The organism is Segatella hominis (genome assembly GCF_004535825.1).
GTDB classification, from domain to species: domain Bacteria; phylum Bacteroidota; class Bacteroidia; order Bacteroidales; family Bacteroidaceae; genus Prevotella; species Prevotella hominis.
On record NZ_SGVY01000005.1, the window covers coordinates 57,672 to 115,342 of the forward strand.

Annotated in this window: 49 protein-coding genes, 3 tRNA genes and 1 other RNA gene (2 of these 53 cut by a window edge); 40 read left to right on the forward strand and 13 right to left on the reverse strand. The window is 42.7% G+C overall.

The genetic code is table 11. The features are described from left to right. On the forward strand, positions 1–114 hold the 3' portion of the coding sequence (locus tag EXN75_RS02930) for a phage holin family protein (RefSeq protein WP_134842761.1). 237 nt of this gene lie to the left of the window's left edge; the window shows 114 of its 351 coding nt (coding positions 238–351); the start codon falls outside the window, past its left edge; it ends in the stop codon at positions 112–114. 7 nt (positions 115–121) lie between these two features. Then, positions 122–385 carry a hypothetical protein gene (locus EXN75_RS02935; protein WP_246031273.1) on the forward strand — a complete coding sequence of 88 codons (264 nt, stop codon included), beginning with the start codon at positions 122–124 and terminating at the stop codon, positions 383–385. Positions 386–655: 270 nt separating this feature from the next. On the opposite strand, the gene EXN75_RS02940 is transcribed toward EXN75_RS02935, so the two are convergent. Beyond that, a complete protein-coding gene (locus EXN75_RS02940) occupies positions 656–2,872 on the reverse strand; it encodes a RelA/SpoT family protein (RefSeq protein WP_134842716.1) in 2,217 nt (738 codons plus the stop codon). A 123-nt stretch (positions 2,873–2,995) separates the two neighbouring features. Between EXN75_RS02940 and EXN75_RS02945 the strand changes: the two genes are divergently transcribed. From EXN75_RS02945 to EXN75_RS02955, 3 genes are all read left to right on the forward strand, one after another. Further along, positions 2,996–4,561 carry a DUF4301 family protein gene (locus EXN75_RS02945; protein ID WP_134842717.1) on the forward strand — a complete coding sequence of 522 codons (1,566 nt, stop codon included), beginning with the start codon at positions 2,996–2,998 and terminating at the stop codon, positions 4,559–4,561. A 168-nt stretch (positions 4,562–4,729) separates the two neighbouring features. Next, an RNA gene (gene rnpB, locus EXN75_RS02950) (RNase P RNA component class A) lies at positions 4,730–5,137 on the forward strand. A 120-nt stretch (positions 5,138–5,257) separates the two neighbouring features. Next, positions 5,258–5,689: a hypothetical protein gene (locus EXN75_RS02955; protein WP_134842718.1), complete on the forward strand. Its 432-nt coding sequence runs from the start codon at positions 5,258–5,260 to the stop codon at positions 5,687–5,689. A gap of 296 nt (positions 5,690–5,985) precedes the next feature. On the opposite strand, the gene EXN75_RS02960 is transcribed toward EXN75_RS02955, so the two are convergent. The 5 genes from EXN75_RS02960 to rpsA all read right to left on the reverse strand — a co-directional run bounded on the left by EXN75_RS02960 (position 5,986) and on the right by rpsA (position 13,496). After that, positions 5,986–7,320 carry an NADP-specific glutamate dehydrogenase gene (locus EXN75_RS02960; RefSeq protein WP_134842719.1) on the reverse strand — a complete coding sequence of 445 codons (1,335 nt, stop codon included), beginning with the start codon at positions 7,318–7,320 and terminating at the stop codon, positions 5,986–5,988. A gap of 392 nt (positions 7,321–7,712) precedes the next feature. Continuing rightward, positions 7,713–9,302 carry a calycin-like domain-containing protein gene (locus EXN75_RS02965; protein ID WP_134842720.1) on the reverse strand — a complete coding sequence of 530 codons (1,590 nt, stop codon included), beginning with the start codon at positions 9,300–9,302 and terminating at the stop codon, positions 7,713–7,715. Between the two features lie 41 nt (positions 9,303–9,343). Beyond that, positions 9,344–10,102 (reverse strand): porin family protein, encoded by a 759-nt coding sequence (locus EXN75_RS02970; protein WP_134842721.1) that lies wholly within the window; start codon positions 10,100–10,102, stop codon positions 9,344–9,346. Positions 10,103–10,127: 25 nt separating this feature from the next. Further along, positions 10,128–11,297, reverse strand: coding sequence for a PCMD domain-containing protein (locus tag EXN75_RS02975; protein ID WP_246031274.1), 1,170 nt, complete (start codon positions 11,295–11,297; stop codon positions 10,128–10,130). 417 nt (positions 11,298–11,714) lie between these two features. Next, entirely contained in the window at positions 11,715–13,496 is a 1,782-nt protein-coding gene (rpsA, locus tag EXN75_RS02980) for a 30S ribosomal protein S1 (protein WP_134842722.1), read from the reverse strand. A gap of 316 nt (positions 13,497–13,812) precedes the next feature. Here rpsA and EXN75_RS02985 point away from each other — a divergent pair, with 316 nt between their 5' ends. The 12 genes from EXN75_RS02985 (at position 13,813) to EXN75_RS03040 (ending at position 25,908) form a co-directional block, all read left to right on the forward strand. Further along, positions 13,813–15,294, forward strand: a complete 1,482-nt coding sequence (locus tag EXN75_RS02985) for an oligosaccharide flippase family protein (RefSeq protein WP_134842723.1) — start codon at positions 13,813–13,815, stop codon at positions 15,292–15,294. A gap of 153 nt (positions 15,295–15,447) precedes the next feature. Further along, positions 15,448–16,884, forward strand: a complete 1,437-nt coding sequence (locus EXN75_RS02990; RefSeq protein ID WP_118115313.1) for an SLC13 family permease — start codon at positions 15,448–15,450, stop codon at positions 16,882–16,884. A 181-nt stretch (positions 16,885–17,065) separates the two neighbouring features. Next, on the forward strand, positions 17,066–18,043 hold the full coding sequence (pfkA, locus tag EXN75_RS02995) for a 6-phosphofructokinase (RefSeq protein WP_134842724.1): 978 nt from the start codon (positions 17,066–17,068) through the stop codon (positions 18,041–18,043). Positions 18,044–18,286: 243 nt separating this feature from the next. Beyond that, a complete protein-coding gene (gene atpD / locus EXN75_RS03000; protein WP_134842725.1) occupies positions 18,287–19,813 on the forward strand; it encodes a F0F1 ATP synthase subunit beta in 1,527 nt (508 codons plus the stop codon). A 101-nt stretch (positions 19,814–19,914) separates the two neighbouring features. Beyond that, positions 19,915–20,154: an ATP synthase F1 subunit epsilon gene (gene atpC, locus EXN75_RS03005; RefSeq protein ID WP_022111534.1), complete on the forward strand. Its 240-nt coding sequence runs from the start codon at positions 19,915–19,917 to the stop codon at positions 20,152–20,154. Positions 20,155–20,156: 2 nt separating this feature from the next. Next, positions 20,157–20,600, forward strand: coding sequence for a hypothetical protein (locus EXN75_RS03010; protein WP_118115319.1), 444 nt, complete (start codon positions 20,157–20,159; stop codon positions 20,598–20,600). Positions 20,601–20,650: 50 nt separating this feature from the next. After that, positions 20,651–21,760 (forward strand): F0F1 ATP synthase subunit A, encoded by a 1,110-nt coding sequence (locus EXN75_RS03015; RefSeq protein WP_134842726.1) that lies wholly within the window; start codon positions 20,651–20,653, stop codon positions 21,758–21,760. An 80-nt stretch (positions 21,761–21,840) separates the two neighbouring features. Then, entirely contained in the window at positions 21,841–22,080 is a 240-nt protein-coding gene (gene atpE, locus EXN75_RS03020; protein WP_006846851.1) for an ATP synthase F0 subunit C, read from the forward strand. 124 nt (positions 22,081–22,204) lie between these two features. Further along, positions 22,205–22,705 carry a F0F1 ATP synthase subunit B gene (gene atpF, locus EXN75_RS03025; RefSeq protein WP_022111531.1) on the forward strand — a complete coding sequence of 167 codons (501 nt, stop codon included), beginning with the start codon at positions 22,205–22,207 and terminating at the stop codon, positions 22,703–22,705. Positions 22,706–22,713: 8 nt separating this feature from the next. Continuing rightward, a complete protein-coding gene (locus tag EXN75_RS03030) occupies positions 22,714–23,250 on the forward strand; it encodes a F0F1 ATP synthase subunit delta (RefSeq protein ID WP_118115321.1) in 537 nt (178 codons plus the stop codon). A gap of 93 nt (positions 23,251–23,343) precedes the next feature. Next, the gene (gene atpA, locus EXN75_RS03035; protein ID WP_022111529.1) at positions 23,344–24,930 is read left to right on the forward strand and encodes a F0F1 ATP synthase subunit alpha; all 1,587 of its coding nucleotides are present in this window, start codon (positions 23,344–23,346) and stop codon (positions 24,928–24,930) included. A 6-nt stretch (positions 24,931–24,936) separates the two neighbouring features. Further along, positions 24,937–25,908 carry a F0F1 ATP synthase subunit gamma gene (locus EXN75_RS03040; RefSeq protein ID WP_134842727.1) on the forward strand — a complete coding sequence of 324 codons (972 nt, stop codon included), beginning with the start codon at positions 24,937–24,939 and terminating at the stop codon, positions 25,906–25,908. A gap of 223 nt (positions 25,909–26,131) precedes the next feature. Here the strand turns inward: EXN75_RS03040 and EXN75_RS03045 are convergent, their stop codons facing one another. After that, positions 26,132–28,576: a DUF3943 domain-containing protein gene (locus tag EXN75_RS03045; RefSeq protein WP_134842728.1), complete on the reverse strand. Its 2,445-nt coding sequence runs from the start codon at positions 28,574–28,576 to the stop codon at positions 26,132–26,134. A gap of 360 nt (positions 28,577–28,936) precedes the next feature. Here EXN75_RS03045 and EXN75_RS03050 point away from each other — a divergent pair, with 360 nt between their 5' ends. The 8 genes from EXN75_RS03050 to EXN75_RS03085 all read left to right on the forward strand — a co-directional run bounded on the left by EXN75_RS03050 (position 28,937) and on the right by EXN75_RS03085 (position 36,227). Beyond that, a complete protein-coding gene (locus EXN75_RS03050) occupies positions 28,937–29,350 on the forward strand; it encodes a SoxR reducing system RseC family protein (protein WP_022111526.1) in 414 nt (137 codons plus the stop codon). Positions 29,351–29,433: 83 nt separating this feature from the next. Then, positions 29,434–30,381, forward strand: coding sequence for a Fe-S cluster domain-containing protein (locus tag EXN75_RS03055; RefSeq protein ID WP_134842729.1), 948 nt, complete (start codon positions 29,434–29,436; stop codon positions 30,379–30,381). 3 nt (positions 30,382–30,384) lie between these two features. After that, positions 30,385–31,737: an electron transport complex subunit RsxC gene (gene rsxC / locus EXN75_RS03060; RefSeq protein WP_134842730.1), complete on the forward strand. Its 1,353-nt coding sequence runs from the start codon at positions 30,385–30,387 to the stop codon at positions 31,735–31,737. Positions 31,738–31,836: 99 nt separating this feature from the next. Next, positions 31,837–32,838: an RnfABCDGE type electron transport complex subunit D gene (locus EXN75_RS03065; RefSeq protein WP_134842731.1), complete on the forward strand. Its 1,002-nt coding sequence runs from the start codon at positions 31,837–31,839 to the stop codon at positions 32,836–32,838. Positions 32,839–32,851: 13 nt separating this feature from the next. Next, positions 32,852–33,526, forward strand: coding sequence for an RnfABCDGE type electron transport complex subunit G (locus EXN75_RS03070; RefSeq protein ID WP_134842732.1), 675 nt, complete (start codon positions 32,852–32,854; stop codon positions 33,524–33,526). 6 nt (positions 33,527–33,532) lie between these two features. Next, positions 33,533–34,117, forward strand: a complete 585-nt coding sequence (gene rsxE, locus EXN75_RS03075) for an electron transport complex subunit RsxE (RefSeq protein WP_022111521.1) — start codon at positions 33,533–33,535, stop codon at positions 34,115–34,117. A gap of 5 nt (positions 34,118–34,122) precedes the next feature. Continuing rightward, positions 34,123–34,725, forward strand: a complete 603-nt coding sequence (rsxA, locus tag EXN75_RS03080) for an electron transport complex subunit RsxA (RefSeq protein ID WP_022111520.1) — start codon at positions 34,123–34,125, stop codon at positions 34,723–34,725. A gap of 545 nt (positions 34,726–35,270) precedes the next feature. Then, positions 35,271–36,227 (forward strand): D-2-hydroxyacid dehydrogenase, encoded by a 957-nt coding sequence (locus EXN75_RS03085; protein ID WP_134842764.1) that lies wholly within the window; start codon positions 35,271–35,273, stop codon positions 36,225–36,227. 292 nt (positions 36,228–36,519) lie between these two features. Here the strand turns inward: EXN75_RS03085 and EXN75_RS03090 are convergent, their stop codons facing one another. After that, positions 36,520–37,725 carry a hypothetical protein gene (locus EXN75_RS03090; protein ID WP_134842733.1) on the reverse strand — a complete coding sequence of 402 codons (1,206 nt, stop codon included), beginning with the start codon at positions 37,723–37,725 and terminating at the stop codon, positions 36,520–36,522. Between the two features lie 54 nt (positions 37,726–37,779). Next, positions 37,780–40,419, reverse strand: a complete 2,640-nt coding sequence (gene gyrA, locus EXN75_RS03095) for a DNA gyrase subunit A (protein ID WP_134842734.1) — start codon at positions 40,417–40,419, stop codon at positions 37,780–37,782. A 486-nt stretch (positions 40,420–40,905) separates the two neighbouring features. Here gyrA and EXN75_RS03100 point away from each other — a divergent pair, with 486 nt between their 5' ends. The 4 genes from EXN75_RS03100 (at position 40,906) to EXN75_RS03115 (ending at position 45,123) form a co-directional block, all read left to right on the forward strand. Then, positions 40,906–43,053 (forward strand): ATP-dependent Clp protease ATP-binding subunit, encoded by a 2,148-nt coding sequence (locus EXN75_RS03100; RefSeq protein ID WP_134842735.1) that lies wholly within the window; start codon positions 40,906–40,908, stop codon positions 43,051–43,053. Positions 43,054–43,199: 146 nt separating this feature from the next. After that, positions 43,200–43,272: transfer RNA gene (locus EXN75_RS03105), tRNA-Thr, on the forward strand. An 18-nt stretch (positions 43,273–43,290) separates the two neighbouring features. Continuing rightward, positions 43,291–43,361, forward strand: a tRNA-Gly gene (locus EXN75_RS03110). Between the two features lie 280 nt (positions 43,362–43,641). Then, positions 43,642–45,123, forward strand: a complete 1,482-nt coding sequence (locus EXN75_RS03115) for a tagaturonate reductase (protein ID WP_022111514.1) — start codon at positions 43,642–43,644, stop codon at positions 45,121–45,123. Positions 45,124–45,209: 86 nt separating this feature from the next. Here the strand turns inward: EXN75_RS03115 and EXN75_RS03120 are convergent, their stop codons facing one another. Genes EXN75_RS03120 through EXN75_RS03130 form a run of 3 tightly spaced genes read right to left on the reverse strand, consistent with a single transcriptional unit; the run spans position 45,210 to position 48,006 of the window. Next, positions 45,210–46,430 carry an MFS transporter gene (locus EXN75_RS03120; protein WP_134842736.1) on the reverse strand — a complete coding sequence of 407 codons (1,221 nt, stop codon included), beginning with the start codon at positions 46,428–46,430 and terminating at the stop codon, positions 45,210–45,212. A 30-nt stretch (positions 46,431–46,460) separates the two neighbouring features. Beyond that, positions 46,461–47,279 (reverse strand): 3-methyl-2-oxobutanoate hydroxymethyltransferase, encoded by an 819-nt coding sequence (panB, locus tag EXN75_RS03125; RefSeq protein WP_118115344.1) that lies wholly within the window; start codon positions 47,277–47,279, stop codon positions 46,461–46,463. Positions 47,280–47,319: 40 nt separating this feature from the next. After that, positions 47,320–48,006, reverse strand: coding sequence for an HAD family hydrolase (locus EXN75_RS03130; RefSeq protein ID WP_134842737.1), 687 nt, complete (start codon positions 48,004–48,006; stop codon positions 47,320–47,322). A gap of 169 nt (positions 48,007–48,175) precedes the next feature. On the opposite strand from EXN75_RS03130, the gene rsmG reads away from it, so the two are divergent. The 8 genes from rsmG to EXN75_RS03175 all read left to right on the forward strand — a co-directional run bounded on the left by rsmG (position 48,176) and on the right by EXN75_RS03175 (position 53,806). After that, positions 48,176–48,799, forward strand: a complete 624-nt coding sequence (gene rsmG, locus EXN75_RS03135; RefSeq protein WP_118115348.1) for a 16S rRNA (guanine(527)-N(7))-methyltransferase RsmG — start codon at positions 48,176–48,178, stop codon at positions 48,797–48,799. Between the two features lie 105 nt (positions 48,800–48,904). Then, positions 48,905–49,549, forward strand: a complete 645-nt coding sequence (locus EXN75_RS03140) for an MBL fold metallo-hydrolase (protein WP_134842738.1) — start codon at positions 48,905–48,907, stop codon at positions 49,547–49,549. Next, positions 49,546–50,175, forward strand: coding sequence for a crossover junction endodeoxyribonuclease RuvC (ruvC, locus tag EXN75_RS03145; RefSeq protein WP_134842739.1), 630 nt, complete (start codon positions 49,546–49,548; stop codon positions 50,173–50,175). Before EXN75_RS03140 ends, ruvC begins: the two co-directional genes overlap by 4 nt. Before the next feature lie 24 nt (positions 50,176–50,199). Then, the gene (locus EXN75_RS03150; RefSeq protein ID WP_134842740.1) at positions 50,200–51,684 is read left to right on the forward strand and encodes an ATP-binding cassette domain-containing protein; all 1,485 of its coding nucleotides are present in this window, start codon (positions 50,200–50,202) and stop codon (positions 51,682–51,684) included. Between the two features lie 88 nt (positions 51,685–51,772). After that, a complete protein-coding gene (locus EXN75_RS03155) occupies positions 51,773–52,285 on the forward strand; it encodes a hypothetical protein (protein WP_118115356.1) in 513 nt (170 codons plus the stop codon). A gap of 148 nt (positions 52,286–52,433) precedes the next feature. Then, complete coding sequence (locus tag EXN75_RS03160) at positions 52,434–53,255, forward strand: hypothetical protein (protein ID WP_134842765.1); 822 nt, start codon at positions 52,434–52,436, stop codon at positions 53,253–53,255. Between the two features lie 13 nt (positions 53,256–53,268). Further along, positions 53,269–53,490 (forward strand): hypothetical protein, encoded by a 222-nt coding sequence (locus EXN75_RS03165; protein WP_118115358.1) that lies wholly within the window; start codon positions 53,269–53,271, stop codon positions 53,488–53,490. Between the two features lie 245 nt (positions 53,491–53,735). Further along, positions 53,736–53,806: transfer RNA gene (locus EXN75_RS03175), tRNA-Cys, on the forward strand. 174 nt (positions 53,807–53,980) lie between these two features. Here EXN75_RS03175 and EXN75_RS03180 read toward each other — a convergent pair. Continuing rightward, on the reverse strand, positions 53,981–55,081 hold the full coding sequence (locus tag EXN75_RS03180) for an AAA family ATPase (protein ID WP_134842741.1): 1,101 nt from the start codon (positions 55,079–55,081) through the stop codon (positions 53,981–53,983). A gap of 160 nt (positions 55,082–55,241) precedes the next feature. Between EXN75_RS03180 and trxB the strand changes: the two genes are divergently transcribed. From trxB to EXN75_RS03195, 3 genes are all read left to right on the forward strand, one after another. After that, the gene (gene trxB / locus EXN75_RS03185) at positions 55,242–56,174 is read left to right on the forward strand and encodes a thioredoxin-disulfide reductase (RefSeq protein ID WP_134842742.1); all 933 of its coding nucleotides are present in this window, start codon (positions 55,242–55,244) and stop codon (positions 56,172–56,174) included. Between the two features lie 13 nt (positions 56,175–56,187). Further along, positions 56,188–56,733, forward strand: coding sequence for a hypothetical protein (locus tag EXN75_RS03190; protein WP_118115366.1), 546 nt, complete (start codon positions 56,188–56,190; stop codon positions 56,731–56,733). Between the two features lie 75 nt (positions 56,734–56,808). Then, on the forward strand, positions 56,809–57,671 hold the 5' portion of the coding sequence (locus EXN75_RS03195; protein WP_134842743.1) for a PD-(D/E)XK nuclease family transposase. Its footprint extends 88 nt past the window's final position; the window shows 863 of its 951 coding nt (coding positions 1–863); its start codon is at positions 56,809–56,811; the stop codon falls past the right edge of the window.

Here is a 57,671-nt window from a genome sequence, read left to right on the forward strand (position 1 = left end):
TGCATCGTTGCGGCAATATACCTATTTATATTAGTGGTATTCATTATATTCCGCCATCAATGGATAGAACGTCCTTTGGTGAAATTCCTTGCAGGTATTCTTATGCAAAAATAATGATAAGATGATGAATCAAGATAATTCTAATCCGACGCAATATAGTTCATTGACAGAAATCCGTTTGCGAAAAGAATTGTTGCAAAAGGATATCGAGGCTGATGATGCAAGAATCAAGGCTTTGTGGAAATCATTATTTTCAAAGCCTGATGCTTTATCCAAGAACGCAAGCCCAGGCAAAAGGATGCAGAGTCTGTTTTCCATCGGTGTTAGTGCATTCGATGGGGCTTTGTTGGCTTGGAAACTCTATAGAAAATTCAAGAAAACATAAAAAAAGGGTCACCGCTGTGACCCATTCCTTGTTAACCTTAAATCTAATACTATGAAAAACACACATACAAAAATAGTTATTATATCCGAAATAGCAATGGATTTTTATGAAAATCCGTTTATTTATAACCTACTTTAACATTTGTGCGCTTGTACTTAAATAAAATTAAGGCTAAATACCGATACTATAAGCATCAAGCATTTAGCCTTTATCTTGTTGGATTTATGCCGAAAAATTATATGATAACTTCAGCTAATCTTTGTCTTACGTTTAGATTCTTATTACCTGTTTTACTCCCTTTACTGCACTCAGTTTCTTGATGAGTGTTTCGGTCTTTGTAGCATCATCTATCATGACGGTTACATTACCAGAGAAGAGTCCATCCTTGGATGAGATGTTGATTCCACGCATCACGAGTTTATCTTCTTTAGAAATGATATTGGTAATGTTGCTGACAATACCTATGTCATCATTTCCGATAATTCGCAGAGTAATGGCATATTTGGAAGTACCTTTTCCGCTCCAGCGGGCTCTTACGATGCGGTAACCGAAACGTCTGCGCAATTCGCGGGCATTTGGACAGTCGGTACGGTGAATCTTGATACCTTTGTTGATGGTTACGAAACCAAAAATCGGATCACCATAGATAGGGTGACAACAATGAGCAAGTTCGAAATCTATACCTTTGAGATTTTCGTCTATAGTAAGCACGTCGTCGCTTTGTTTCACCAGTTCCTCTGTTGGATTTTCGTATTCGAAGTTGGCTGCGCTTTCAGCAGGTCTGGTAGCGTTGGACAAGTTGAGCTCGTGGTCACGTTCTGCCACGTATCTGTCGATAACACTATTGACATCCAGTTTTTCTTCTGCTATATCTTTATAGAAATCCGAGTTCTCTTTGTAGCCCATCTTCTTGATGATACGCGCCATCGTGCTCTCATCAATATCGATTTTGCGGTTTTTAAATCGTCGCTCGATAAGTTCTTTGGCAAGGAGACCATCCTTCTTCTGGGTTTCCTTGAGGGCGAGTCTGATTTTTGCTTTTGCCTTCGAGGTCTGTACGATATTCAACCATTCTTGTCTTGGCTTTTGATTGCTCTGGGTGAGAATCTCAATCTGGTCGCCGGAATGGAGCTCTTGTCTGAAGCTTACGGCCCTTCCGTTGATTTTACCTCCCACGCAGTTGTTGCCAATACGCGAGTGGATATAGTAGGCGAAATCAAGCACAGTGGCACCTTTCGGGAAGTTGAGCAGATCACCCTTCGGGGTAAATACATACACCTCATCTTCCTTCAGATCTGTGGTGAACTGGTCCATCAATTGCAGATCGTCATTGTTCTCCAGCGCACTTCGGATATTGGCAAGCCATTCGTCAATGCCGCCTTCTCCCTGTCTGATACCTTTATAGCGCCAGTGGGCAGCCAGGCCATGCTCGGCGATATCGTCCATGCGTTCTGTTCTGATTTGTACTTCCACCCATTTCTTTTCCGGACCCAGTACGGTGGTGTGCAAACTTTCATATCCATTACTCTTAGGTACGGATAACCAGTCGCGCATACGCTTCGGATTAGGCTGATACATGTCCGTGATGATGGCGAACACTTGCCAGCATTGTTTGTATTCCATTTCACGAGGCACATCAAGGATAATTCTGATGGCAAACAGGTCATATACACCTTCAAATCCGCATCCCTGCTTTTTCATTTTCTGCCAGATGGAATGGATGCTCTTTGTTCGTCCCTTCATGTGATATTTCAGTCCAGCTTCATTCAACTTTTCCTGAATAGGTTTGATAAAACGAGCGATATAAGCATCTCGGGATGCTTTTGTGGCATTCAATTTCTCCTTTATTAAATAATAGGCATCATGCTCCAGATACTTCAGACTGAGATCTTCCAGTTCGCTCTTCAGTTTATAGAGACCCAATTTGTGGGCGAGTGGGGCATAGAGGTAACTGGCTTCCTCGCTGACTTCCTTTTTAGCCTCTTCCTGCTTCGTGTCTCTTATCTGTCGCATCACATTCACGCGGTCTGCTATCATGATGAGGATCACACGCATGTCTTCAGAAAACGAGATGAGCAGATTTCTGAAATTCTCGCTTTCTATGATAGGATTTCGTTTGTACAGATCGTGAATGCGGAGCAGACCGCCGATGATGTGCTCCACGTTGTCACCATATTTGCGTTTGATGTCTGCTAAGGTCTGGTATCCGTCGATGACGCTGGTCTGCATCAGTATGGAAATGACACCATCTCGTTTCAGACCAATTTCGTTGACAGCTATTTCTGCAGTCTGGAGTGCATGCAAAATAGGATTCAGTCCAAACACGTCACGTCGTATTTGGTGATTTTCGAAAGCATGGTGGATATCCTCACGCAAATTGGTTTCATCTTCCTGCGTGAAAGTCTCTCCGATGGCATTTCTCAATCTTTCGAGGATGAGCAGGGTTTGCTCCTTCTCTTCGGGTGTAAATGTAAAAACTTCGTTCATTTTTATCCCTCCTTGTTAATATTTTGCTGCAAAGGTACAAAAAATCGCGCAAATATTTCGCTTTTTCAAAAAAAGTTACTATATTTGTGGCATAATCGCATAAAATAACATAAATGTGGTATTATGAATCAGCAAGATCTAAATCAAATCAAGGCTCGTGGCATTAGCGAGCAACAAATTGAACATCAGTTGGAGCAGATCAAGAATGGTTTTCCTTTCTTGAAGCTTGAGGCTGCTGCCGCTATCGGCAAGGGTATCATGGCTCCTACAGATGATGAAGTGAAAAATTATGAGCAGGCTTGGAATGAGTACAAGGCTGAGGGGCACAAAATCGTGAAGTTTGTACCTGCATCCGGTGCAGCCAGTCGTATGTTCAAGAACATGTTTGCTTTCTTGAGCGCTCCTTATGATGTACCTACTACAGACTTTGAGAAGCATTTCTTCGAGAACATCAAGAAGTTTGCTTTCCGTGAGGCTCTCTGTGAGAAATGTCGTGAGAATGAAGGCAAGGGCATCAAGAAACTGATGGGTGAAGGTAACTACAAGGCTGTGGTGGCTAACCTTTTGGAAGCAAAGGGACTCAACTACGGTCAGTTACCTAAGGGCTTATTGCTTTTCCATGAGTATTCTGCAGATGAGGTGCGCACTCCTATGGAGGAACACCTGGTAGAGTCTGCTCTCTATGCAAGTAGCAATGGTGAGGCTAACGTACACTTTACAGTTTCTCATGACCATTTGGAACTTTTCAAGCAGAAGGTGGCAGAGAAGGCTGATTTCTATGCAGAGAAGTTTGGTGTGAAGTACAACATCTCTTTCTCAGAGCAGAAACCAAGCACCGATACGATTGCTGCTAATCCTGACAACACGCCTTTTCGCAATGAGGATGGCAGCTTGCTGTTCCGTCCAGGAGGACATGGCGCTCTGATCCAGAATCTGAATGAAATTGATGCCGACGTTGTCTTTGTGAAGAACATTGATAATGTAGTGCCAGATCGCTTGAAAGCTGACACAGTAACCTATAAACAGGTTATTGCTGGTATTCTGGTTACGCTTCAGAAGAGGGCTTTCAAATACTTGAATTTGCTTGACTCTGGTCTTTATAATCATGAAAAATTGGAGGAGATTATCCGCTTCGTTCAGCGTGATCTCTGTTGTCGCCGTGCAGATATCAAGGAATTGGAGGATGCCGAACTGGTTATTTATTTGCGTAAGAAATTGAACCGCCCTATGCGTGTCTGCGGCGTAGTCAAGAATGTCGGTGAGCCTGGTGGCGGTCCTTTCCTTACTTATAATAATGATGGTACTGTAAGTTTGCAGATTCTTGAGAGTTCTCAGATTGATACAAACAATGAGGAATACATGAAGATGTTTACTCAGGGTACTCACTTCAATCCGGTAGATCTCGTTTGTGCTACAAAGAACTATAAGGGCGAACCATTCAATCTGCCTGATTATGTGGATTCTACTACTGGCTTTATTTCAAGCAAGAGTAAGAATGGTAAGGACCTGAAGGCATTGGAGTTGCCTGGTCTGTGGAATGGTGCGATGAGCGATTGGAACACCGTCTTTGTAGAAGTTCCTCTGAGCACTTTCAATCCAGTAAAGACCGTCAACGACTTGTTGCGTGATCAGCATCAGGCTGTCATTGGCGGTGTAAAGCACGAAGGAGGTTGCTGCTGCAAGCACTAATTTGATTGCGCCTATTTATCCTGCACTTACTATGATTCGTGCGTATATATAATAAGGTGTAGGAAGAAATAGAATACGGCGTAAGAAGACCTCTATAGGTTAATATTGGAAAAAAGTAAAGAAACATAGCAGAGATTCAAAAGTTTTTTGTACCTTTGCAGACTGAAAGCAGCGCTCCGGTCTGTCGCTGGCATTCCTTCATAGGAATGCGGGAGGAAAGTCCGGGCAGCATAGGGCATCCCACTTCCGAAAATAGAAGCTATTGGTGACAGTAGGTGTCGGCAGAAGAAAATAACCGCTTTTACTATCTTGCTCTTTGAGTGGGGTGGTGAGAGTAAGGGTGAGAAGGTGGTGTAAGAGACCACCAGCTGGCGGGTGATCGTCAGGTTGTGCCATCTGGGAGCTGTAAGCTCATGTAAACCGCAGTTTGAGGGCGGCTCGTCCGAAGTCTTCGGACTACTGTGGAGGGTAGAGTGCTTGAACCTAAGGGTGACTTTAGGGCTAGATAAATGGCAGACTCTGTTCTTACTTCTTGTAAGATACAGACAGAACTCGGCTTATAGGGGCACTGCTTTCTTTTTTTACAGAAAAAGAATGAAGGCGAAGGTTTCTCGTGATAAGATACCTTTGCTTTTTTCTTTTGTAATTGTTGTGGTGATTTTTGCAGGAATATTCAATATTTAATATAATAAGAAAATGAACTTAAAAGATCCAGAGAAGGAGTTTTTTGATGACTTCGAACATAAGGTGACTGACAAGATCAAAAAGTATGGCGACCGTCCAAACTTCCCAAAGTTGGAGGATTATGGTATCGAGCGGATGGAGTTGGAGGATTACCTCTTCGACAAGCAAGCCATCATGGATATGGGTGGTACTCCTCGCCATAAGATGACTGTTGGAGGTATTATTACTTTGATTCCAATCATCATCTTATCTGCAATGCCAGATAGTGCCTACGTTTATGGCAAGACCTGGACGTCCGTCTTGGCGATTGTCATTGGTTTGATGCTGACCCTCTGTTTTTATGCGGTTTTGAAAGCTATCATCCAAATGAGATTGAGCAAGCATAAAGATTCCAAGTTTGAGACTTACATAAAGGCAGTGCTCTTCTATCAACCTACAGAATAGTAGGCTGAACCCATTTTTATTGTGGTGTTCAGTATCATATTAGTGGTGCAGATTTCCTGCTAAACAGAGGCATTTGGATGGTAGGTTTTAATGATGCGCTTTATTAGGTTTTAATGATGCGCTTCGTTAGGTGCTAATGATGCGCTTTATTAGATGTTAATGATGCGCTTCGTTAGAGGTTAATGAAGCGCTTCGTTAAGTTGCGCTCTTTTTAAAGCAAATTTTTTACGCATAAAAAAAGAAAGTAGGCCGTTTTTGACCTACTTTCTTTGAGTAATATCTTAAAGTTGATATGATTATACGATACCCTGAGCCATCATAGCCTTAGCTACCTTCAAGAAACCTGCTACGTTAGCACCCTTTACATAGTTAACGTAACCGTCAGCCTCTGTACCATACTTCACACAGTTAGCGTGAATGTCGTTCATGATGTCGTGGAGCTTAGCGTCAACCTCCTCACGAGACCACTTCAAACGCTCTGAGTTCTGGCTCATCTCAAGACCTGATACAGCAACACCACCTGCGTTGGCAGCCTTACCTGGAGCGTAGAGAATCTTAGCATCCTGGAATACCTTGATAGCTTCTGGAGTAGATGGCATGTTAGCACCCTCGCTGACAGCGATCACACCATTAGCGATGAGAGCCTTAGCAGCTTCCTCGTTGATCTCATTCTGAGTAGCAGATGGGAGAGCGATGTCTGCCTTCTCAAACCAAGGCTTTGCACCCTCTACATACTTCACGCCATATTTCTCAGCATACTCCTTGATACGACCGCGCTCTACGTTCTTGAGTTCCATGATGTAGTCGAGCTTCTCGCGATCGATACCTTCTGGATCGTAGATGTAACCGTCAGAGTCAGAACATGTCACTGGCTTAGCACCCAACTCGATCAACTTCTCCATTGTATATTGAGCAACGTTACCAGAACCAGATACCAAAACAGTCTTGCCCTTGATGTCGATGTTCTTTGTAGCGAGCATGTTGCAGAGGAAGTAAACGTTACCGTAACCTGTAGCCTCAGGACGGATACGGGAACCACCGAACTCCTGACCCTTACCAGTCAAGACACCCTGGAACTGGTGAGTCAACTTCTTGTACATACCGAAGAGGTAACCAACCTCACGGCCACCAACACCTATATCACCTGCTGGAACGTCCTCGTCTGGACCCATGTGACGGTAAAGCTCAGTCATGAAAGCCTGGCAGAAACGCATCACCTCGTTGTTGCTCTTACCACGTGGAGAGAAGTCAGAACCACCCTTAGCACCACCCATTGGGAGAGTAGTCAAAGAGTTCTTGAATGTCTGCTCGAAAGCCAAGAACTTCAAGATGCTCAGGTTTACAGACTTGTGGTAGCGAAGACCTCCCTTGTATGGACCAATCACGTTGTTGTGCTGGATACGGTAACCCATGTTAGTCTGAACGTTACCCTTATCATCTACCCATGATACACGGAACTCGATGACACGGTCTGGAATGCAAAGACGCTCGATGAGGTTTGCTTTCTCAAACTCAGGGTGCTTGTTGTACTCTTCCTCGATGGTACCAAGTACCTGACTAACTGCCTGGATGTATTCAGGCTCATTAGGGAATCTTCTCTGGAGATTCGCGATTACTTCTGATGCTTTCATAATCTTAATCTTTTATTGAGTTTAAAATTTTTATTTTCTTGTTTGCGGTTGCAAAGGTAAAGAAAAAGATTGAAATAACAAACAAAAAGAAAGAAAAAATGATGTAAAAGTAGAAAAAAGTCACTTTTTTAACTTTTTGTAAGACGAAAGGGGCTATTTTTAGTGTACGTACACCTTATTATATATAGGGAATGCCTAAATTTATATCTGTAGTGTATCGAATAGGATAGAAGGGTACCTCTTTTATTTTTCCGTGGGCAGGGAAAAATTTGCGCCTGCCCACGCAGAAAAAAATCCTCGGCGAAAGGAAATTTCCTTCTGCCGAGGATTCTGATGTTTATGATAGGAAGTAAATTGTTACTTCTGTATCGTTATTTTACTTTTTAAAACCATTATTTCTTGATAACCTTCTTGGTCTTTCCGTCAGTGGTCTTCACAATGTAAACATTGCCAGAAGTCATACTGCTAACCTGCTGACCAGCGAGGTTGTAGATGGCGTTGATACCGTTAGGGAGAGTAACGGTCTGAGGCTTGTTGATGCCTGTGGTGGTTGCGCCCTTAATATTAAGAGTATATACGTTTTGTTTCTTCAAGTCATTTGAAGTAATAGTTATAGTAACTTTAATACCGTCTGCAACCTTTTCGAGAGTCTTGTTGATGTAAGCACCATTTCCGTCTGATTCAACTTCGATATCACTCAAATTTACAACACCATTGGCATTTGTTGTATATTCTGTTTTGCCAGCTTCAAACAAATCATTTTTGTTCAACTTCAATGACTTTAAGTTCGCATTGTATATGAGACTCAAGTCATCAATATAGATGTAGTCAGGATTGTTTGCATCTTTGCTTGCAACGCCTGGCTCGGCGTTTGTAGAAATAGTTACAAGAATAGCCTTTGGGTTTATAACTTTAATTTCTTTATTCTCGTCTTCTTTTGGTTTGTAACTATCATAATCGAAGTCTGCTGTTACTTTTTGCCAAACATCTGTTCCTTCAATAGTCTTGTTAGCAGCTACAGCTACAATGTTACTATATGGTTTGTTTTCTGGGTCTTGATAATATGATCCATCTGTGATTACTGCTCTTAAGGATGCAAACTTGTAGCTTAAATTGTCTTGACCTTGCTTGAAGCGTGTCCAAAATTCAATTGCGTCAGGCTTTGCTGTGAATAATGCGTAGAAAGGATCACCATTGTCATCTACATCTGTATTGCTTATATCTAAGAATGCATGATTTGATGTTGAATTTGGGTTGGCACTACCTGCATTGAGTCTTCCCGTTGTTACTGTACCGTTGGCTGGTACATTAAAAGGAAGTGCTGATTTTATAAGAAGACATTTTGTACTGTATGAGTTTTCTCTAACATCTTCAGACATAAAAGATTGCTTTTGTTGTCTGGCTGTTCCTAAACCAGAACCAGCTTTTGCACTGGTAAAAGAATGCCAGTGGTTGGCCTCTTCAGATGTGTAATCATTGCCATAAGCAGTATATGTTGCAGTGTGGAACTTTTCGAAGTCAAAGTTTTGAATGTATGTTCCGGCAGGTGTAAAATCTACTTTTATATCCATACCCAAAGCATTGATGGTTATATTGGCACCTAAGTCATTTCCATTAAGCAGAGCATTAAGATTGATAGCTACAGGAACTCCTTGTAACTCTCCTGTAGAATCTTCATTTGGTTGGATAATTGTTTCGCCATCGAAAGCCAATTTGGTAATATCACCAGTTTCTTTTCCTTCAACATCTGTTACATGAATTGTACCAACGTTCATAGCGCTGCTACCAGCTTCGAAGTAGAAGTTTTTGATAATAAGTTCATATTTACCATCTGTCTGTTGGTTTACAGTGATAGTGGTATTCTGATTAATGTTTAAGTTGCCCATGTCTGCAACAAAAATATTCAAATTTCCTGAATACTCTTTTGCCTGCATGGAAAATGCAGCAAGTAAAAATGCTACAGAAGTAAATAAATTCTTCATAATTACATTTCCTTTCTTTTAAATTATAGTCTTATTTATTTTTATTTTAATTGATATATTAATCCGATTTCACCATAGATGGGGTACATTGGCTGCTCAATAACACTGAAGTTTTTCTTAAATACTTCAGAGAGTCCCCAGGTAAGTCCTGCGAATCCACCCCAGCGTTTAGAGAAATACCAGTCAACACCAGCATCGATTCCAAACTGCCAGTTACGCATGTCATCAGAGAAGTCGAAGTCACCGCGTGAGTTGGCATCATTCCCCAATTCTATCTTTGGACCAGTAGGACTGCCTTCACGGAGATAGCCGTCATAGGCATATCCGCAGAATTTGTGAGAGCTGACGTATGAGAAGTAGGGGCCTAACTTCAGGCGAACCTTATCGCTCAAATCGTAAGTTGCCTGTACTGGGATAGTACCTAAACTTTGGTCAACTTGAGTCATAACTCTACCGGTAAACATACCTTCGATAGACTCTCCTCCCTGAACCATTTTCATGTGGTAGTTCTTTACCGTAGCATCTACCTTCATGCCCTTGTTCTCGAAATGGAGGCCGAACATGATTCCCCAACGGTCGTTGAAAGGGTGGTAGGCATCTACGCCCAACATGAAGTTAGGGCGTAAGCTATAGCTGTTCATTTTGCGGATAGTAGAAGGCATTCCGATAGGGGCAGTACCACCCAGATTATAAGCAGCACGAGCGTAATAGCTATAATTATGTAGCAGGTCGGCAGGTTTCCATGCGTATGTTGCAATACTGATTGTAAACAGCGAAATTGCCATGAATATCTTTTTCATTCTTTTTGGGCTTTATTTTTATTATTTATTCTGCATTGGCGCATTTTATACTGTAATTGTCTATCCATAAGGTGCTACCAATAGCACCTTCGAAGATTGCGCCGTCGATGCTTGATGAACTAACAATGGCCAAGTTGTAGCCTCTGTTGGCAAGCTTCACCGGGTCGATAGCCTTACCTGGCTGAATGGTAAAGTTGATGTTGAAGGCTGTCCATTCTGGAGTTTCATCTATTTTTCCCAAATTCGCTATAGATATAATCTGGTCACTTGACAGCACATCATCTCCATGGAGAACAAAAGGCTTTCCTTCTGCATCGTGATTATCGTAGAATACTGCATAGATGGAGCCGAAGTCTTGCTTGTTTTGTTCTGCTCCGTTCTTATCAGTAAATACATTGCCACGTTTGTATTTGTAGAAACCACTGAAAGATATTGGTTGGGAACTGACAGGCACACCGAATCTTGTAGCCAACACTCCTTTTACACCAGCAGGATTAGCAACTAAAGCTTTGGATACATCAAATTCACCAAGGAACAAGTTTCCTGCAGCAATTGGCATCTTCATTTTTCTACCAAAGTCCCCCGTGTCACTTGTGGTAAGTTTCACGCATGTTTCGTGTCCTTGCTCATTTGCAGGAACTGTAGGGTATTCCTCTGGTGTAGCACTTCCCTTGGCGAATCTGAAGCCTGGGTTCCCATTGGCCCAGTTGTTTAATAGATTTCCTTCAGAATCTTTATCGCTCCATACGTAATATTTATTAGCTGGCGCTGGGGTTTGATTCAAAAAGAAATGGTCAAAATTATACTCCATGATATCCTTGCTTGACATGAAGTTTATGCGGTAAGTGCGCCTATACTGTTTATCTTCGGATGTTACGGTATATTCTATAGGACCATTGCTGAAGTCTTGTTCTGAACCATTGTCTGGATATATGGTTGCTCCTGGTGTCAGGCGGAACTGAGGAGCCAAAGATGTGAGGTCGGTACTTTTGCGTACAACAAAGTTGATGTCTTCAGCTGTTGATAGCACATTTATCAGTGTGTCACTTTTCTGGAAAAATATTTCCAATGGATCATCTAAATGAATATATGCCTGCTCAATATCGCATTCTGCGTTAAGAGGCTCATCCTTGAAACAAGAGGTGAGGGTAGCGCTGCCAATCATAGCAGCGGCCATCAATTTAAAATATTTCATAAACTATTAATATAATCTTTTTTACCGGGTGCAAAGTTACGACGAAAACTTGTAACTTCCAAATGTTTTTCCATTAAAATGCATATTTGTTCTCTTTTTGGCATAAAAAAAGGCTAAGTGGAAATTTAGTGGGGATAAGCAGGGCCATCAATGTTGTCATAAGTGGGATGGTTTTAAGGGCTACATAACCAACCCAGAGCACGAATGCCGAAAATGTCATTGTCAATAGGAGTAAGCTTCATTGTCAATAGAAGTAAGCTTCATTGGCAATAGGAGTAAGCTTCATTGGCAATAGAAGTAAGCTTCGATGGCGATTGATATTATGATATAAAAAAAATCCCCGATTCCGAAGAACCGGGGATAAAATATTTTGCATTGTTATTGAATGCGATTCAAATTGAAGCGAAAGGCTAATGATTAAGCCTTACCCTCCATCTGAGCCTTCAACTTAGCAAGTGCGTCGATATCACCGAGTGAAGTACCTGCTGCTACGTTGTTGATAGCTGCAGCCTCATTCTTGCGACCTGCGTTGTTGTGCTTGCGTGGAGCTGTTGGCTTAACATCGTCCTTGCCCTCCTCGAATGTACGAGAGTGAGAGAGGATGATACGCTTTGTCTCCTTAACGAACTCGATAACCTTGAAGTCGAGCTCTTCGCCCTTCTTAGCCATTGAGCCATCCTCCTTAGTGAGGTGCTTTGGAGTAGCGAAGCCTTCGCCACCCTCTGCGAGAGCAACTACAGCGCCCTTATCCATCATCTCAGTGATGGTACCCTTGTGGATAGAACCTGGAGTATAGATTGCCTCGTACTCATCCCATGGGTTAGCCTCCAACTGCTTGTGGCCAAGGCTCAAACGACGGTTCTCCTTATCGATCTCGAGAACTACTACGTCGATGTCAGCGCCTACTGTTGTGAACTCAGATGGGTGCTTAACCTTCTTAGTCCAAGAAAGGTCGGAGATGTGGATCAAACCATCAACACCTTCCTCGAGCTCTACGAAGATACCGAAGTTAGTGAAGTTGCGAACCTTTGCAGTGTGCTTGCTACCTACAGGGTACTTAACCTCGATGGTCTCCCATGGGTCTTCCTTCAATTGCTTGATACCAAGGCTCATCTTACGCTCAGCGCGGTCGAGTGTCAAGATAACAGCCTCAACCTCGTCACCTACCTTCATGAAGTCCTGAGCAGAACGCAAGTGCTGGCTCCAAGACATCTCAGATACGTGGATAAGACCCTCTACACCAGGAGCAATCTCTACGAATGCACCGTAATCAGCCATAACGACTACCTTACCCTTAACGTGGTCACCAACCTTCAAGTTAGCATCCAAAGCATCCCATGGGTGTGGAGTCAACTGCTTCAAACCAAGAGCGATACGCTTCTTCTCCTCATCGAAGTCGAGGATAACAACGTTGATCTTCTGGTCGAGTGTTACAACCTCGTGTGGATCGCTTACGCGGCCCCAAGAGAGGTCTGTGATGTGAATCAAACCATCTACGCCGCCGAGGTCAACGAATACACCGTAAGAAGTGATGTTCTTAACAGTACCTTCGAGGATCTGACCCTTCTCGAGCTTACCGATGATTTCTTTACGCTGCTGCTCCAACTCCTGCTCGATGAGAGCCTTGTGAGATACAACAACGTTGCGGAACTCCTGGTTGATCTTTACAACCTTGAACTCCATAGTCTTGCCTACGAAGATATCGTAGTCGCGTATAGGGTGAACGTCGATCTGGCTTCCTGGCAAGAAAGCTTCGATACCGAAAACGTCAACAATCATACCGCCCTTAGTGCGGCACTTGATATAACCCTGGATAACTTCCTCGTTCTCAAGAGCCTCGTTAACACGCTCCCAAGACTTGCTCAAGCGAGCCTTCTTGTGAGAGAGAACCAACTGACCCTTAACGTCTTCCTGGTTTTCTACATAAACCTCAACCTTGTCACCTACCTTCAAGTCTGGGTTGTAACGGAATTCAGAAGCTGGGATAATACCGTCGCTCTTGTAACCGATGTTTACGATAACCTCTTTCTTATCAACAGAGATTACAGTACCCTCTACAACCTGATGCTCAGTTACTTTGTTAAGGGTTTCGTCATAGGCCTTCTCGAGGTCCTCTTTGCTGACGTTTGCGCTGCCGCCATTCTCAAACTCGTCCCAATTGAAGTCGTCCAATGGCTTTACGTTCTTTAAATCTGACATAAAATTAAATAAAAAATTAAAAATTAATAAAGTTAGACTTTATGTGAATTATATAAATCGGGCGCAAAATTACTCATTTTTGGCGGAATAACCCAATTTAGAGAGATGTAAATACAGATATTTATTGTATTTTAACATTTTTGGGCTATAAAATGGGGTTATTTTCTATTTTACCTTATTATATATATGAAATATACTCTATAAAAACAGCTTGGGTGCAGATGCTAATTGATGATAGATAGATAGTTGATGGGCGTAGAAGGAATATTGTTGCTGCTTAAGGCAATATTTCTTCCTGGTTAGCGTTTTATAATAGATGGAAAATAAAGAAAAAGAAGATAGCTACTCTCATATTCTCAAATACACTGGCATTCTTGGCGGTGTACAGGGACTTAGTGTGCTTGTTGGTATTGTACGCAACAAGTTCGCTGCTTTGTTCTTGGGGCCAAATGGTATGGGAATGGTCTCTCTGTTGAATTCCACTATCAATATGATGGTTTCTGCTACTTCTTTTGGTATTCCTACAAGCGCAGTACACGAAATATCAGAGAATTATGACCGTGCTCCTAAACAATTACTTGAATCTATCAAGCTGATTCGCTCGTGGGTACTTCTGACTGCTGTTTTGGGCGTGTTGGTATGTGTATGTTTAGGACCACTTTTCAATAACTGGACTTTTACTTGGGGTAATCATACGCTTCATTACATGTTATTGGCACCAACGGTTGGATTGACTATTCTTGTTGGCGGGGAAATGGCCGTGCTGAAGGCTACCCGTCAATTGAAGGCTTTGGCCTATTCTTCTCTTTATGTTGTTGCAGCGTCTTTGATCATATCTGCTCCTGTATATTATCTGTGGGGACAGGCGGGAATCGTCTTCGTGCTAAACTTTCAAGCGTTTGTTCAATTGGTGTGTGTAATGCGCTATTCTTTAAGGTATTATCCTTATTTAATATCATTAAGACGTAGCTATTTGAAGTCTGGTGTTCATGTCATCAGATTAGGAATTGCGTTTGTTCTCTCCGGTGTCATCAATAGTGGCGCTGAGTTCTTGGTACGCACCTATCTTAATAATGTGGGAGATTTGGAAGAGGTGGGTCTGTTTAATGCCTGTTCTACGCTGGTATTGGTGTATGGTGGTCTCGTTTTCTCTGCTATGGAGTCTGATTATTATCCGAGATTATCGTGTATTAAAGGAAAGGGAAGTGAACTGAATGCCTGTGTTAACCGACAGATAGAGGTGAATACGCTTCTGATATCTCCTTTTATCATCATGCTGATTTTTGGTTTGCCTATTTTGATTCCTCTGCTTTACGATAAAAGTTTTATGGGCATTCTTCTGATGGCGCAATTTGCTGCAGTCAGCATGTTGTTCCGTGCCGTGTATCTTCCTATAGAATATCTTCCGTTATCCAAAGGGCAGTCTTTTGTGTTCTTGGGGCAGGAGACTTTTGCCGTAGTGCTTCTTTTTGTTTTTGAGATTATTGGTTTCAATTTATATGGTCTTACGGGCATGGGAATTGGCATTGTTCTTGCATATTTTGTGGAGGCCATAGCTGTGTGTATCTTTAGCAGGATTTATTATTCTATGGCAATTTCTAAAAGTGCTTACCTCTATATGGGTATTGAAACGTTGTTTTGTCTTTTAGCATTGACTGTCGTTGTTTCGGTAGATTTGAACTTCTATTATTGGCTGGCTGCTTTCGTCTTTTCTGCGATGAATGTTTGTTTCAGTTTATACATCATCAAAACCAAGACGCATCTTATTGAAAAAATAATGGCACGGTTGAAACGATAAAGGGGCGATATTGCTAACCGTATGTGGCAAATGTGTAACAAAATACTCGTAAATTATTACTTTTCCGTTAAAACCGGTAAAAAAATCCATTCGAGTTGTCGTTATATTGAGAATAATTGTTATCTTTGCGTTCGAAATGTAAAGATAATAGTTATGACATTAGTCATTGTAGGCATATTTTTGATTGGTTGTCTCCTCATTGCGACGGAGAATGTTACCAAAGTTAACCGTGCTGCCGTTGCGATTTTCGCGGGAACGGTAGGATGGGTACTCTATATTTGCTTTGGTATGGACTTCGTGACCAGTCAGCATGCGTATGAATTTTCTAACTATCTGCATGCCGATGAATGGAATATTATTCCTGACAATAGTGTTGCTGTCAAGAATTTCATTTCACGCTTTGTCTTTCTGCCATACGTGGGAAGAGCGGCTGAAATCGTACTCTTCCTTTTATCTACTATGACTATTGTTGAGATCTTGAATAATAATGGTTGCTTTGATTTTATCAGCCAACTTTTGCGTACCCGTAAAAGCAAGAAAATGCTGTGGACTTTAGCAATAGTTACCTTTATTATATCTGCCAATCTTGATAATCTCACGACTACTGTGATGATGCTTACGATTATGCATGGCATTATCCCGAGTCGTCGTCAGCGTATGTTTTATGGCAGTGCTATATTGCTGGCTGCCAATTGCGGTGGTGCTTTGACTGTGATTGGAAATCCTGAAGGTCTTGTACTTTGGAATGGAGGTTTGGTTACGGCTACAGCTTTCTCTATGGCGTTGTTTTTGCCTTGCCTGGCAGCCTGGCTGATTCCTACTTATATGATTTCCAGACAGTTGCCGGAAAGGGTAGAAACGGAGTGGATTGTGATGCCCTACAGAGGCGATGATACCCGTCTGAATGTCTGGCAGCGCCTCGTGATGCTTTTTGTGGGTATAGGTGGATTATGGTTTATTCCTACATTCCATAATATTACGAAACTGAGTCCATTCTTGGGTGCACTCTGTGTTCTCGCTATTTTGTGGGTGGTAAATGAGATTTTCAACCGTAAGCTCATGAATATGGATGCCATGGTGGATCGTCGTACACCTCGTGTGTTGCAGTATGGAGTCATTCAGATGATTCTTTTTGTAATGGGAATCATGATGGCGGTTGCTGTGGTGAAGGAAACTGGTGCTTTCAATGCGCTGACTGAGTATCTGGGTGTGGATGAACAGAATCCGAGTGTGTGGACACATGGTGTGGTGGCAGGTGTTATCAGTACAGTTTTGGATAATTTCGCTACAGCCATCAATTTCTTCTCTTTGCCTGATCTTCCTTTGCAGAATGAATTGTTGGAAGGGATGACAGATTACAGTTGCAATGGCTTGTATTGGCAGGTGATTGCTTATTGTGTCATGGCAGGTGGAAATGTATTGGGTATCGGTACGGTAAGTGGATTGGCTCTGATGAAAATGGAGCGGATGCGCATTACTTGGTTCTTCCGTAATGTTGGTTGGAAGGCTCTTTTGGGTGGCGTTATTGGACTTGCCATCCTCTGGCTCTCACACAATCTTGTTTCGGGAGCTACGTGTTTGTTGATTTAAAGAATTTTTCCTTATTCTTATATTTTGATAAAAGAGTATTCTTATACTCTGGAAAATGAGAATAAAAATATGAAAAGCATTCACATTGCGTGAAAGGCACGTAATCAGAATAAAACTGAATATAAATTCAGATAAAACTAATTCAGAATAAACATATAATAATATAATAAGGTATATAGTTATGGCAAAGATTAAAACTATAGGTATTTTGACCTCAGGAGGTGATGCTCCAGGAATGAATGCAGCTATCCGTGCGGTAACTCGTTCTGCAATTTACAATGGTTTCAACGTAAAGGGTATCTATCGTGGTTATGATGGTCTTATCAATGATGAGATCAAGACTTTTACCACAGAAAATGTGAGTGGTATCATCGGTACAGGTGGTACTATGCTGAAAACAGCTCGTTCTAAGGAATTTATGACAGAAGAAGGTCGTCAGAAGGCTTTCGAGACCATTCAGAAAGAAGAAATCGATGCCCTTGTGGTTATCGGTGGTAATGGTTCGCTGACTGGTGCGATGAATTTCGCCCGCGAATTTGATGTTTGCTGCATTGGCCTCCCTGGTACTATCGATAATGACCTTTATGGAACAGATAATACAATCGGTTATGATACTACCATGAATACAATCGTGGAATGTGTGGACCGTATCCGTGATACCGCCCAGAGCCATGAGCGTATTTTCTTCATTGAGGTAATGGGACGTGATGCTGGTTTCCTGGCACAGAACAGTGCTATTGCAAGTGGTGCAGAGGCTGCTATCATTCCTGAGGACAGTACAGATGTTGACCAGTTGGCTCAGTTTATGGAGCGTGGTATCCGTAAATCTAAGAAGAGTTGTATCGTTATCGTCTCTGAAAGTCCTAAGTGTGGTGCACTCTACTATGCAGACCGTGTGCGCAAGGAGTTCCCAGAGTTTGATGTGCGTGTTTCTATCTTAGGTCACTTGCAGCGTGGCGGTCGTCCTTCTGCCCGTGACAGAATCCTTGCTTCCCGTACAGGTTGTGGTGCTATAGAAGCCATCATACAGGGACAGAGAAATGTCATGATTGGTGTGCGTAATAATGAGGTTGTTTATGTTCCATTGTCAGAAGCTATCCGCTCAGACAAACCATTTGACCGTAAATTGATCAAGGTGCTTGATGAATTGAGCATCTAAACTTGATGATATCAAAGCCGAATGTTGAGTGTGGATTTCTGAAAAGAAATCAGAAAAAAAACTCAACATTCATGGTTTTGGGGATCTGTATAAAAGTAAAAATGATTTAAACGGCACTAAAAATGGTTTAAAGGAGAATTAAACTTCATTTTTATTTGGAGTTTTCTTAAATTGTTGTTACTTTTGCAGAGTCGTTAAATAAGATAACAACTATAATAATAAATAAATTTAAACTTATAGCTTATGTCACAAATTAACGGACGCATTTCGCAGATTATCGGTCCTGTTATCGACGTTTATTTCGATTTCAAGGGCGAGAACCCTGAGAAGGTGCTTCCAAAGATTCATGAAGCTCTAAAGGTGCAACGTCCTGACGGACGCGAATTGGTCATCGAGGTGCAGCAGCATATCGGTGAGGACACAGTACGTTGTGTCGCTATGGACAACACCGATGGCTTGCAGCGTGGCTTGGAGGTTGTCTCTACGGGCAGCCCAATCGTGATGCCTGCAGGCGAGCAAATCAAAGGTCGTATGATGAATGTCATCGGACAGCCTATTGATGGTATGAAAGAATTGGACATGAAGGGCGCTTATCCTATCCATCGCGAAGCTCCTAAGTTTGACGAACTGTCAACCCACAAGGAGATGCTTGCTACCGGTATAAAGGTGATCGACTTGCTCGAGCCTTATATGAAGGGTGGTAAGATTGGACTTTTCGGAGGTGCTGGTGTAGGTAAGACTGTGCTTATCATGGAGTTGATCAACAACATCGCCAAGGGACACAACGGTTACTCCGTATTCGCTGGTGTAGGTGAACGTACTCGTGAGGGTAACGACTTGATTCGAGATATGCTTGAGTCAGGTGTTATCAAGTATGGCGAGAAGTTCCGTAAAGCCATGGAAGAGGGTAAGTGGGATCTTTCCCTCGTTGACCCAGAGGAACTTGCCAAGAGTCAGGCTACCCTGGTGTATGGTCAGATGAATGAGCCACCGGGGGCACGTGCTTCTGTAGCGCTTTCTGGTTTGACCGTAGCCGAGGAATTCCGTGATCATGGTGGTAAGAATGGTGAGGCTGCCGATATCATGTTCTTCATCGATAACATCTTCCGTTTCACCCAGGCTGGTTCTGAGGTTTCTGCGCTGTTGGGTCGTATGCCATCAGCCGTAGGTTATCAGCCAACATTGGCTTCCGAGATGGGTGCTATGCAGGAGCGAATCACTTCTACCAAGAATGGTTCCATCACCTCTGTACAGGCTGTTTATGTGCCTGCCGATGACTTGACCGACCCTGCTCCAGCTACTACATTTACCCACCTGGATGCTACCACAGAGCTTTCACGTAAGATCGCTTCTCTCGGTATCTATCCTGCTGTAGATCCATTAGGTTCTACCTCACGTATCCTCGATCCACTGATCGTCGGCAAGGCACATTACGATTGCGCACAGCGAGTAAAACAGTTGTTGCAGCGTTACAATGAGTTGCAGGATATCATCGCCATCCTCGGTATGGATGAACTTTCTGATGAGGATAAGTTGACCGTGAACCGTGCACGCCGTGTACAGCGTTTCTTGAGTCAGCCATTCACCGTAGCAGAGCAGTTCACCGGTTTGAAGGGTGTGATGGTACCTATCGAAGAGACTATCAAGGGCTTCAATGCTATCCTCGACGGCGAGGTGGATGACCTGCCTGAGCAGGCTTTCCTCAACGTAGGTACTATTGAGGACGCAAAGGAGAAGGCTAAGCAGTTGCTTGCAGCAGCACAGGCGTAGTCTTTAGTGAAGAGTGAAGAACGAAGAATGAAGAATTCGATAGCAATATTGGGTTATTATAAAGTTCAAAGTTCAAAGTTCAAAATTCAAAGTTAAAGATTATGTTAAAACTTAAGATAGTTTCTCCCGAGAAAATAGTCTTCCAAGGTGAAGTGGAGAGCGTTCTGGTTCCTGGAACTCTCGGTTCATTCGAGATTCTCAACGATCACGCTCCTATTATCTCCTCGCTTGAAATAGGCAAGGTGGAATACACTACCAAGGAAGGTAAGCAAGTGATGAACATACAGGGTGGATTCGTGGAGTGTAAGAAAAACGAAGTAAGCCTCTGTGTAGAAGTATAGATATGGAAAAGGAAGAAAAGATGCGCTTGCAATATATCAGGCAAGTTGATATCAAGTATAAACAGATTTCGCTCTGGTTGACAGCGGGTGTGGCCTTGGCCATACTTTTTGCCTGCAGATTGTCTGCTCAATGCGAAGATATAATTGCTCAGGTGGTTAATCCTCTGATTGTGAGTGCGTTGTTCTCGCTTGTTGCAAGTACTGCTTACAGTGAAGCATGGAAAGCGATAGCAAAGTCTTCACCTGCAAATCTTGTCAAGTTTTACTTGGCGGCTTTGGTTGTGAAGTTGATGGCTGGAATCTTGGTGTTTCTCATCTATGTACTTGTATGTGATAAGCAGAACATATTAGGCTTTACAGCTATCTTTGCTCTTTTCTATATAGTTCTTCTCGTATTCGATTGCGTTTATTTCACTCGGGTAGAGAAAAAAGGTCGTCTTTCTTAAGCGACTTTGAGACAAACAGATTAATAAATTAAAAATAAGAATTAAAGAATATGAAACATCTCAAGCAATTCCTCTTGATGGCGATGCTGCTTTTCACGCTGGCACCTCTGCAGGTATCGGCCAAGGAAAACATCGACGTGAAAGAGATATTGTGGGGTCATATCAAGGATTCTTATGAATGGCATATCACAAAGGTGGGAGACCATCCCGTAGTGATTCATCTGCCTATCATCGTGAAGAGCTCAACGGGCTGGCACGTCTTCTGTAGCAGCGAATTCTCGGAAGAGAAGGATGCCAATGGAGACCGTCCAGGACCTTTCAACCTGGTGATCAAGAACGCTGATGCGCAGGCGAATCCCAACAAGATAGTAGAGAAGGTGGGAGGCCAGGAGGTTCGTCCTCTCGACATCTCCATCACGAAGACCGTTTGCGTGCTCTTCATCGATGCTATCATCCTGTTGCTGTGTATCCTGATACCAGCCCGCTGGTGCAGGAACCACAAGGTGGATGACCCTGCACCAAAGGGATTTGTGGGACTGATGCACATGTTCATCATGTCGGTATATACCGATGTAATTGAGGCCACACTGGGTAAGGAAGCCCCAAAGTACGCACCATGGTTGCTTACTTGCTTCTTCTTTATCTTCGTGGCGAATATCATGGGTATCGTACCATTCCCTCCAGGTGGTGGTAACCTGACAGGTAATATCGCCTGCACCGTATTCTTCGGTGTAACGACATTCCTGATTACCAACTTCACCGGTACCAAGGAATACTGGAAGGAAATCTTCTGGCCGGAGGTACCAACGTGGTTGAAGGTGCCAGTGCCACTGATGCCATTCATCGAGCTCTTCGGAATCTTTACGAAACCGCTGGCTCTGATTATCCGACTCTTCGCCAACATGATGGCGGGTCACGCCATCGCACTTTCGTTTGCGGCTATCATTTTCATCATGTTCAACATCAGTGAGAATGCTATCGCCAACTATGTGGCAGGTACGGGTATGACAATAGTAAGTGTTGCGATGAGCGCTTTTATGATGCTCCTCGAAGTATTGGTAAGCTACATTCAGGCATTGGTATTCACCATGCTGAGTGCAGTATTCATCTCGCTGGCTCATGTAAAGTCTCATGAGGCTGAGCCAGAGGTAGTGAAGTAATTTATAATTTATAATTACGGAATCTACATTCAATTAAACATTAAATAAAGAAAATATTAACAACTTAAATTATTAAGATTATGTTATCACTTTTATTAGCAGCAGAGATTGCAAAGTTGGGTGCCGCAGTAGGTGCAGGTTTGGCCGCTATTGGCGCAGGTATTGGTATCGGTCGCATTGGTGGCCAGGCTATGGACGCCATGGCTCGTCAGCCAGAGAAGATGGGCGATCTCCGTTCTTCTATGATTATCGCAGCTGCGTTGGTTGAGGGTGTTGCGTTCTTCGCAGTCATCATTGCCATCTTGGCTATCGTAATGTAATATTTTGCTGTCACAGTTTGCCGTTCTCAATATTTGTTGTTTATGCAAGATTGGGGACGGAGAACGGTGGCTCAAAAAGAGTTAGTTAATTAAAAACGTTTAAGTAAAACTTTAACCAGTATATATGGATTTATTGATTCCTGATAGCGGTTTGCTTTTCTGGATGACGTTGGTCTTTATCATCGTCTTCATTATCCTTTGGAAGGCTGGATTCCCAGCCATCATCAAGATGGTGAACGACCGAAAGGCCTACATCGACGAGAGTTTGCGTAAAGCTCACGAAGCCAATGAAAAGCTTGCCAATATCCAAAAAGAAGGTGAATCCATCTTGCAGGAAGCTCGCGAGAAGCAGGCTGCCATTCTGAAAGAGGCTGCTGAAACCCGTGATGCCATCGTAGAGAAAGCACAGGACAAGGCCCGCGAAGAGGGCGCTCGTCTTCTTTCTGATGCCAAGACTCAGATTGAGAACGAAAAGCAGAATGCTATTCGTGAAATCCGTGGACAGGTTGCAGAACTCTCTGTTCAAATAGCAGAGAAGGTGCTCAAAGCAAAACTCTCTGACGATAAAGCACAGATGGATTTGATAAATCGACTGCTGGACGAGGTTTCTTCTGATAACAAATAGTAAAGCTTATGGATATAGGTGTAATATCGGTGCGTTATGCCCGTGCTCTTATCAAGGCAGCTACCGGCATGAAGCTCGAAGATCAGGTGTACCAGGAGATGCAGACGCTCTACAAGAGCTACATCGACGTGCCTGAACTGAGATTTACGATAGACAACCCTATGCTTTCTAAGGATAAGAAACAGGCACTTCTCACGACTGCTTTAGGTGAAAAACCTTCAGACCTCAGTAAGAAGTTCGTTGCTCTTGTACTGAAAGAGGATAGGGAGAGCACCCTGCAATTCATGGCTGCTTCGTATATCACTCTTTACAGGAAACAGAAGAACATCATCCGTGGTAAGCTGATTACCGCCACAGCAGTAGCTCCTGAAACTGAGCAGAAAATGCGTCAGATGGTGGAGCAGCGAACGCAAGGTACTGTGGAGTTCAAAACAGAGGTGAACCCTGAAATCATCGGTGGCTTCATCCTTGAGTATGATACTTATAGAATGGATGCGAGCGTGAAAACAAAGCTCACAAACATTCTGACACAGCTTAAAAAGTAAGAGATAAGTGAAGTGTGAAAAACGAAGAGTGAACTACTCTGGTGCTTTTCCCTTCATATATTTCTAAATTCAAATTTTAAATTTTAAATAACAATGTCAGATAAAATTAAACCAAGTGAGGTGTCTGAAGTTCTTCAGCAACAACTACAGGAGGTAAATGGCGCTCAGCAGTTTGACGAAGTTGGTACTGTGCTCACCGTCGGTGATGGTGTGGCTCGTATCTATGGTCTTCGTAATGCAGAGGCTAATGAGCTTCTTGAGTTCGAGAACGGCACGATGGCCATCGTCATGAACCTCGAGGAAGACAACGTGGGTTGTGTCCTCCTGGGTCCTACTGCTGGCATCAAGGAGGGACAGAGCGTGAAACGTACTCACCGTATCGCTTCTATCCGCGTGAACGACAACTTCTTAGGTCGTGTCGTTAACCCTCTGGGTCAGGCTATCGATGGCCAGGGTGATATCGATCTCACCGGCGCTTTCGAGATGCCTCTGGATCGTAAGGCTCCTGGTGTGATTTATCGTCAGCCAGTAAAGGAACCACTTCAGACGGGTTTGAAGGCTGTCGATTCCATGATTCCTATTGGTCGTGGACAGCGTGAGTTGATCATCGGCGACCGTCAGACCGGTAAGACTGCCATCGCAGTGGATACCATCATCAACCAGAAGAGTTTCTATGAGGCAGGCAAGCCTGTATATTGTATCTATGTAGCCATCGGCCAGAAAGCATCTACCGTTGCAGCATTGGTACAGAACCTCAAGGAGCACGGCGCCCTGCCATATACCATCATCGTAAGTGCTACTGCTGCTGATCCTGCAGCCATGCAATACTACGCACCATTTGCTGGTGCTGCTATTGGTGAGTATTTCCGCGACCGCGGTTACTCAGCCCTCGTAGTATATGATGACTTGAGTAAGCAGGCTGTAGCTTATCGTGAGGTATCCTTGATTCTCCGCCGTCCATCAGGACGTGAGGCTTACCCTGGTGATGTCTTCTATCTCCACTCTCGTCTGTTGGAGCGTGCTGCTCGTATCAACGACCAGCAGGAGGTAGCTGAGCAGATGAACGACCTGCCAGAGTGCCTGAAGGGCAAGGTAAAGGGTGGTGGTTCTTTGACTGCCCTTCCTATCATTGAGACTCAGGCTGGTGACGTTTCAGCATACATCCCAACCAACGTAATTTCTATTACCGATGGTCAGATCTTCCTGGAGACCGACCTCTTCAATCAGGGCTTCCGCCCAGCTATCAACGTAGGTATCTCTGTATCCCGTGTAGGTGGTTCTGCTCAGATTAAGAGTATGAAGAAGGTGGCTGGTACCTTGAAGATTGATATGGCTCAGTATCGTGAGTTGGAGGCTTTCTCTAAGTTCTCCAGCGATATGGATGCTGTGACAGCGATGACCTTGGATCGTGGTCGTAAGAACGACCAACTGTTGGTACAGCCTCAGTATCGCCCTATGCCAGTAGGCGAGCAGGTGGCTATTCTCTATTGTGGTGTTCATGGTTTGATGCACGACGTGCCTATGGATAAGGTTCGTGAGTGTCAGGATCAGTTCCTCGACGCTATGCGCAGCCAGCACGCTGATGTCATAGAAACTTTGGCAGATGGTAAACTCACCGACGACTGCATCAAGGTTGTCGAGGAGACCATGGCAAATGTAGCTGGACAATATAAAGTGTAATAGCCTATGCCGTCATTAAAAGAGATAAAAACTCGTATTGCCAGCGTCAATAGCACCCGTAAAATTACGAGTGCTATGAAGATGGTGGCATCCAGTAAGTTGCATCATGCTCAGGTTGCTATACAGAACATGTTACCTTATGAGGATATGCTAGAACATATTCTCAAGAGTTTCTTAGTCAGTACTCCTTCTGTTCAATGTGAATTGGAAGTAGAGCATAAGTTGGTTAAGCGCATTGCTCTTGTGGTTTACAGTTCGAATAGTTCGCTTTGCGGTGGATTCAATTCCAATATCATTAAGATGATGATGCATGCTGTGGATGAGTATAAAGCTCAAGGCATTGACGACATTACGGTTTATCCTATCGGTAGAAAGGTTGCTGAGAAGGCGCAGAAATTGGGACTTCATATTGCAGGTGATTTTACAGAGCTTGCTGAAAAGCCAAATTCCAGTGAATGCGCTGCTATTGCAAAGGAACTGGCCAAAAAATATGTGGCAGGTGAACTGGACCGAGTAGAAATGATTTATCATCATTTCAAAAGTGCTGGTTCTCAGATTCTTACCCGCAAGACATTTTTGCCAATCGACCTCTCTACGGAGGCTATTGGTGAAGATAACGACCGTGATCTGACTTCCAATATTGCTACAGCCAAAGCTCAAGAATATCTCCGCAAGAAACAGGAAGATCAAGAGCGCCAGACTACAGAAGCAAAACCGCTGAATGATGATTTCATCGTAGAGCCGGATTTGAATACTGTACTGAGCGTGCTGATTCCTAAGCATTTGCATCTGATGATATTCACTGCTTTGCTGGATAGCTTAGCCAGCGAACATGCTGCTCGAATGGTGGCTATGCAAACTGCTACGGATAATGCCGATGAACTCTTGCGCGAACTCAACTTGCAGTACAACAAGAGTCGTCAACAGGCCATTACAAATGAATTGCTTGATATTGTTGGCGGTAGTGTCAACAATTAAATGTTTGTCTTGAGTATTTAAGAAAATAAGTAGTAATCTTGATGATTTCAAGGAAACATTCATTCTAAATAAAAAAGGAGACAAGCGGTGAGCTTATCTCCTTTTTTCATGTTTCATTTTAAAGCACCTTTTTGTTTCTTGTTATAGTGCCATCCTTATATCTTCTTTATTTTTAGTGCCATCCTTTTTTATACTTTATACCCTTTAAGGTCTTAACTGTTTTTTATATCTTGTATCGTAGCCCGATATTGAGATCAAAAGTTCGGGATTTTACATTTTCATGATACGAATAATATGTATATCTCAGATAATAAGATGCCCCCATTTCAAAACTCAGATGTCTCGAGAGATTGAAGAACATCTTAGCGTTTGTAACAAGCAGTGATGCATTTCCCTTATCGCCCTGAGCGTTCAGGTAGAGTGGGTTGGTATTTTCCCAGTCTTTCTGCTCATACCCTTTCCAGGTGAAGATGCGGTAGTAATCTGCACCGAGTCTGATACTTCCCACTTTTCCAAATTCCATGAAACTATTCATCTTCACGCTGTATCCGCTACCCATATTGTAGTCTCTGTCTATGATGTTATAGTAGTCGGTCAGGCTTCCACCGAGAATGATGCCGTCTATGAAGATGCTCTGTTCCAGTTTGGTCAAATTTCCGATGGTAGGATAACTGCATAAGATTCCTGGTCCTACTGAAGCGGCTTCTGATATGCGGTATGGAACCTCACTGGTTCCGTCCTTTACAGGCTGGGAGTCATAATAGTTGAAGTGCTGGAAGATACCGAACAGCACCTTCAAATCATCTTTCTCGATGACATGTGCTCCCCACAGTCTTCCTAACAAGTGTACTGACGTAATGAGCGGTTGGTTGTTGCTCAATCCGAAAGTCAGATCCGTGGTGAAATAATCGAACGGTTTGTTCGTTTCTTCCTTGAAAGCATCACCATATACTAAGTTCAGATTGATATATGGATTTCCCTCACCCCTGAAAAGAGAATTGTTATCTGCCAGATAGCGGTAACCTGCAGAAATGGAAAAGTCAACGGGTAATTTCTCGTAGTCATGGTATTTATAGTATTTGCCCCTTACTCTCCAGGCATCACCGCTGATGATACGGTTCAACTCTTTGATAGGACAGACTATGGCTCCAAGAAATTCTCTCAGAAATCGACTGAATCCTCTCTGGCGGTCATCATATACCAGATTGCTGATGCGGTGTGTGACCTCACCGATGCACACTCCTCCAATGGTTGTTGCCATCAGGTCATTGATAGCAGGCGGTTCTATCTCGCAGGTCGTCTCCCACATCAGACTTCCACAGAAAGAATAGGGGATGGATTGCCAGAAATTCATGCCGTTGCTTCTTGCAGCATTAAAGTACAGACCTCCATGATAGGGGTGAGCAAACAGGTTGGTAGAGAATTGGTCATTATCCCATACAAATCCGTTCTGGATGTTGTGCTTGATACTGTGGAGAGAGATTTTTGCAAAATCTTCATTCATCACAAATTGGTCAAAGCATTGTACGCCCACATTGATGGCAAAAGCTTCCAGCGCAGCTTTCCATGGATGTTTCTTCTGGCGGGATGGGTCATTGGCTGCATAAACCTGCATCAGACTATCGGTTGCTGGGAGATATTGGTCTGCTTGTTTATTGCCTAAGGTCAGCGATTCTATGATGTTGGCTTTTTCTTCTTTTTTTTGATTTTCCAAAGCCCCATTTCTGACAAGTCTGAATGCAATACCGCCTTCCAGCAGCAAACGGTTGCGATAGTGCTGGGCATGGTGGTAATATCGGGTGTCTCCATAACCTACCGATGCAAAAAGCGAACTGTAGTGGCCTAATTGATAGTCTGCGTTCAGGCGTGCTTGGAGGGAGAAGAGTCTTTTTGGCTTTTCTGATGAATGTTCTTCAAAAGTCTCCACATGATAATATCCCAAATCGCCGCTCAGAGAGAATTTTGGATTCAGTTGAAAATACTGTCCGATGCGATAGAAAAGTGCTCCAGAGAACTTGCTGTCGAGTCCCATGTAATGAGTTCCGATACCTATTATATTATAGGTACTGCGATTTCTGAATCTGAGAGCCATGTTCAGTTTTGTTGAGGTTCCGATATAGCTCAGCAAGTCAATGCGGGTCTTGGGATTAACATTGACCAGACCAATTTTGTGAGCCACCGTGTCTCTGCTATAGTTGATGATGCCAATCTGGACACCTCGTGGATGGCTGATGCAAGCATTGAACAATCCTATTTGAGAACCATTGAGGGTATCAGCATAGTTATAAACTGCTGTTTGAATTCCCCTCATGGACGAGGAACAGATATTGGCTGCTCCAGCCAATTGGATGCCGCGCTTCATTCCCATGGAAACGTTAGAAATTCCAGCCAACTGGATCCCCTTGAACGTAGAAGTGGATGCATTGCTGAGCATACCTATCTGGATACCATTTCCTTTGGTAGCAAAGTTGTTTAATGCAGAAATCTGAACTCCCTGCATATCTTTTTTGATGGCATTTGTAAGGATGCTCAGATTGGCCCCTTTTAAGGAGTCGGTATTACAGAATAAAGAGATGTTGAAATGCTCAACGCCTTTCTGCGCCTGAACTCCTGCGGAATTCAGACTCAATGTCATGCATATCAGCATTCCTATCTTCGTTTTTGTCATATTGCATAGTTTATTTTAACAGCGCTTTCTCATCATACTTACCATTCTGCAGTGCTGTTTGTTAATTCTTCAATTAATTATTATATGGATAGTGTATGACTTTTCCTATCCGTTGCAAAAGTACATATAATTAGCGTAATAAACCATAAAATGAGCAAAAGTTTTCGTTTTTGCTATAAAAAATATAAACAGAAAACGTTTACGCTTCTTTTTCGTATAAAAACTTTACTAATATTTTGCAGTTTCCGAATAAAGTATTATCTTTGCATTCAAATACAGTTTGCTATCTCGACTTTGCAATGTGTAGGTATTAAAGACTGACTTGCAAGTTATGGCATACATTATGAATTAAGTAAAGAAATGAGCGATAAGATAAAACATTCTGGTATAATCAATGCTATCAGGGGAGAATGTATATCAGTACGTATTCTACAATCCTCCGCCTGTAGTGGCTGCAAGGTTGCTTCTCACTGTAATTCTTCTGAGACAAAAGAGAAGATTATTGAGGTAAACCAACCTGGCGTTCAATCGAAATACAAAATCGGTGATCATGTAGTAGTGGTGGCTGATATGTCAGTTGGCTTTCGGGCAAGTATCTATGGTTATATATTACCATTGGTCCTGATGGTTGTAACTTTGGTTCTTGTCATAGCCTGTGGGGCAGGTGAGGGCATTGCTGCACTTTCTTCTTTGGGAATCCTCTTTCCTTATTATATGGCTCTGTTTCTGTTGAAGGATAAGCTGAAGGAAAAGTTGTCGTTCACCTTGGAATAGTAAGTAAAGAGCAAGAGAATAATCATATAGTAATGAACCTGAAATAAGAAATTTCGGATAAATAACTAAAACAAATTATAATTATGAATTTTATCGTGATTGCAATCTTGGTCCTTGGTTCCATTGCGCTTGTTGCTGCATTGGTTCTTTTTGGAGTATCCAAGAAATTTGCCGTCGAAGAAGACCCGAGACTTGGACAGGTGGGAGAAATCCTGCCAGGTGCTAATTGTGGTGGTTGTGGTTTTGCCGGTTGTTCTGGCATGGCTGCTGCCCTTGTCAAGGGTGCTGATGCCGGTTCTATCGAAGGATTGATGTGTCCTGTAGGTGGAGCTGACGTGATGGGCAAAGTGGCTGACCTTTTGGGTATCGCAGTGGCTAACACTGAGGCGAAGGTGGCTGTAGTGCGTTGTAATGGCTCTTGCGAGAATCGTCCTCGCATCGCCGAGTATGATGGTTTGCACACTTGTGCAGCTATGAATTCCTGTGGTGCTGGTGAGACTGGCTGCGGATTCGGTTGTCTGGGTTGTGGTGATTGTGTTGCTGCTTGCCAGTTTGGTGCGATTGCTATCAATCCAAAAACAGGCCTTCCTGAGGTTGATGAAGAAAAATGTACGGGTTGCGGCGCTTGTGCTAAGGCTTGTCCACGTCACATCATCGAACTCCGCAAGAAGGGTCCTAAGGGACGCCGTGTTTACGTTCAGTGCGTAAATCACGACAAGGGTGCTGTAGCAAAGAAAGCTTGTAGTGTTGCTTGTATCGGATGCGGTAAGTGTCAGAAAGTCTGCAAGTTCGATGCTATCACAATCGAAAACAACGTGGCTTATGTTGACTTCAACAAGTGCCGCATGTGTACAAAGTGTGTTGACGAATGCCCTACAGGTGCACTCGTGAAAGTAAATTTCCCAATTAAGAAGGCAAAGCCAGCTGCTGATGTTACTCCTCAGGCAGATGCTCCAGTTGCAGCTCCTAAAGCAGATGCTCCAGTTGCAGCTCCTCAGGCAGAGACTTCAGAAGTAAAGAAGGAGGACTAAATCATGAATTTGAGAACATTTAGAATTGGTGGAGTTCACCCAGAAGAGAATAAAATTACTGCCGAGATGGCTACTCAGGTAGCTCCTCTCCCTAAGCAGGCTATTTTCCCACTTGGACAGCACATTGGTGCTCCTGCTAAACCAGTTGTTGCTAAGGGTGACAAGGTGAAAGTAGGTACTCTCATCGCAGAGGCTGGTGGTTTCGTGAGTGCTCCTATTTACAGCTCTGTATCAGGAACTGTATTCAAGGTTGATACGTCTATTGATGCTACAGGTTATCGTAAGCCTTGTATTATTATTAATGTAGAAGGTGATGAATGGGAGGAGAGTATTGACCGCTCAGACAAACTTGAGACTTTGGAAGCTCACGCAGAATTGACTTCAGAGGAGATTGTCAATCGCATCAAGGTGGCTGGTGTTACTGGTATGGGTGGTGCTGGTTTCCCTACTTTCATCAAACTTTGTCCGCCTCCAGGAGCTAAGGCTGAATGTGTGATTATCAATGGCGTTGAGTGTGAGCCTTATATTACAGCCGACTATCGTCTGATGATGGAGCATGCTGATGAGATTCTCGTAGGTCTTAATCTCCTGATGAAGGCTGCTAAAGTGGAGAAGGGTTACATTGGTATCGAAGATAACAAGCCTGCTGCTATCAAACTCTTTGAAGAGAAGACTGCTGGCGATTCTCGTATCGAGATAGTACCACTCGCAAAGAAGTATCCTCAAGGTGGTGAGAAACAGTTGGTGGATGCAGTTATCCGTCGTCAGGTTCCTGCTCCTCCTGCAATCCCTGTCAATGTTGGAGCAATAGTTCAGAATGTAGGTACTGCCTTTGCTGTTTATCAGGCAGTTATGAAGAATAAACCTCTCTTCGAACGCTATACCACCGTTACTGGTAAGCAGGTGAAGAATCCAGGAAATTTCCTCGTACGTATGGGAACTCCATTCTCTCAGATGATTGAAAACTGTGGCGGTTTGCCAGAGGGTGATAATAAGGTGTTGGCTGGTGGTCCGATGATGGGTAAGGCCGTGATTAGCCTCGATGTACCTGTAACCAAGGGTACTAACTCAATCACCGTATTGAGTGATGCTGATGCTCATCGCAAGAAAGCTCAGCCATGTATCCGTTGTGCCAAGTGTGTGGATGCTTGTCCTATGGGATTGGAGCCATACTTACTTGCTACATTGAGCGTAGTGAAGGATTATGAGCGCCTGGAGGCAGAGGAGGTAACTTCTTGTATCGCTTGCGGTTCTTGCCAGTTTACTTGTCCTTCTCATCGTCCTATCCTTGATAATATCATCAATGGTAAGGCTGCTGTGATGGGTATCATCAGAGCTCGTAGCGCTAAGAAGTAATCATTCACGTCAAGAAGAAATTTCATTTGCATCAAGAAGGAATTTCCTTGAGAAAAGAATCTAAAGAAAATTCATTAACGAAAGAATTTAAAAGATAAAATGGGAAAATTAATCGTTTCATTATCGCCACATGCCCATGGAAATGAGAGCGTGGAGAAGAATATGTACGGTGTGATTATCGCTCTCGTGCCTGCTATTCTCGCCTCTATCTATTTCTTTGGCTTGGGTTCAGCAGTTGTACTGCTTACCTCAGTGGCAGCCTGCGTTTTCTTTGAGTGGGCAATTACAAAATATCTCCTAAAGGAGGAGACCAGTTTGCTTGATGGTTCTGCTATTATCACCGGTCTTCTGCTCGGCATGAACTTGCCAAGTAACCTTCCTCTTTGGATCATTATTATCGGTGCCTTGTTTGCTATCGGTGTAGGTAAGATGACTTTCGGCGGTTTGGGTAACAATCCTTTCAACCCTGCGTTGGTAGGTCGTTGCTTCCTGCTCGTCAGTTTCCCTGCCCAGATGACTTCATGGCCAGTAGCTGGACAGATGCTCAGCTATACTGATGCTACAACAGGTGCAACACCATTGGCGATTATGAAGACTGCCATCAAGACTGGTGATGCTTCTCTTCTGAATCAGTTGCCTGATTCTTTGAGTTTGCTTTTCGGAGCAACTGGCGATACGTTTGGAGCTGGTACTACTGGTGAAGTTTGTGCTGTCGCTCTCTTGCTTGGTTTGGCTTACATGCTTTGGAAGAAGGTTATCACCTGGCATATTCCTGTCAGCATCATCGCTACCGTATTTGTATTTAGCGGTCTGATGCACTTGGCTAACCCTGTTTATGCCAATCCATTTGCTGTCATATTAAGTGGAGGTTTGATGCTCGGTGCCATCTTTATGGCAACTGATTATGTTACCTCTCCAATGACTCACAAGGGTATGCTCATTTATGGAGTTTGTATCGGTCTTCTGACCATCATTATCCGCAACTGGGGTAGCTATCCAGAAGGTATGTCGTTCGCCATTCTGATCATGAATGCGTTCACACCTCTTATTAACACATATGTTAAACCAAAGCGCTTCGGTGAGAAGCCTGCTAAGAAATAAGGAGGACTGAGACATGCAGAAATTAGAATCATCATTAAAGAACATGGTGCTTGTTCTGGTGGGCGTAGCGCTCATCGTAGGTGCCGTTCTTGCTTATATCAATCATCTTACTTCTGGTCCTATTGCTGAAAAGGCAGAACAGAGTCTTGCTGCTGGTATCAAGAACGTGATGGGTACTGATCAACTTCAGGTAGCAGAACCGCAAGAGGTGAAGCAGGAGTTTGGAGGTAAGGAGTTTACTTTTGTACTTCATAATTGTTCAGACAAGAGTGGCAAGCAGTTGGGTGCTGCCGTAGAGAGTATAACCGGTGGTTTCGGTGGCGATGTGAAGGTACTTGTTGGTTTCGATACCGAAGGTAAGATCTTAGGTTATACCATTCTTCAGGCTTCTGAGACTCCTGGTTTGGGAGCTAAAGCTGCCACATGGTTCCAGAAGGACGGAAAGGGTAGTGTCATTGGTATGACTCCAAAGGATGGCGACCTTCACGTAAGTAAGGATGATAAGAGTGGCAATGCTGTAGATGCGATTACAGCTTCTACCATCACCAGCCGTGCTTTCCTTAAGGCCATTAACCAGGCTTACAAGGTTTATTCTGGTAAGCAGGTAGATGGCGAGAGTGGTGCTACCAAGCATGCAGAAGGCGAGGGTGATGCAGCAAAAGTTGAACAAAATGAAAAGAAAGGATAAGCCGATATGAGTAATGTTAAGATTTTGATGAACGGACTCATCAAGGAGAATCCAACCTTCGTGTTGCTTCTCGGTATGTGTCCTACCTTGGCTACAACAACCAGCGCCATCAATGGTCTCTCTATGGGATTGGCTACTATGGCAGTGCTGATTTGTACCAACTTTGTAATTTCTTGTATCAAGAAGATTACTCCGGATATGGTTCGCATCCCTGTGTTTATCGTAGTGATTGCAGCTTTTGTTACAATCCTTCAGATGGTAATGAGTGCTTATGCTCCAGATAGCATCAACCAGGCTTTGGGTATCTATATTCCGCTGATTGTCGTAAACTGTATCATCTTGGGCCGTGCAGAGAGTTTTGCAGCAAAGAACTCGCCTCTGTCCAGTTTGGTAGATGGAGTAGGTTGCGGTTTGGGATTCACCCTTGCCTTGACGCTTCTTGGTTGTGCCCGTGAGATTTTAGGAGCAGGCAGTATCTTTGGCATTGCCTTGTTGCCTGAGACTACTAACATTCTGGTATTCATCTTGCCTCCTGGTGCATTCCTCACATTGGGATACATTATAGCAATATTTAATAAGGTTAAGAAATAGAAATTATGGAATATTTATTGATATTTATCTCTGCGATATTCGTTAACAATATCGTCTTATCGCAGTTCCTCGGTATCTGTCCTTTTTTGGGCGTATCGAAGAAGATTGATACAGCCATCGGTATGGGTGGAGCCATCGCCTTTGTCTTGACCTTGGCAACCATCATTACTTGGTGTGTTCAGAAGTATGTACTCGATCCATTCGGATTGCAATATCTCCAGACTCTGGCATTTATCCTTGTGATTGCAGCCTTGGTACAGATGGTTGAGATCATCCTCAAGAAAGTTTCCCCTGCACTTTATCAGGCTCTTGGAATTTTCCTTCCATTGATTACTACCAACTGTGCAGTGCTTGGTGTAGCCATCTTGGTTATCCAGAAAGATTTCAATCTTTTGGAGAGTGTTGTTTATGCATTCTCTACAGCTTTGGGTTTTGCTCTGGCTCTGATTGTTTTTGCTGGTATCCGTGAGCAGCAGGCTTTGGTTCGTATTCCTAAGGGTATGCAGGGAATGGCTATTGTGCTTATTACCGCATCATTACTCAGTTTGGCCTTTATGGGATTCTCTGGTGTAGATGGTGGTCTGAAGGCTTTATTTGGTTTGGAGTAGTATTCTGAATGTTTACGCGAATAAGGATAGCTTTTTAAGATGTCCATACAAAAAAATGTGGACATTGTTTTCGAATCTTAAAAGTATTTAGATTTTTGATTTAAATACGATTGTTATAATTGGTATAGTTTGAAGGAGAATATTTGGATATTTCAAATGTTCTCCTTTTAAATTGATGAGAAAGAGATTTTAATAGGTTATATTGTGGGATTAGTTTTGCTTCTTAGAATTTTATTTCCAGACATAAGGATAAATATCGGTAGGGGTTTATTTATTACTTGTTGTTATACAAACTGTTTCTTATTAATCATAATGTTGCTTACAACTTAGTAGTAGGATGTTGTAGGAGAGGGATCAGTTCCTGTTTTATCTTTGTTTTATTTATCGAATTTTTTTGTATTTCTCCTTCATATTTCTGTTTTTCTTTAATCTATAATTTGTTGTTTTCTTATTGAATTTTCTTACTTATTTTCTTTGATGTTTCTCTGAAATTGTGTATTTTTGCATTGATTTTATGAACAATCAACATTAATTTGAAGAATATGATGAATATTGTAATTTTAGATGGTTATGCTTCTAATCCCGGCGACTTGAATTGGGATCTTTTGGAGCAATTGGGAAACGTTACTGTTTATCCCCGTACAACAGATGAAGAAAAAATCGAACGTGCTAAAGATGCTGATATTATATTAATTAATAAGGTGCAGATTGATTCTGAAACTTTAGATCAGCTTCCAAAACTGAAATATATAGGTATTCAGGCCACTGGCTATAATGTGGTTGATATTGAGGCTGCCAAACGTCATGGTGTAGTCGTAACCAATATTCCTGCATATAGTACTGATAGTGTTGCACAAATGACATTCGCGCTTATTTTGGCAATAACAAACAGAGTTGAACATTACACGCTCGAAAATCGCAATGAGCGCTGGGCTTACAATAAGGATTTTTGTTATTGGGATACACCGCTTATGGAATTGTCTGGTAAATGCCTGGGAATTATGGGACTTGGCAATATCGGTATGAAAGTTGCTACTATAGCTCGTGATTTCGGAATGGACGTTTATGCCTGCACCAGTAAGAATGCCTGTGATTTGCCTGATTGGATAACCAAAGTAAGCAAGGATGGACTTTTAGCTGTATCTGATATCTTGTCACTGCATTGTCCGTTGACTGATGATACTTACCATTTCGTCGATACAGACAGTCTGAAAAAGATGAAACCTTCCTGTATTCTGATTAATACGGGACGCGGTCCGCTGGTTGATGAAGAAGCTGTGGCTTCTGCTTTGCATCATGGTAAGCTTGGAGCCTATGGCGCAGATGTGATGACACAGGAACCGCCAGCTCAGGACAATCCACTCTTCAACGAGCCGAATGCCTTTATTACTCCTCATATCGCCTGGGCCACTTTAGAAGCAAGAACTCGATTGAATAAGCAAGTTGCTGCAAATGTTAAAGCTTTTATTGAGGGGCATCCTATCAATGTGGTGAACCCATAATTTGTGAAGGTTTACCTATTATAATATGGATAAGAAATCATCCTGATTTACAAATTATGATAAATAGACGAAATCGTTATTGTCTAAATAAAACAGTAATCATGACTAAAATGCCAGAATCTTTTGGATATTTCAAAATTTAATCTGGACAACTGTGATGATGATAGTTTTAGGTTAATTTGAAAAAAGACTTCAATGAAGACAAAATAATGCCTCCTTTGAAGTCTTTTATTTATTCTTTCATCCTACGATTATATGATGATTTTATAATCGTAGGATTTATAGATTTTAATTAGTTCTGGCTATCAGCCTCAGCCTGCTTGGTCTTAGGATCATTAGGACCATAGAGACCATAATAAGCCTGGTAGCGGTTGTAACCCCAGTTGTACTGCTTCTTTTCTGGATCGAGTTCCTTAGCCTTGTCGAGGTACTTGATAGCCTCCTGGTAAACTACCTTGCGTCCGTTAGGATCCTGAAGATTAGAAGCCTTAACGTTCAAACAAGCGCCGAGATAAACCATGACAGCACCATTTTCTGGCTTAATCTCCAAAGCCTTCTTCAGATTCTTGATAGCATTGTCTGCATCATTCTTAGCAATGTAATACATACCCTTGTCAGCGAGAGCTACGAAGTTGTTAGGATCTGCAGCAAGTGCATTGTCGAGCAATTCCAACTGCTCCTTGTCCATTCTCATAGAAGCGAACATGCTGTTGAGGTTGTCGAGAAGAATCTCATTCTTGGCATCGTTAGCATAAAGATCCTTCAAATTGTTGATGTACTTCAAAGAGTCCTCATGAGTTTTCAAGTCACCCTTCAAAACTTCGAGCTTGATGTTGAGTGCTTGCTTCTTGTACTCGTCAGAGTTCATGGCTACATCACAATATTTCAAAGCCTGTGCCATATCCTTGTTCTCCTTAGAAAGCCATGCACCCAAGAAAGCTACCTGCTCCTTGTAAGGTTCTGCCTTCTTTTCAGCAGGAATCTTATTGAACAAAGGTGAAGACTCAGAATTGAACCATGCGTTCCAGTATTTCAAAGCCAAAGTTGTATTGTTCTTGGTGCGGGCATCATCACCTGCACTTACGAGCTGGATACGAGCATTCCATACGCGCTCTGCATTGTTGCCATACTTAGGCGCAATTTTCCCCTTTGCATTAGGAAGCTGATCGTATTTGTAGCATTCCTGAGCTGCAACAAGCGCATTGTAAGCACCCTCGTTCATAGCCTCCATGTCAACTGGATCGTTCTTCTTTGTAATCTGGTTCATCTGGATGATAGACTGCTGGTCGTTGAACTGCTTCATAGAGAGTTCTACGAGGTAGTTGTAGGCCTTAGCTTTTTCAGCATCATTAGCCATTGAACCGAGGTTTTGCTCTACCATAGCCTTTGCATCTGCATAAGTCTTGGCTTTGAGTACTGCCTTGAGTGCATCGCTGTCTCCAGCGAAAGCTGATGTGGCACCTAGTACCATCATAGCTGCAATCATTAACTTTTTCATTTTTCTTAATGAGTTTAAAAGTTGTTATTATTTATTCTTTACACGTCTTTTCGTTTATTCGAAATCTACGTTCCCTGTGTCAGTATTGTCCTCAGACTCTGTAGCTTCGTTATCGAGATGAGCTTCTGCCTCGGCAGCCTCTTCTGCAGTCTTTGCACCTACATTGTCATTCTCGATTTCCTCGCTCTTCTTAGCCCAGGCAGAACGACTCTCCTCCTCTACTGATGCTTCGAGTTCAGAACTCATCACCTTGCATACGCTGGCGATGACATCGTTCTTCTTGGTCAGATTGATGAGGCGGACACCTTGAGTAGCACGTCCCATTACACGGCAGTCTGCCACTGCAAGTCGGATTACTATACCGCTCTGGTTGATAATCATCAGATCGTTGTCGTCTGTTACGTTCTTGATAGCTACCAGTCTGCCTGTCTTTTCCGTGATATTGAGCGTCTTCACACCCTTACCGCCACGGTTGGTTACGCGATAGTCGATAACATCAGAACGTTTGCCGTAGCCCTGCTCACTCACAACCATCACGGTCTCATGCTCTGGGTCGTTGACTACAATCATTCCGATCAAAGCATCGTCACCCTCATCGAGGCGCATACCGCGAACACCTGTAGAAGTACGTCCCATGGTACGAATCTGGTTTTCATCGAAACGAACTGCACGTCCATTACGGTTGGCAAGAATCAGCTCGTTATGACCATTGGTCAGACGAACATCTACAACCTCGTCTCCCTCTACGATATTGATAGCGATCACACCGTTGGCACGAGGGCGAGAGTATGCTTCCAGACAAGTCTTCTTGACTGTACCATTCTTGGTAGCAAATACCACATAATGGTTGTTGATGAATTCTGCATCATTCAAACCTCTCAAGCGGAGGAATGCGTTCACCTGGTCATCGCTCTCAATATTGAGCAGGTTCTGGATGGCGCGTCCCTTTGAATTACGGTCTCCCTCAGGAATCTCATAACACTTGAGCCAGTAGCAGCGTCCCTTCTTCGTGAAGAACAACATGGTCTGGTGCATGGTAGCAGGATAGATGAACTCCGTGAAGTCCTTATCACGTGTGCGGGCACCTTTGGCACCTACTCCACCTCTTGCCTGCTCACGGAACTCAGATAATGGTGTGCGCTTGATGTAACCGAGATGACTGACAGTGATTACCACTGGGTCGTTTGGATAGAAATCTTCTGGGTTGAACTCGTGGTCGTCAGGTTTGATCATGGTGCGGCGTGCATCGCCATACTTATCCTTTACTTCGTTGAGTTCGTCCTTCATTACCTTCTTGCAAAGCTCTGGATCGTTCAAGATCTGATTCAAATAATCGATGGTCTTCATCAATTCGTCGAATTCATTATGCAACTGCTCCAGACGGAGTCCTGTCAGCTGAGACAGGCGCATATCAACAATAGCCTTACTCTGAATCTCGTCCAGTTCGAAGCGCTTCTCCAGATTGCGTTGTGCGTCAGAAGGAGTCTTGCTTGCTCGGATGATATGAACTACTTCGTCGATATTGTCGCATGCGATGATAAGGCCTTCCAGGATGTGAGCACGCTCCTGTGCTTTCTTCAGTTCGTACTGTGTGCGGCGGATAGTCACGTCATGACGATGCTCCACAAAGTACTTGACACATTCCTTGAGCGTAAGCAGACGAGGACGTCCCTTGACGAGGGCAATACAGTTGACAGAGAATGAACTCTGGAGGGCTGTCAGTTTGAACAACTTGTTCAAGAGAACGTTGGCATTGGCTTCGCGCTTTACATCTACAACGATACGCATACCCTGGCGTCCAGATTCATCGTTTACATTTGCAATGCCATCTACCCTACCTTCCTTGGCAAGATCGGCAATAGCCATAACAAGCTGCTCCTTGTTTACACCATATGGAATCTCTGTGATAACGATTTTGTCGTGAGCATCTCCACTTTCGATTTCAGCTGTAGCTCTCACAACAATTCGTCCACGTCCGGTTTCGTATGCATCCTTCACTCCCTGGATACCATAGATCGTAGCACCTGTAGGGAAATCTGGAGCAGGAATGTATTTCATGAGTCCTTCTGTGTCGATGTCAGGATTGTCTATGTAGGCACAGCATCCATCTATCACCTCGCTCAGGTTATGGGTCGGTATGTTTGTTGCCATACCTACAGCAATACCATTACCACCATTAACCAGAAGGTTCGGTATCTTTGTTGGCATCACTGATGGCTCCTGAAGAGTGTCATCGAAGTTGTTCATCATATCTACGGTTTCCTTGTCCAGGTCATCCATGATGTGCTCACCCATTTTAGAGAGGCGGCACTCTGTATAACGCATGGCAGCAGGTGAGTCACCGTCAACAGAACCGAAATTACCCTGTCCGTCTATTAAGGTGTATCGCATATTCCATTCCTGTCCCATACGAACAAGGGCACCATATACAGAAGAGTCTCCGTGTGGGTGATACTTACCGAGTACCTCACCTACTACACGTGCACATTTCTTATATGGTTTGTCACTGGTGTTTCCAATACCCAACATACCGTAGAGAATACGACGATGTACAGGTTTGAAACCATCGCGTACATCAGGAAGCGCACGAGCCACAATCACCGACATAGAATAGTCGATATAGGATGACTTCATTTCTTCCTCGATGTTAATCTTCATGATTCTGTCATGATCAAGAGTCTGATTTTCGTCCATTTTTTATATTGATTATTTGAATGATTATCTTAAATTTCTATTTTGAGTTCTTTGAACTTCATTATTTAATTCTAATTCCGACCCATCTGTTTTTGATGGAAAATTGCCGAGAAGGGCATTTTTTTGCGTTCTAAGCGTTTTTGCCCCTCCAAACTAACGACAAAGATACAAACTTTTTTTCTAAGAGAAGACTTTGTAGCGCAAAAACAACAAGAATTTAGCGTTTTTTGTGTTTTAGGCTACTTTCTTCTGCAAATATTCTTCCTTTTGTTCATTAGCCGCATAGTTTTACCCTCTTCTCTTTAGACATGTTTATTGAATTCATACAATCGTCAAGATAGATGCCTTATCATAGTGTATGATAATTGTGAATTAAAAGAGAAAAACTTTTTCCTCTCTTTTTGGCATAAATTTTGTAAAGTATAATAACAAGGTAAATTTTTAAAAAGGAACATATATACAGAATCATTGAAACATAAAATAAATATGGAAATTCAAAAAAGCATAAAACGCATTACTATCCTTGATGGGTTTTCTTTTCCAAGTGATGACGAAGATGACTTCTTTCTGAATGGTAATGAACCTGACAAGGATTCATCTGCGTCTTCCAAGACTGCAAGCAATACTGTTACGGGACAAATGCACAATAATAAGACTCCATTCTTAGATAAATATAGTACAGATTTAACCAAAGCTGCTAAAGATGGGAAATTGGATCCTGTAGTGGGAAGAGAGCACGAAATCCAAAGGGTTTTGGAAATCATCGGGCGTAGAAAGAAAAATAATCCCATACTCATCGGTGAGCCAGGTGTGGGTAAAAGTGCTATAGTAGAAGGACTGGCGCAACTTATTGTAAAACAGCAGACTTCTCCAGCTTTGTTCAACAAAAGGATTGTGTCTGTAGATCTTACTGCGATGGTGGCTGGTTCCAAGTATCGAGGACAGTTTGAGGAACGTATCAAAGGGCTTATTACGGAATTGGAGAACAATCCGGATATCATCATTTTTATAGATGAAATACATACTCTTATAGGAGCTGGTGGCGGTAGCGGAACTATGGATGCGGCCAATATTCTGAAGCCAGCTTTGGCTCGTGGTACAGTTCAGTGCATAGGTGCTACGACCTTTAAGGAATATGCAAACAGTATCGAAAAAGACGGAGCCTTGGAGCGAAGATTTCAGAAGGTCATCGTAGAGCCTACTACAACAGAACAGACTCTGACAATTCTTAGAAATATCAAGGATCGTTATGAGGATCATCATGGTGTGACATTCTGTGATGAGGCTCTTGAGGCATGTGTCAAACTGACAGAACGCTATGTCACAGACCGCTTTTTCCCAGACAAGGCGATAGATGTCATGGATGAAGTTGGTTCCAAATTGAGATTGGCAAATATAAAAGTACCTGACTATATTCTGGATCTTCAGAATGAAATCGAAGAAGTGGCAGCTAAGAAATTGGAGGCTGTTGGCAATCAGAACTTCGAACTGGCAGCCAGTTATCGTGATAAGGGCTTGTCTTTGGAAAAAAAGTTGGATTTGATGCACAAAAAATGGCAAAGTGGAGATTGTACAGAACGTATTCCGGTGACAGAATCTGATGTGGCTGATGTCGTCAGTAAAATGTCGGGTGTTCCTGTTCAGCGAATGGCTGAGGAAGAAGGTGTCCGTCTGAAAAATATGTCTGCCGTCTTGAAGAAAAGTGTCATTGCTCAGGATGATGCCATCGAGAAAATGGTAAAGGCTATCCAGCGTAATCGCATAGGATTGAGAGATCCTAACCACCCTATCGGTGCTTTCATGTTCTTAGGTCCTACTGGCGTGGGTAAAACTTATCTTGCCAAGAAACTTGCAGAGGAACTGTTCGGTTCTAAGGATGCACTCATTCGTGTGGATATGAGTGAGTATTCAGAAAGTTTCAATACTTCCCGACTTTTGGGTGCGCCTCCGGGATATGTGGGTTATGATGAGGGTGGACAGCTTACTGAGAGAGTTCGCCGCAAACCTTATTCTATAGTACTGCTTGATGAGATAGAAAAAGCCCACGACAAGGTGTATAATATGCTTTTGCAGGTGCTTGATGAAGGTCGTTTGACTGACGGTAATGGACGCCTGATAGATTTTCGCAATACCGTTATCATAATGACATCCAATGCAGGTACACGTCAACTGAAGGAATTCGGATCAGGCATCGGCTTTAATGCTGGCGGACTTACGAAGTCTGTAATGGATGAGAAGGATAAGGAATATGCTCGAAGTATCATTCAGAAAAGTTTGAGTAAGCAGTTCTCTCCTGAGTTCCTGAATCGTCTGGATGAGATTATCACTTTCAATCAGTTGGATATTGATGCGATTAAGCGTATTATTGATATTGAACTGCGAGGTCTCTTCGGAAGAGTTCACGATATGGGATATGAAATTCAGATTACTGATAAAGCGAAGGAACTTGTAGCCACTAAGGGCTATGATGTGCAGTTTGGCGCTCGTCCTCTGAAGCGTGCTATTCAGACCTATATAGAAGATGGCGTCTGCGAACTTCTGTTGGGCGGCAAACTTAAAAAGGGTGATACAATCAGTATCGGTAAGAATCCGAACAGGGAGGAACTTACTTTCAAGGTTGCAGTAGTAGAGTAGTTCTTCCTCGGGTGGCAAATTCTCATGAGAAGAGCAAAATCTGAGGTGCCCAGGATGATTGCCGTGTTAATATAAGTTAAGGGTAATGAATTATTTCATCAATTAGAAATATTTCATTACCTTTGCAATCGCTTTGAAAATGAAAAGCCATGATGGCTCAGTTGGTAGAGCAACGCATTCGTAATGCGTGGGTCGCGGGTTCGAGTCCCGCTCGTGGCTCTTTTCAGCACTATTTGTGCGGGATTAGCACATCGGTAGTGCACGGGCTTCCCAAGCCTGGGAGGCGGGTTCGATTCCCGTATCCCGCTCAAAAGATAAGGTATTGAAAATCAGATAGTTGTGGTTTTTAATACCTTATTTTTTTCTTTCTCCCCTATCCATCAGTTCTTATTATAAATAAGGTATAAATAGCCTTTTTGTGAGTAATATGTGAGTAACGCATGAAAAGTGTAGATTCCTTGTGAGTGATTTCTCCTCTAATTACGCAAACCTTTACGGACGATTTTGGTGCATTTATGATATAAGGTAAAGGAATATTTTATACCTTTGCATCGGAAATTTAAAACAAAATAATAACATAAACAAATCATGAAAGAACTTAAAGCATTAAACAAGCGTACCGCTCCTAAGAGTGTCGCTCCTGAGAGAATCATTCAGTTTGGTGAAGGTAACTTCCTCCGTGCATTCGTAGATTGGATTGTATGGAACATGAATAAGAAGACCGATTTCAATGGTTCTGTCGTTGTAGTACAGCCTTTGGCTGGTGGCATGGTAGATTGGCTGAATGGCCAGGACTGCCTTTATCACGTAAATCTTCAGGGTAAGGAGAATGGTCAGGCTGTCAATACATTGGAGCGTATCGATGTAATCAGCCGTGCACTGAATCCATATTCTCAGAATCAGGCATTCATGGCTTTGGCTGAGCAGCCAGAGATGCGTTTCATCATCTCTAATACAACTGAGGCTGGTATTGCATTCGATGACGCTTGCAAGTTTACAGATGCTCCTGCTGCATCTTATCCAGGTAAGTTGGTTCAGTTGCTGTTCCATCGCTATAAGTTCTTCGAGGGTGATCCAACTAAGGGTATGATTTTGATGCCTTGTGAGTTGATTTTCTTGAACGGTCACCACTTGAAGGAATGCATTTACCAGTATATCGAGCTTTGGAAGGAAGATATGGGTGCTGATTACGAGGGCTTCAAGGAGTGGTTTACTAACCATTGCTATGTTTGCGCTACACTCGTTGACCGTATCGTTCCTGGTTTCCCACGTGATACCATCAAGGAAATTCAGCAGAAGGTTTGCTACAAGGATAACCTCGTAGTAAAGGCAGAAAGCTTCCACCTTTGGGTAATCGAGAAGGCTGAGAATATGACAGTTGAGCAGATGCAGGAAGAGTTCCCTGCTCACAAGGCTGGTCTCCATGTTCTTATAACAGACAACGAGAAACCATACCACGAGCGTAAGGTTACTTTGTTGAATGGTCCTCACACAGTATTGAGCCCTGTAACATACCTCAGCGGTGTCAATATCGTACGTGATGCTTGCGAGCACCCTGTATTGGGCAAGTATATCCACAAGGTACAGTTTGACGAGTTGATGCAGACATTGAATCTTCCTATGGATGAGTTGCAGAAGTTTGCTTCTGATGTATTGGAGCGTTTCGAGAACCCATTCGTTGATCATCAGGTAACCAGCATCATGCTGAACTCATTCCCTAAGTATGAGACTCGTGACCTCCCTGGTGTGAAGGTTTACTTGGAGCGTAAGGGTGAGTTGCCACAGGGCTTGGTATTCGGTCTTGCAGCTATCATTACTTACTATAAGGGTGGTACCCGTGCTGATGGTGCTCCTATCCAGCCACAGGACGATCAGAAGATCATCGACAAGTTGAAAGAGCTTTGGGCAACAGGTGATACTCAGAAGGTAGCTGAGGGTGTACTTGCTTTCGACTATATCTGGAAGGAAGACCTGAACAAGACTGTACCTGGTTTGACAGAGTTGGTTAAGAAAGATCTTGATCTTATCCAGGAGAAAGGTATGCTTGAGGCAGTAAAGACAATTTTGTAAGAAATAGAGTGAAATTTAGATAAAGCATTTTCTTGCGTAAAAAAAGGGAAGTTCCTTTCGGGACTTCCCTTTTGTCGTATTTATGTCTATCTGTTTCTGTGTTTCATATACCATGGATGAACACAATAATTATAGAATACTAAAGTCAGTACCAGCAAAACTATACAGATGGACAGGATGTATTCATGGTCTGTCTGTATCTTGGGCAAGAACTTTTGCAGTTCTACAATTCTGTGATTTCCCCAGAAGCCATATCCTAAAAACAGTCCGAGACTGATTCCGAATTCCCAAGACAGGAAAAATGAACTCTGACTGGTTCCTCTCTGGCAGTGTTTGGCCAGTTTGATATAAAAAAGCAGGAACCTGCTTCCTATGACACCAATGCCAAATCCGATCAGGGATGGAGAGATAAACTGGATGGCCGACTGATGGTTTGTGAAGAATATCAAAACAGCCGCCAGCATGAAGATGACTCCAGAAAAGACTTCGCTCTTGAGCTCAGCATTGGGAAATGCGAATTTCTCAGCCAGTAGGGCTATGATGAAACCTCCCATCAACATGGTGTAAAATACTACGGAATGCTGTATGGAAAACAATAATCCCACAACAGTTGTTATTGCAGCCGTGTTGAGGAATAAGAGAAAACCCTGAGGAAGGAAAAATCTATCCAGGCTAAGGATTTTCATATTGTCTGACGGAGCCTTGAAAGGAAACTTTACCCATGAGATGAGCAAGACAGGAATTAATGCGAAGCATCCTCCGGCGATGACTACACCTCTATAATTGAGCCACTTGAATAAAATCAGGGCAATTACTGGTCCGAGAGATAATGCAAATCTTGAAAACCAAGCAGCCGTATAATTAGCTTCGGTTCTCTGAAACGACTCGCACGTATCAATGATGAGCGTACTGGCTAATGTCATTTGAGCCAATCCAATGAATGCGCCTTGTAGCAGTCTTGCCAGCATCAACATCCAAAACTCTATTTTTACCTGCAGGACAAACTCCAGATAATAGATAAGTGCGAAACACACAGCTACGCCCACAATCGCAAACTGGCATACATGATTTCTCCGATATTTCTGAACCAGATAAGAGCAGAAACCGCCAAGCAAGAAAATTCCGATGCCGTAGGCACCCATAATACTTCCCACTTCAAGTGAAGAGAAATCTGCCTGCATTAAGTAAGGCGGAAGAGCCGGTATCAGCATGTAAGTGCTCGTCATCAAGAAAAGGTTTGCTATTGCCAGCAACCAGAAATCCCGATGCCACAATTTGAAGTGTACCGGCGTGTTTTGAGTATCCATCTTTTAAAATAGTGTTTGTAATTAGCTATTTTAATAGCTTTCTTCAATATTAGGATAATCACCTGTCTTGACAGCATCGACGTATGCCTGAACGCCCTTTGTTATCTCAGCCCCTACCTGTGCAAAGTGTCGCAAGAACTTAGGTTTGAAACCTTGGGTCATCCCCATTGCATCCGCATAAACCAATACTTGACCGTCGCATCCGTTACCTGCTCCAATTCCGATAGTTACGGCTTTTACCTGACGTGTTACTTCAGCTGCTATTTTGGCAGGAACTTTCTCCAAAACGATGGCAAAGCAACCTGCTTTATCCAGAGCGATGGCATCGCTGATGAGCTTTTCAGCTTCTGCTTCTTCTTTGGCACGGATACCATAACCTCCGAACTTGTTGACGCTTTGAGGAGTCAATCCTAAGTGGCCATGAACAGGGATTCCGGCATCTATCAGTGCTTTGATGGTATCTATCATTTCTACTCCACCTTCAAGTTTGAGGGCATCCACACCCGTCTCTTTCATCATTCGACAAGCATTGCGCAAGGCTTCTTCGCGTGAAATCTGATAACTACCGAAAGGCATGTCGCATACTACCATGGCATGATTAACGGCACGCGCTACGCTTCTGGCATGATAAATCATCTGGTCAACGGTGATAGGTAGTGTATCAGCGTTTCCTGCCATAACGTTTGATGCAGAGTCTCCGATCAGAATGCTGTCAATACCGGCAGCATCGATAATACCTGCAGTTGTAAAGTCGTATGCAGTGAGCATAGTTACCTTTTCACCAGCTTGCTTCATTTCAGCAAAAGTCTTGGTGGTAATTTTCTTTTTATCTGTTGATAAATATCCCATTTTTTGTGTTGTTTTTATAAATCGACTGCAAAGTTACACATTATTTACGAGATAGGCTAACAATTTTAACTAAATCTGCAAATGTGAAGCCAATATAGTCGGAAATCACTTCGTCAGAATAAGGTCTGATGGCATCAGCTGAGTTTGTAGTGGCCAATCCGAGCGTAAAGGCACCAGATGCTCTTACGGCTTTCAGACCGTTAAAACTGTCTTCCAAGCCAACACACTCTTCCGGTTTGACTCCGAAATAAGCCGCTCCCTTGAGATAGCAGTCTGGATCTGGTTTGCTCTTAGCAAAGTCCTCACTTGTAAGAACCCTGTCAAAGTAGTCTTTAAACTCCGGTCGCTGCTGATAGACATTGAGCATCTTAGGGATATTGCTGCTGGTTACAACAGCGCATTTTATGCCGTTATTGCGTAAATTCTTCACAAAGTCCTCAAATCCAGCAATATAGTTGTAGCTCATGTTTTGCTCGAATTCATCCAGACGGGCGGTAATTTTAGCCTGTTCATCTTTCACACTACAGAAATCAACTTTAGAAGCGAAAATCTTGTCATCGGAAAAATACTTGTCGTAGATCTGAACCAGAGTCTGTCCTTTGATGATTTGTGCGAAATCAGGAATTTCAGGATGATACTCCTTTCCTATCATTCCCCAGAAAACCGAATATTGCGATTCGGTGTCAAAAACGACACCGTCTAAGTCGAAAAGTGCTGCTTTAATCATTATTTTAATTTGATAAATTGATTGATACAATCTCTTTTAATTCTCTAAATCGGTTGCAAAGTTACATATTTTTATTCTAAAATCAATAAAGAAAGTAAATAATCATAATCATTGTCAGTTATTTCGTATTTTTTTTATATTTTTGCACTCAAATAATAATATATAAGGTATGAAGATAATCGAGAAATACTTTCCGAATCTCACGGATAAGCAAAAAGAACAGATATCAAAATTGGATTCTCTCTATCGTGACTGGAATGCAAAAATCAATGTAATCAGCCGCAAGGATATAGACAATCTCTACGAACATCATGTGCTGCATTCCTTGGCAATAGCGAAAGCCATCCATTTCCGTGCGGGTTCTGAAATCCTGGATTTCGGATGCGGTGGAGGATTCCCAGGCATTCCTCTTGCTATTCTCTTTCCTGAATGCAAATTCAAATTGATTGATGGAACTGGCAAGAAAATCAAGGTTTGTAATGAGGTAGCTGCTGCTATTGGACTGGAAAATCTGAAGGCGGAGCATATCCGCGGTGAGGAGGAAAAGGGAAAATATGATTTTGTGGTCAGTCGTGCAGTGATGCAACTTCCTGATTTGATGAAAATTATCAAGAAGAATTTCAAAAAATCCCAGCAAAATTCCCTCCCTAATGGTCTTCTTTGCCTGAAAGGTGGAAACCTTCAGGAAGAATTGAAGCAATATAAAAATATTGCAGAGATTACTCCGTTGAGTGATTTCTTTGAGGAAGAATGGTTCAAGCAGGATAAGCAGTTGGTATATGTGCCGGCGTGATAGATTGCACATATTCTGCTGAACAAATGATGGAGTCTTTCATGGAAAGGTCTCTTAAGAGTTTTTGATTATACAAATGTTTCTAATTATTTAAAAGAATATTCGATGTTACATATTGAAAAATTCGAAGTAAACATGCTTCAGGAGAATTGCTATGTGGTTAGTGATGAAACCCGTGAGTGTGTCATCATTGATTGCGGAGCTTTTTATCCGGAAGAAAGAACTGCCATTGTCAATTATATCAAGGAGAATAACCTTCAGCCGGTTCATCTTCTTGTAACCCATGGACATCTTGACCATAATTTCGGCAACAATACGATTCATGAAACTTTTGGGTTGAAACCGGAAGTGTCGGCAGCAGATGAGAGGCTGATGAAGAACCTGAAGCAGCAGGCTGAGGTTTTCTATCAGATGCAGTTGGATTACGATTTTCCTCCTGTAGGTCATTTCTTTGAAGAAAATGAAGTAATCCATTTAGGAAACCATCAGTTTGAAATCATCCTCACTCCTGGTCATTCCCGTGGCTCAGTCACATTTTACTGTGTTGATGAAAAGGTAGCCTTTACGGGCGATACGCTTTTCCGTGGTTCTATTGGCAGAACAGATTTTAAAGGCGGTTCTATGTTCCAGATTATCAACAGTCTCCGTTTTCTGGCCCAGTTGCCTGATGATGTAAAAGTATTGCCAGGACATGGACAGGCAACGAGCATCGGCGAAGAACTCGCTCATAATCCGTATATGGATCGATGAATCAAGTAGATAAAATCATTCTTGGTATTGACCCTGGAACCAATGTGATGGGCTATGGGGTCATCAGGGTGACAGGCAATAAGGCTCAGCTGGTAGTCATGGGTGTCATCGATATGCGCAAGGAGAGTGATCCTTATCTCCGATTGGGTAAAATCTTCGAGCGTGTTACCGGTATCATTGATGAGTATCTCCCGGATGAGATGGCCATCGAGGCTCCTTTCTTTGGAAAGAACGTCCAGTCTATGCTGAAATTGGGGCGGGCTCAGGGAGTAGCCATTGCTGCAGCTATCCATCATGATGTGCCGATTCATGAGTATGCCCCTCTGAAAATCAAGATGGCCATTACGGGACAGGGACAGGCTTCCAAGGAACAGGTGGCGGGCATGCTGCAAAGGATGCTGCACATCAGTGACGAGGATATGCCGAAATTCATGGATGCTACGGATGCCTTGGGTGCAGCTTATTGTCATTTCCTGCAAATGGGCAAGCCAGAAACCAATGCCCGGCATTATAGCAGCTGGAAGGATTATGCTTCGAAAAATCAAGCAAGGGTTGCTGGTAGCGCCCCTGTGACGGGACCGAGAGCCCAGTTGATGGCTGCCCTCAACCGTACAACACATAAATAATTTTGATTATAAAGATATAAGAAGATGCAAACAATTATCAAAATAGAAAATGGCGTAACGCGTATGCCAGAATGGCGTATGGCTGAGCCTGTCAATTTTGAGGCTTGTGAAGGTGAACATATTGCCATCGTAGGTCCTAATGGAGGTGGAAAATCTATGTTTGTGGATATGATAGTGGGTCGCCATCCTCTGGTAATGCATGATCCATATTATGATTTCTCACCGAGCAACAAGCCGATGGTGAGTGATAATATTAAATATATTACTTTCCGAGATACCTATGGCGGTGATAATGACCGCACTTATTTCTTGCAGCAGCGCTGGAACCAATTGGAGATAGATGAGTCCACTCCTATTGTCAGAGACAAACTGGAGGAAGCTTATCAGATGGCTGGAGAGGATACGCCAGAGCGACGTGCCCTGCAAAAGCACATTTATGAACTCTTCCACATGGAGCATTTGCTCGACAAATATACGATACTTTTGTCCAGTGGAGAGTTGAGAAAATTCAAGCTGGCTTCTACCCTCTTCGCAGAACCACGCGTGCTGATCATGGATAATCCGTTTATCGGACTTGATGCAGATACCCGTGATCAGTTGAAAGAGCTTCTGAAAACACTCTCTTCGGAACGTGCGCTGCAAATCATTCTGGTCTTGAGCAAGAGCGATGATATTCCTGATTTCATCACACATGTTGTGGAAGTGAAAGATATGAAAGTTTTGCCAAAGGTGACCAAAGAGGAATATTTGAAGATGAGACAGCCCGTTCCTGATCACATCTTAAGTTCTGAATTGGAGCAGGCCATTGTGGATTTACCATATAGTGAGCGCGAATATCACAATGAGGAGGTTGTCAAGATGAATAAGGTTCGCATCCAATATGGTGAACGCATTATTCTGAAGGATTTGGACTGGACTGTTCTGAATGGAGAAAAATGGGCATTGAGCGGACAGAACGGAGCCGGAAAATCTACCCTCTTGAGTTTGGTTTGTGCTGATAATCCGCAGAGTTACGCTTGTGATATTGCCCTCTTTGGTAATCCACGTGGAAGCGGTGAAAGCATCTGGGACATTAAGATGCATATAGGTTATGTTTCTCCGGAACTGCATCGCTCCTATCAGCGAGATCTTCCTGCCATCCGTATCGTAGCAAGTGGCTTGATGGATTCAGTAGGACTTTATGTCAAACCTAAGGATGAGGATTTGGATATCTGCCGTTTCTGGATGAAGGTCTTTGGATTGGAAGGAAAGGAAGAAGCAGGTTTTCTCAAACTCTCCAGCGGTGAGCAGCGTCTGGTCTTGCTGGCTCGTGCATTCGTGAAGGATCCTGAACTTCTTATCCTTGATGAGCCACTTCATGGTCTTGACAATGTGAATCGTCGGCTGGTGAAAGATGTCATCGAGGCGTTCTGCAAGCGAAAGAACAAGACCATGATTATGGTGACCCATTATAAGGAAGAATTGCCTGCTTGTATTGATCACAGCATCTTCTTGATTCGTCATGCCTGATCATAGTGAAAGTCTTTGACACTTTTTGTGAAAGGGTTTTGATATGGATTTAAAAGGTCTTTAATATTAATTTTTTAAATAGGAAAAAATGAAAAGGATGATCATAGCAATGGCGCTCATGGCGCTCACGTTTGCACCGGCTTCGGCACAGGATGTGCTCAATGAAATCGTGAAGACATCGCTTGCTACTGTTAATGATACTACCAAAAGTCTCGAAGTACGCAAGACTGCCGTTTTCAAGTATGATGCCATGACCTATCTTCGTTCCAAATTATTGCAACCTGCAGATTTGCTTGGCAAGAATGTGGATTTGAAGAAGGTGAATAGCACCATTCAGGTACTCAATGAACAGGCTCTGGCCATGAATCAATATGTCACTCTCTATCAGAAGCGTTTTTCTGAGGCCAAAAAGAAGAACAGAGATGTTGTCACAAACTTGTTCAAGCAGGCTACTCGCAATCATAAGTTGTTCAATGATACTGATACAGAGGTGACCTTGGCTTATTATGACCGTAAGGACTACCCTATCCAGTTCTGTATAGATTGCGATTGGGTCAAGACCTTGGCCTTCATCCGTACCATCGATTGGAGTGGTATTTAAATGGTATAGAAGCGGTACACCTTATATAATATATGGAATATTTGTGAAGGTACACCTTATTATATATATAGAATGATGAAAAATATCTCATAAAATTTGCATATTAAAAAATAAGTAATTACTTTTGCAAAATAAAAGAGAATTTATGATGAAAAAGGAAAAAAATATGAGTCTCAAGACCTTGACCAAGTCAAGTGTTTGGGAAATACAGGAGAACGATGTGTTCCGTCTCTGGGAAGCTGCTGAGAAGGATACTGATTTGAAAGATAATCAGCGCCGCTATGTGGATGTCATCCGTAGTGCCTTCGAAATAGAGGAAATCAAAATCGATAAGCCTATCGTAATTGATAAATATATCCAGAGAGGTTTTAAAATCGGAAACTTCCGTATCGATGATATGAATGTAAAGTATGCTATCAAGAAGCGTCCAATTCTTCGTGTTACCGATTTGACTTATGAGAATATCCGTCACATAAGTGCTACAAAACTCATCGAAGTGTTGGAACGTAACTTTGGTGGTGGCTGGGAATCTCTCCCACAGAGTATCCAAGATATCATCCAGAGTGGTTTTGATATCAGCACAACTACCCTCCCTAAGGATCGTCTTCACAAGCCAGGTGGTCTCTACGAGAAGAAAATAGATGATGGCTTCGAAGTGCTGGAAATTCCTAAGGGAACCTGGACCGAGGCTATTTTTGCCAAGGCGAAACCTCAGGTTGAGAAAGTACGCATGAAGTTTGCCGATGATGATGAATTGGATCGCGAAGACGAACTTCGTGCTCGTGCAGAAGAAGATGACGACGATGAGGATGCACCAGAGATTGAGGATCATTACAATGATATCGATGAAGATGATGATGCTTTCGATGATGACAAACTGACAGAGGAAAGTTATCGTACTACATTTGAGGATCCTGAAAATTTAGGTCTTGATGATGCTAATGATGTCGCAGACGATGAAGATTATTAAAAAATAAAATAAAATGAATGCATTAATTGGTTTAATAGCTTTAGTTGTTGTAGCCCTTGTCGGATGGGCTATTGCTGAGTTTAAGTATAAGGCTTTCACTTTCACTCGTTCTGAAAAGGATATTGAGGAAGAGAAGGAATTGGAAGAAATGAAGCGTGCTGATGGTTTCAAGGAGATGAACATCCGCGACATCATGCGCAAGAATTCTACAAACGGTTATAATGCCGTAGGTTAATCTTTATGGTATTTCAATACATCATAATAGGAATAGTAATAGTGGCATGCCTTGTGTATGCCACTATTATTATATGGAAAAATGGCAAATCTCAGCTGAAATGTGACGATTATAAGTGCGCTGGATGCCCTTTTTTCGAGAAATGTGAAAAAAAACAAGAAAAAGTTGGGAAAAAATTTGGTGGAACCAAATAAAAGTAGTACCTTTGCAACCGCAAATGAGAAATACAATATCTCAATCTACAAGGTGTCTTAACCGAGCGGTTAGGTAACGGTCTGCAAAACCGTGTAGAGCGGTTCGACTCCGCTAGACACCTCGAAAAATCAAGAGGATGTGTCATAAGTTTATGACACATCTTTTTTTTGTTCATCATTAGCCAAATCTCTATTGACATAAAAAATCCCACAGATTTCACAGATTACACAGATTTATTTGGGGTTCAAAAAAATGTGTCAATCTCTGAATTCCGTGGGTAATTGATGAAATGCTTTTATTTTTTCAAGGCAATATTATAATTGTAGTATTTAGTATTACCCGTGATGTCTTCTACAACTTGAATGAATGGCGGAAATTTCACGCTCTCTTGTTTTGCAATACCCTTAGTTTCAAGTATCATCAGATCATTGATAGGAGATTCGAAGGAATCCAATTCAAAATACTGACCTTTCCAGATAAAACTCTTGCGGTGCTTCTTGATGGTTTGGCGGTAAGGATCCGCCTGCTGGAGAAGCGACTCATAAAGATTACTGCTTATCTGGCGTTCTGTTTCAATCTGTTCAGTGTCAGATATTCTCTTCTTGGTAGTATGTACAAATACTTCCTTTTCTTCAAAGCGGCGCTTGCGCAAACGAATTTCGCAATTAGGTTCACCAGCCAAGTATGTCTGTACAATATCGCTGTCAATACTATTTGGCACATTGCCAGTCAATTTGACAATATACTTTCGTTCCTCCTCTATTGGCTGAGGAATTCCCAGTACATTAGAAATCTCTTTGAGCACGCGATTCAGCTTGTTGTCAAAGTCTTCATGATTGTTGATCACTCTCAGATGTGGATGACCCGTCCATGCTTCAATGACACGCTTGTCCAGTTCGCGGGCAATTTGAAGTCCCTTTTCGTCAGCCTTTTCCAGGCGCTGGGCATTATTGCTTGTTGTATAGAATTGCTCAGCCCCATCCGCAGCAGAAACCAAGTGAAGTATGGCATCATATCTCTCGTCTCTGAGTTGAGTCTGCGTATAGCCTACTTCTCCGATAATATCTTGCCATTGTTGCGGTGAAAGATAAGCCGAGATGTCCATTACTCCCCTATCGCAGACGATGAGAACAGGTTGTTCGAGTGTCTGTGCCATTTTGTAAAAACTGTCTTCGAGATGCAGTTGGGTCAGGAGTGTAGCTTTCTCTCCAACGTAGAAGAAATCTTTGTTGGATGTCAAATAATTCATACCTGCCTGCGTAAACATCGTAGGCACCTCAGGGATCGTGAAAACCTTGTATCCCAGGCTGGAGAAATGCTCAATAACTTTCACCAGTGCAGTAGTCTTACCGGCACATGGTCCACCGGTAAGCACGATTTTCTTAATAGTATTCATTTCGTATTTATTTTCTTTATTTTGTTTGCAAAGTTAGTAAAAAATATCTGGATTATATCCAAATTTCGCATAATATTAGTATAAAGTATAAAAAAGAAAGGGAAATATTTTGCAGTTCATTTGAATTGCCGTATCTTTGCATAAAATAAATATAAAAACTATGGAACAAGTTAAGACTTTGATTATTGGAAGTGGTCCTGCTGGATATACAGCAGCCATATATGCAGGAAGAGCTGATTTGAAACCCGTTCTTTATTCAGGTATTCAGCCAGGTGGCCAGTTGACCACCACCACAATCGTAGAGAATTTCCCAGGCTATCCTAATGGTGTGGATGGCAACCAGATGATGATGGACTTGAAGGAACAGGCCTCTCGTTTTGGTGCCGATATCCGTGATGGCAGTATTTCTAAGGTAGATTTCAGTAAGCGCCCTTACCATATTGTTGACGAGCGTGGAAATGAAATCCTTGCTGATACAGTCATTATCGCTACTGGTGCTTCAGCCAAATATTTAGGTTTGGCTGATGAGGAAAAATATCGCGGACAAGGTGTTTCTGCTTGTGCCACCTGTGATGGTTTCTTCTATCGTAAGCGTACTGTAGCTGTAGTTGGTGGTGGAGATACTGCCTGCGAAGAGGCCATGTATCTTGCCGGACTGGCTAAGAAAGTCTATATGATTGTAAGAAAACCTTATCTTAGAGCCGCTGAGATTATGCAGCAGCGCGTGAAGGAGAAAGAGAACATCGAGATTCTTTTTGAAACAAATACATTAGGACTCTTTGGTGAAAATGGTGTAGAAGGCGCTCACCTTGTGAAGCGCAAGGGCGAAAGTGATGAGGAAGAATTTGATATTGCCATTGATGGTTTCTTCCTGGCAATCGGTCATAAGCCTAATACAGAGTTGTTTAAGGACTACATCGACTTGGATGAGCAGGGATTTATCAAGGTTGTTCCTGGCACTACGAGCACGAATGTACCTGGTGTTTTTGCAGCAGGTGATGTGGCAGACCCAGTTTATCGTCAGGGAATTGTTGCAGCAGGTTCTGGCGCAAAGGCAGCCATTGAGGCAGACCGATATTTACAACAGCTTTAATCGGAAGATTGTCATGATAATTGATAAGAATACAAATTTCGAGGAAATCTTCAAGCGTGATCTTCACCAGTATTTATGTTCTATTAATCGAGTAGATGAACATTTGCCAGAAGCTCCAGATTTGGAAGAACTCTGGGCAAAGATTGGTGAAAACTATTTGCCAGATGCAATGAAGGAATTTACAAAATATCCTACCGTATCACTCGGTTGGATTATGTTTGTAGGAATGGCAATGGCTAAATATTGGGATGTAGATTGGGAGTTGTATAGTAAGGTAGAGAATCATTATGAATACTTGAAAAATAGTATTGATTTTGATCACATGGATGATTACATCTGTGAGAAAATACTTCTTTTGGATGAGGAATCTCATCAGAATATGAATCGTGTGGTGGCAGAATGTGCTTCCCGTACATTGAATCAATTGGCTCATATGGGAATAGAACCAGGTACAGAGACTGCATTTAGAGCTTTTATCGCTGCATTGCATCAGATGTATTTGATGGGAATTGCCATTGAATTGAAAGCATTAGGCTATCATATGACTCAGCTGTCATGAGATGATCATTATAACGAAATTCCGATCAGAAAAAAATATAAGCTGCATTGCAGTAAAACAAAAATGATATTGCTTATGGAGGGAAATTATATTCGTTTTGATTGGGCGATGAAACGCCTGCTTCGTAATAAGGCTAATTTTGTGGTCTTGGAGGGATTTTTGGCATCACTGATAGGCAAAAAGTTCAAGATAGAACGCTTCCTCGAAAGCGAAGGCAACCAAAGTGATGAAGAAGACAAATACAATCGTGTAGATATCCTCGCTGAAAGCGAGGAGGGAGAACTCTGCATTATTGAAGTACAGAATAGTCGTGAATTGTCATATTTCCACCGTATGTTATATGGCGTTTCCAAGACTATCACAGAATATATCGGTTTAGGAAAACCTTATGAAGAAGTGCGAAAGGTTTACTCCATCAATATTGTTTATTTCGAATTGGGTCAGGGTAAGGATTATGTTTACCACGGCAAGACAGAATTTGTGGGTATTCATCAGCCTCATGATACCTTGAAACTATCCGTCAGACAAAATGAAAAATTCTTCGGTAACAAAGAATATGATATTTTGAAGCGTAAGGCTGCAGGTGATATCTTCCCTGAGTATTATGTGCTCCGTGTGAATGATTTCGATCAGGTAGCTACCACTCCATTAGATGAGTGGATAGAATTTCTGAAGACTGGTAATATCAGTGCCAAGGCAAAGGCTGCTGGTCTTGCTGAGGCCCGTGAGTGCTTACGTGTCGATTCGCTCTCTGAAAAAGACAAAAAGGCTTATTATCGCCACATGGAGTCAATAAGGCACATGAAGAGCCTCTTCGAAACTAGCCGTGATGAAGGCTATCAGGAGGGAAAAGATGAAGGACTTGCGGCGGGCAGAGCAGAAGGCATTGCAGAAGGCAGAGCAGAAGGCAGAGCAGAATGTTCTTTAGAAATTGCTAA

Excerpts from the sequence above, each read along its gene's own strand:
- EXN75_RS02935 (WP_246031273.1), top strand. The coding sequence starts at position 122 with ATGATGAATCAAGATAATTCTAATCCGACGCAATATAGTTCATTGACA.
- EXN75_RS02940 (WP_134842716.1), bottom strand. The coding sequence starts at position 2,872 with ATGAACGAAGTTTTTACATTTACACCCGAAGAGAAGGAGCAAACCCTG.
- EXN75_RS02945 (WP_134842717.1), top strand. The coding sequence starts at position 2,996 with ATGAATCAGCAAGATCTAAATCAAATCAAGGCTCGTGGCATTAGCGAG.
- EXN75_RS02955 (WP_134842718.1), top strand. The coding sequence starts at position 5,258 with ATGAACTTAAAAGATCCAGAGAAGGAGTTTTTTGATGACTTCGAACAT.
- EXN75_RS02960 (WP_134842719.1), bottom strand. The coding sequence starts at position 7,320 with ATGAAAGCATCAGAAGTAATCGCGAATCTCCAGAGAAGATTCCCTAAT.
- EXN75_RS02965 (WP_134842720.1), bottom strand. The coding sequence starts at position 9,302 with ATGAAGAATTTATTTACTTCTGTAGCATTTTTACTTGCTGCATTTTCC.
- EXN75_RS02970 (WP_134842721.1), bottom strand. The coding sequence starts at position 10,102 with ATGAAAAAGATATTCATGGCAATTTCGCTGTTTACAATCAGTATTGCA.
- EXN75_RS02975 (WP_246031274.1), bottom strand. The coding sequence starts at position 11,297 with ATGAAATATTTTAAATTGATGGCCGCTGCTATGATTGGCAGCGCTACC.
- rpsA (WP_134842722.1), bottom strand. The coding sequence starts at position 13,496 with ATGTCAGATTTAAAGAACGTAAAGCCATTGGACGACTTCAATTGGGAC.
- EXN75_RS02985 (WP_134842723.1), top strand. The coding sequence starts at position 13,813 with ATGGAAAATAAAGAAAAAGAAGATAGCTACTCTCATATTCTCAAATAC.
- EXN75_RS02990 (WP_118115313.1), top strand. The coding sequence starts at position 15,448 with ATGACATTAGTCATTGTAGGCATATTTTTGATTGGTTGTCTCCTCATT.
- pfkA (WP_134842724.1), top strand. The coding sequence starts at position 17,066 with ATGGCAAAGATTAAAACTATAGGTATTTTGACCTCAGGAGGTGATGCT.
- atpD (WP_134842725.1), top strand. The coding sequence starts at position 18,287 with ATGTCACAAATTAACGGACGCATTTCGCAGATTATCGGTCCTGTTATC.
- atpC (WP_022111534.1), top strand. The coding sequence starts at position 19,915 with ATGTTAAAACTTAAGATAGTTTCTCCCGAGAAAATAGTCTTCCAAGGT.
- EXN75_RS03010 (WP_118115319.1), top strand. The coding sequence starts at position 20,157 with ATGGAAAAGGAAGAAAAGATGCGCTTGCAATATATCAGGCAAGTTGAT.
- EXN75_RS03015 (WP_134842726.1), top strand. The coding sequence starts at position 20,651 with ATGAAACATCTCAAGCAATTCCTCTTGATGGCGATGCTGCTTTTCACG.
- atpE (WP_006846851.1), top strand. The coding sequence starts at position 21,841 with ATGTTATCACTTTTATTAGCAGCAGAGATTGCAAAGTTGGGTGCCGCA.
- atpF (WP_022111531.1), top strand. The coding sequence starts at position 22,205 with ATGGATTTATTGATTCCTGATAGCGGTTTGCTTTTCTGGATGACGTTG.
- EXN75_RS03030 (WP_118115321.1), top strand. The coding sequence starts at position 22,714 with ATGGATATAGGTGTAATATCGGTGCGTTATGCCCGTGCTCTTATCAAG.
- atpA (WP_022111529.1), top strand. The coding sequence starts at position 23,344 with ATGTCAGATAAAATTAAACCAAGTGAGGTGTCTGAAGTTCTTCAGCAA.
- EXN75_RS03040 (WP_134842727.1), top strand. The coding sequence starts at position 24,937 with ATGCCGTCATTAAAAGAGATAAAAACTCGTATTGCCAGCGTCAATAGC.
- EXN75_RS03045 (WP_134842728.1), bottom strand. The coding sequence starts at position 28,576 with ATGACAAAAACGAAGATAGGAATGCTGATATGCATGACATTGAGTCTG.
- EXN75_RS03050 (WP_022111526.1), top strand. The coding sequence starts at position 28,937 with ATGAGCGATAAGATAAAACATTCTGGTATAATCAATGCTATCAGGGGA.
- EXN75_RS03055 (WP_134842729.1), top strand. The coding sequence starts at position 29,434 with ATGAATTTTATCGTGATTGCAATCTTGGTCCTTGGTTCCATTGCGCTT.
- rsxC (WP_134842730.1), top strand. The coding sequence starts at position 30,385 with ATGAATTTGAGAACATTTAGAATTGGTGGAGTTCACCCAGAAGAGAAT.
- EXN75_RS03065 (WP_134842731.1), top strand. The coding sequence starts at position 31,837 with ATGGGAAAATTAATCGTTTCATTATCGCCACATGCCCATGGAAATGAG.
- EXN75_RS03070 (WP_134842732.1), top strand. The coding sequence starts at position 32,852 with ATGCAGAAATTAGAATCATCATTAAAGAACATGGTGCTTGTTCTGGTG.
- rsxE (WP_022111521.1), top strand. The coding sequence starts at position 33,533 with ATGAGTAATGTTAAGATTTTGATGAACGGACTCATCAAGGAGAATCCA.
- rsxA (WP_022111520.1), top strand. The coding sequence starts at position 34,123 with ATGGAATATTTATTGATATTTATCTCTGCGATATTCGTTAACAATATC.
- EXN75_RS03085 (WP_134842764.1), top strand. The coding sequence starts at position 35,271 with ATGAATATTGTAATTTTAGATGGTTATGCTTCTAATCCCGGCGACTTG.
- EXN75_RS03090 (WP_134842733.1), bottom strand. The coding sequence starts at position 37,725 with ATGAAAAAGTTAATGATTGCAGCTATGATGGTACTAGGTGCCACATCA.
- gyrA (WP_134842734.1), bottom strand. The coding sequence starts at position 40,419 with ATGGACGAAAATCAGACTCTTGATCATGACAGAATCATGAAGATTAAC.
- EXN75_RS03100 (WP_134842735.1), top strand. The coding sequence starts at position 40,906 with ATGGAAATTCAAAAAAGCATAAAACGCATTACTATCCTTGATGGGTTT.
- EXN75_RS03115 (WP_022111514.1), top strand. The coding sequence starts at position 43,642 with ATGAAAGAACTTAAAGCATTAAACAAGCGTACCGCTCCTAAGAGTGTC.
- EXN75_RS03120 (WP_134842736.1), bottom strand. The coding sequence starts at position 46,430 with ATGGATACTCAAAACACGCCGGTACACTTCAAATTGTGGCATCGGGAT.
- panB (WP_118115344.1), bottom strand. The coding sequence starts at position 47,279 with ATGGGATATTTATCAACAGATAAAAAGAAAATTACCACCAAGACTTTT.
- EXN75_RS03130 (WP_134842737.1), bottom strand. The coding sequence starts at position 48,006 with ATGATTAAAGCAGCACTTTTCGACTTAGACGGTGTCGTTTTTGACACC.
- rsmG (WP_118115348.1), top strand. The coding sequence starts at position 48,176 with ATGAAGATAATCGAGAAATACTTTCCGAATCTCACGGATAAGCAAAAA.
- EXN75_RS03140 (WP_134842738.1), top strand. The coding sequence starts at position 48,905 with ATGTTACATATTGAAAAATTCGAAGTAAACATGCTTCAGGAGAATTGC.
- ruvC (WP_134842739.1), top strand. The coding sequence starts at position 49,546 with ATGAATCAAGTAGATAAAATCATTCTTGGTATTGACCCTGGAACCAAT.
- EXN75_RS03150 (WP_134842740.1), top strand. The coding sequence starts at position 50,200 with ATGCAAACAATTATCAAAATAGAAAATGGCGTAACGCGTATGCCAGAA.
- EXN75_RS03155 (WP_118115356.1), top strand. The coding sequence starts at position 51,773 with ATGAAAAGGATGATCATAGCAATGGCGCTCATGGCGCTCACGTTTGCA.
- EXN75_RS03160 (WP_134842765.1), top strand. The coding sequence starts at position 52,434 with ATGAAAAAGGAAAAAAATATGAGTCTCAAGACCTTGACCAAGTCAAGT.
- EXN75_RS03165 (WP_118115358.1), top strand. The coding sequence starts at position 53,269 with ATGAATGCATTAATTGGTTTAATAGCTTTAGTTGTTGTAGCCCTTGTC.
- EXN75_RS03180 (WP_134842741.1), bottom strand. The coding sequence starts at position 55,081 with ATGAATACTATTAAGAAAATCGTGCTTACCGGTGGACCATGTGCCGGT.
- trxB (WP_134842742.1), top strand. The coding sequence starts at position 55,242 with ATGGAACAAGTTAAGACTTTGATTATTGGAAGTGGTCCTGCTGGATAT.
- EXN75_RS03190 (WP_118115366.1), top strand. The coding sequence starts at position 56,188 with ATGATAATTGATAAGAATACAAATTTCGAGGAAATCTTCAAGCGTGAT.